General features: G+C 68.9%; 63 protein-coding genes (2 of these 63 only partly in view). 30 read left to right on the forward strand and 33 right to left on the reverse strand.

Annotated elements, in window-relative coordinates; translation table 11 throughout:
- On the forward strand, positions 1-575 hold the 3' portion of the coding sequence (locus ACV7GQ_RS07295) for a DMT family transporter (protein ID WP_470312857.1). Its footprint begins 364 nt before the window's first position; 575 of the gene's 939 nt are visible here — the last part of the coding sequence; its start codon lies off the left edge, out of view; its stop codon occupies positions 573-575.
- A gap of 52 nt (positions 576-627) precedes the next feature.
- A complete protein-coding gene (locus tag ACV7GQ_RS07300) occupies positions 628-813 on the forward strand; it encodes a hypothetical protein (protein ID WP_470312858.1) in 186 nt (61 codons plus the stop codon).
- Here the strand turns inward: ACV7GQ_RS07300 and ACV7GQ_RS07305 are convergent, their stop codons facing one another.
- Entirely contained in the window at positions 814-1,656 is an 843-nt protein-coding gene (locus ACV7GQ_RS07305) for a hypothetical protein (protein WP_470312859.1), read from the reverse strand.
- 131 nt (positions 1,657-1,787) lie between these two features.
- On the opposite strand from ACV7GQ_RS07305, the gene ACV7GQ_RS07310 reads away from it, so the two are divergent.
- The 3 genes from ACV7GQ_RS07310 (at position 1,788) to ACV7GQ_RS07320 (ending at position 3,643) form a co-directional block, all read left to right on the forward strand.
- Positions 1,788-2,468 carry a carbonic anhydrase gene (locus ACV7GQ_RS07310; protein WP_470312860.1) on the forward strand — a complete coding sequence of 227 codons (681 nt, stop codon included), beginning with the start codon at positions 1,788-1,790 and terminating at the stop codon, positions 2,466-2,468.
- 150 nt (positions 2,469-2,618) lie between these two features.
- Positions 2,619-3,251 carry a hypothetical protein gene (locus ACV7GQ_RS07315; protein ID WP_470312861.1) on the forward strand — a complete coding sequence of 211 codons (633 nt, stop codon included), beginning with the start codon at positions 2,619-2,621 and terminating at the stop codon, positions 3,249-3,251.
- Positions 3,248-3,643: a hypothetical protein gene (locus ACV7GQ_RS07320; RefSeq protein ID WP_470312862.1), complete on the forward strand. Its 396-nt coding sequence runs from the start codon at positions 3,248-3,250 to the stop codon at positions 3,641-3,643. Before ACV7GQ_RS07315 ends, ACV7GQ_RS07320 begins: the two co-directional genes overlap by 4 nt.
- Positions 3,644-3,677: 34 nt before the next feature.
- Here the strand turns inward: ACV7GQ_RS07320 and ACV7GQ_RS07325 are convergent, their stop codons facing one another.
- Both ACV7GQ_RS07325 and ACV7GQ_RS07330 read right to left on the reverse strand, forming a co-directional pair.
- Entirely contained in the window at positions 3,678-3,971 is a 294-nt protein-coding gene (locus ACV7GQ_RS07325; RefSeq protein WP_470312863.1) for a chorismate mutase, read from the reverse strand.
- Entirely contained in the window at positions 3,968-4,846 is an 879-nt protein-coding gene (locus tag ACV7GQ_RS07330; protein ID WP_470312864.1) for a shikimate kinase, read from the reverse strand. The genes ACV7GQ_RS07325 and ACV7GQ_RS07330 overlap by 4 nt, the downstream gene beginning before the upstream one ends.
- 94 nt (positions 4,847-4,940) lie before the next feature.
- On the opposite strand from ACV7GQ_RS07330, the gene ACV7GQ_RS07335 reads away from it, so the two are divergent.
- Entirely contained in the window at positions 4,941-5,372 is a 432-nt protein-coding gene (locus ACV7GQ_RS07335; RefSeq protein ID WP_470312865.1) for a DUF5796 family protein, read from the forward strand.
- 80 nt (positions 5,373-5,452) lie between these two features.
- On the opposite strand, the gene ACV7GQ_RS07340 is transcribed toward ACV7GQ_RS07335, so the two are convergent.
- A complete protein-coding gene (locus ACV7GQ_RS07340) occupies positions 5,453-5,587 on the reverse strand; it encodes a DUF7128 family protein (RefSeq protein ID WP_255491942.1) in 135 nt (44 codons plus the stop codon).
- 85 nt (positions 5,588-5,672) lie between these two features.
- On the opposite strand from ACV7GQ_RS07340, the gene ACV7GQ_RS07345 reads away from it, so the two are divergent.
- A complete protein-coding gene (locus ACV7GQ_RS07345) occupies positions 5,673-7,841 on the forward strand; it encodes a CDC48 family AAA ATPase (protein ID WP_470312866.1) in 2,169 nt (722 codons plus the stop codon).
- Between the two features lie 233 nt (positions 7,842-8,074).
- On the opposite strand, the gene ACV7GQ_RS07350 is transcribed toward ACV7GQ_RS07345, so the two are convergent.
- The 5 genes from ACV7GQ_RS07350 to ACV7GQ_RS07370 form a co-directional block, all read right to left on the reverse strand.
- A complete protein-coding gene (locus tag ACV7GQ_RS07350) occupies positions 8,075-9,103 on the reverse strand; it encodes a DUF4349 domain-containing protein (RefSeq protein ID WP_470312867.1) in 1,029 nt (342 codons plus the stop codon).
- Positions 9,104-9,182: 79 nt separating this feature from the next.
- Positions 9,183-10,001, reverse strand: coding sequence for a carbon-nitrogen family hydrolase (locus ACV7GQ_RS07355; protein ID WP_470312868.1), 819 nt, complete (start codon positions 9,999-10,001; stop codon positions 9,183-9,185).
- On the reverse strand, positions 9,998-10,429 hold the full coding sequence (locus ACV7GQ_RS07360; protein ID WP_470312869.1) for an SRPBCC family protein: 432 nt from the start codon (positions 10,427-10,429) through the stop codon (positions 9,998-10,000). Before ACV7GQ_RS07360 ends, ACV7GQ_RS07355 begins: the two co-directional genes overlap by 4 nt.
- Before the next feature lie 38 nt (positions 10,430-10,467).
- Complete coding sequence (locus ACV7GQ_RS07365; protein ID WP_166970245.1) at positions 10,468-10,692, reverse strand: DUF7123 family protein; 225 nt, start codon at positions 10,690-10,692, stop codon at positions 10,468-10,470.
- Positions 10,693-10,752: 60 nt separating this feature from the next.
- Positions 10,753-10,980, reverse strand: a complete 228-nt coding sequence (locus ACV7GQ_RS07370; RefSeq protein WP_470312870.1) for a DUF7525 family protein — start codon at positions 10,978-10,980, stop codon at positions 10,753-10,755.
- Between the two features lie 88 nt (positions 10,981-11,068).
- Between ACV7GQ_RS07370 and ACV7GQ_RS07375 the strand changes: the two genes are divergently transcribed.
- A complete protein-coding gene (locus ACV7GQ_RS07375) occupies positions 11,069-12,280 on the forward strand; it encodes an LEA/WHy family protein (protein ID WP_470312871.1) in 1,212 nt (403 codons plus the stop codon).
- Positions 12,281-12,408: 128 nt separating this feature from the next.
- On the opposite strand, the gene ACV7GQ_RS07380 is transcribed toward ACV7GQ_RS07375, so the two are convergent.
- From ACV7GQ_RS07380 to ACV7GQ_RS07420, 9 genes are all read right to left on the reverse strand, one after another.
- Positions 12,409-13,443 carry a PhoU domain-containing protein gene (locus ACV7GQ_RS07380; protein ID WP_470312872.1) on the reverse strand — a complete coding sequence of 345 codons (1,035 nt, stop codon included), beginning with the start codon at positions 13,441-13,443 and terminating at the stop codon, positions 12,409-12,411.
- 104 nt (positions 13,444-13,547) lie between these two features.
- Positions 13,548-14,621: an ATP-NAD kinase family protein gene (locus ACV7GQ_RS07385; protein WP_470312873.1), complete on the reverse strand. Its 1,074-nt coding sequence runs from the start codon at positions 14,619-14,621 to the stop codon at positions 13,548-13,550.
- A gap of 204 nt (positions 14,622-14,825) precedes the next feature.
- Entirely contained in the window at positions 14,826-15,521 is a 696-nt protein-coding gene (locus ACV7GQ_RS07390; RefSeq protein WP_470312874.1) for a competence/damage-inducible protein A, read from the reverse strand.
- 44 nt (positions 15,522-15,565) lie between these two features.
- Positions 15,566-16,357 (reverse strand): DUF5803 family protein, encoded by a 792-nt coding sequence (locus ACV7GQ_RS07395; protein WP_470312875.1) that lies wholly within the window; start codon positions 16,355-16,357, stop codon positions 15,566-15,568.
- Positions 16,358-16,360: 3 nt separating this feature from the next.
- Complete coding sequence (locus ACV7GQ_RS07400) at positions 16,361-17,032, reverse strand: DUF2110 family protein (RefSeq protein ID WP_470312876.1); 672 nt, start codon at positions 17,030-17,032, stop codon at positions 16,361-16,363.
- On the reverse strand, positions 17,032-17,562 hold the full coding sequence (gene tfe, locus ACV7GQ_RS07405; RefSeq protein ID WP_220618341.1) for a transcription factor E: 531 nt from the start codon (positions 17,560-17,562) through the stop codon (positions 17,032-17,034). Before tfe ends, ACV7GQ_RS07400 begins: the two co-directional genes overlap by 1 nt.
- Positions 17,563-17,659: 97 nt before the next feature.
- Positions 17,660-17,857 (reverse strand): hypothetical protein, encoded by a 198-nt coding sequence (locus ACV7GQ_RS07410; RefSeq protein ID WP_470312877.1) that lies wholly within the window; start codon positions 17,855-17,857, stop codon positions 17,660-17,662.
- Positions 17,858-17,885: 28 nt separating this feature from the next.
- Positions 17,886-18,440: a tRNA (cytidine(56)-2'-O)-methyltransferase gene (locus tag ACV7GQ_RS07415; RefSeq protein WP_470312878.1), complete on the reverse strand. Its 555-nt coding sequence runs from the start codon at positions 18,438-18,440 to the stop codon at positions 17,886-17,888.
- Positions 18,437-19,093, reverse strand: a complete 657-nt coding sequence (locus tag ACV7GQ_RS07420; RefSeq protein ID WP_470312879.1) for a DsbA family protein — start codon at positions 19,091-19,093, stop codon at positions 18,437-18,439. The genes ACV7GQ_RS07415 and ACV7GQ_RS07420 overlap by 4 nt, the downstream gene beginning before the upstream one ends.
- An 83-nt stretch (positions 19,094-19,176) precedes the next feature.
- Here ACV7GQ_RS07420 and ACV7GQ_RS07425 point away from each other — a divergent pair, with 83 nt between their 5' ends.
- Together ACV7GQ_RS07425 and ACV7GQ_RS07430 are read left to right on the forward strand one after the other, a co-directional pair.
- Positions 19,177-20,103 carry an NAD-dependent epimerase/dehydratase family protein gene (locus tag ACV7GQ_RS07425; protein ID WP_470312880.1) on the forward strand — a complete coding sequence of 309 codons (927 nt, stop codon included), beginning with the start codon at positions 19,177-19,179 and terminating at the stop codon, positions 20,101-20,103.
- A 57-nt stretch (positions 20,104-20,160) separates the two neighbouring features.
- Positions 20,161-20,481 (forward strand): hypothetical protein, encoded by a 321-nt coding sequence (locus tag ACV7GQ_RS07430; protein ID WP_470312881.1) that lies wholly within the window; start codon positions 20,161-20,163, stop codon positions 20,479-20,481.
- 21 nt (positions 20,482-20,502) lie between these two features.
- Here ACV7GQ_RS07430 and ACV7GQ_RS07435 read toward each other — a convergent pair whose 3' ends face one another.
- A complete protein-coding gene (locus ACV7GQ_RS07435; protein WP_470312882.1) occupies positions 20,503-20,958 on the reverse strand; it encodes a YbhB/YbcL family Raf kinase inhibitor-like protein in 456 nt (151 codons plus the stop codon).
- A gap of 75 nt (positions 20,959-21,033) precedes the next feature.
- Between ACV7GQ_RS07435 and ACV7GQ_RS07440 the strand changes: the two genes are divergently transcribed.
- The 4 genes from ACV7GQ_RS07440 to ACV7GQ_RS07455 all read left to right on the forward strand — a co-directional run bounded on the left by ACV7GQ_RS07440 (position 21,034) and on the right by ACV7GQ_RS07455 (position 23,652).
- Positions 21,034-21,789, forward strand: coding sequence for a DUF2797 domain-containing protein (locus ACV7GQ_RS07440; RefSeq protein ID WP_470312883.1), 756 nt, complete (start codon positions 21,034-21,036; stop codon positions 21,787-21,789).
- A gap of 63 nt (positions 21,790-21,852) precedes the next feature.
- On the forward strand, positions 21,853-22,869 hold the full coding sequence (locus ACV7GQ_RS07445; protein WP_470312884.1) for a DUF7490 domain-containing protein: 1,017 nt from the start codon (positions 21,853-21,855) through the stop codon (positions 22,867-22,869).
- Positions 22,866-23,192 (forward strand): DUF8060 family membrane protein, encoded by a 327-nt coding sequence (locus tag ACV7GQ_RS07450; protein ID WP_470312885.1) that lies wholly within the window; start codon positions 22,866-22,868, stop codon positions 23,190-23,192. The genes ACV7GQ_RS07445 and ACV7GQ_RS07450 overlap by 4 nt, the downstream gene beginning before the upstream one ends.
- A gap of 40 nt (positions 23,193-23,232) precedes the next feature.
- Positions 23,233-23,652 (forward strand): hypothetical protein, encoded by a 420-nt coding sequence (locus ACV7GQ_RS07455; RefSeq protein ID WP_470312886.1) that lies wholly within the window; start codon positions 23,233-23,235, stop codon positions 23,650-23,652.
- Positions 23,653-23,734: 82 nt separating this feature from the next.
- Here ACV7GQ_RS07455 and ACV7GQ_RS07460 read toward each other — a convergent pair whose 3' ends face one another.
- The 5 genes from ACV7GQ_RS07460 to ACV7GQ_RS07480 are packed head-to-tail and all read right to left on the reverse strand — an operon-like array spanning position 23,735 to position 28,377.
- Entirely contained in the window at positions 23,735-24,085 is a 351-nt protein-coding gene (locus ACV7GQ_RS07460; RefSeq protein WP_220618331.1) for a helix-turn-helix transcriptional regulator, read from the reverse strand.
- Positions 24,086-24,113: 28 nt separating this feature from the next.
- On the reverse strand, positions 24,114-24,851 hold the full coding sequence (locus ACV7GQ_RS07465) for an NRDE family protein (RefSeq protein ID WP_470312887.1): 738 nt from the start codon (positions 24,849-24,851) through the stop codon (positions 24,114-24,116).
- Positions 24,852-24,900: 49 nt separating this feature from the next.
- Positions 24,901-26,382: a class I adenylate-forming enzyme family protein gene (locus ACV7GQ_RS07470; protein WP_470312888.1), complete on the reverse strand. Its 1,482-nt coding sequence runs from the start codon at positions 26,380-26,382 to the stop codon at positions 24,901-24,903.
- The gene (locus ACV7GQ_RS07475; protein WP_470312889.1) at positions 26,375-27,421 is read right to left on the reverse strand and encodes a mandelate racemase/muconate lactonizing enzyme family protein; all 1,047 of its coding nucleotides are present in this window, start codon (positions 27,419-27,421) and stop codon (positions 26,375-26,377) included. The genes ACV7GQ_RS07470 and ACV7GQ_RS07475 overlap by 8 nt, the downstream gene beginning before the upstream one ends.
- Positions 27,418-28,377 (reverse strand): 1,4-dihydroxy-2-naphthoate polyprenyltransferase, encoded by a 960-nt coding sequence (locus ACV7GQ_RS07480; protein ID WP_470312890.1) that lies wholly within the window; start codon positions 28,375-28,377, stop codon positions 27,418-27,420. Before ACV7GQ_RS07480 ends, ACV7GQ_RS07475 begins: the two co-directional genes overlap by 4 nt.
- 110 nt (positions 28,378-28,487) lie before the next feature.
- Here ACV7GQ_RS07480 and ACV7GQ_RS07485 point away from each other — a divergent pair, with 110 nt between their 5' ends.
- From ACV7GQ_RS07485 to ACV7GQ_RS07495, 3 genes are all read left to right on the forward strand, one after another.
- On the forward strand, positions 28,488-30,104 hold the full coding sequence (locus tag ACV7GQ_RS07485; protein ID WP_470312891.1) for an AMP-binding protein: 1,617 nt from the start codon (positions 28,488-28,490) through the stop codon (positions 30,102-30,104).
- Positions 30,105-30,208: 104 nt separating this feature from the next.
- Complete coding sequence (locus ACV7GQ_RS07490) at positions 30,209-31,663, forward strand: ATPase domain-containing protein (protein ID WP_470312892.1); 1,455 nt, start codon at positions 30,209-30,211, stop codon at positions 31,661-31,663.
- A 3-nt stretch (positions 31,664-31,666) separates the two neighbouring features.
- Positions 31,667-33,454 (forward strand): PAS domain-containing sensor histidine kinase, encoded by a 1,788-nt coding sequence (locus ACV7GQ_RS07495; RefSeq protein WP_470312893.1) that lies wholly within the window; start codon positions 31,667-31,669, stop codon positions 33,452-33,454.
- Here the strand turns inward: ACV7GQ_RS07495 and ACV7GQ_RS07500 are convergent.
- Positions 33,448-34,350, reverse strand: coding sequence for a 1,4-dihydroxy-2-naphthoyl-CoA synthase (locus tag ACV7GQ_RS07500; protein ID WP_470312894.1), 903 nt, complete (start codon positions 34,348-34,350; stop codon positions 33,448-33,450). The two genes, ACV7GQ_RS07495 and ACV7GQ_RS07500, sit on opposite strands and share 7 nt — an antisense overlap.
- Before the next feature lie 81 nt (positions 34,351-34,431).
- On the opposite strand from ACV7GQ_RS07500, the gene ACV7GQ_RS07505 reads away from it, so the two are divergent.
- Entirely contained in the window at positions 34,432-34,722 is a 291-nt protein-coding gene (locus ACV7GQ_RS07505; RefSeq protein WP_470312895.1) for a DUF8066 domain-containing protein, read from the forward strand.
- Between the two features lie 60 nt (positions 34,723-34,782).
- Positions 34,783-35,709, forward strand: coding sequence for a J domain-containing protein (locus ACV7GQ_RS07510; RefSeq protein ID WP_470312896.1), 927 nt, complete (start codon positions 34,783-34,785; stop codon positions 35,707-35,709).
- A 228-nt stretch (positions 35,710-35,937) separates the two neighbouring features.
- On the opposite strand, the gene menD is transcribed toward ACV7GQ_RS07510, so the two are convergent.
- Both menD and ACV7GQ_RS07520 read right to left on the reverse strand, forming a co-directional pair.
- Positions 35,938-37,716, reverse strand: coding sequence for a 2-succinyl-5-enolpyruvyl-6-hydroxy-3-cyclohexene-1-carboxylic-acid synthase (menD, locus tag ACV7GQ_RS07515; protein WP_470312897.1), 1,779 nt, complete (start codon positions 37,714-37,716; stop codon positions 35,938-35,940).
- A 5-nt stretch (positions 37,717-37,721) separates the two neighbouring features.
- Positions 37,722-39,059, reverse strand: coding sequence for an isochorismate synthase (locus ACV7GQ_RS07520; RefSeq protein WP_470312898.1), 1,338 nt, complete (start codon positions 39,057-39,059; stop codon positions 37,722-37,724).
- A gap of 214 nt (positions 39,060-39,273) precedes the next feature.
- On the opposite strand from ACV7GQ_RS07520, the gene ACV7GQ_RS07525 reads away from it, so the two are divergent.
- A complete protein-coding gene (locus tag ACV7GQ_RS07525; RefSeq protein ID WP_166970188.1) occupies positions 39,274-39,489 on the forward strand; it encodes a ribbon-helix-helix domain-containing protein in 216 nt (71 codons plus the stop codon).
- Between the two features lie 73 nt (positions 39,490-39,562).
- Positions 39,563-39,844 (forward strand): UPF0058 family protein, encoded by a 282-nt coding sequence (locus tag ACV7GQ_RS07530; RefSeq protein WP_220618318.1) that lies wholly within the window; start codon positions 39,563-39,565, stop codon positions 39,842-39,844.
- Positions 39,845-39,878: 34 nt separating this feature from the next.
- Here the strand turns inward: ACV7GQ_RS07530 and ACV7GQ_RS07535 are convergent, their stop codons facing one another.
- Both ACV7GQ_RS07535 and ACV7GQ_RS07540 read right to left on the reverse strand, forming a co-directional pair.
- Entirely contained in the window at positions 39,879-40,397 is a 519-nt protein-coding gene (locus ACV7GQ_RS07535) for a winged helix-turn-helix domain-containing protein (protein ID WP_470312899.1), read from the reverse strand.
- 140 nt (positions 40,398-40,537) lie between these two features.
- The gene (locus ACV7GQ_RS07540; RefSeq protein ID WP_470312900.1) at positions 40,538-41,332 is read right to left on the reverse strand and encodes an enoyl-CoA hydratase/isomerase family protein; all 795 of its coding nucleotides are present in this window, start codon (positions 41,330-41,332) and stop codon (positions 40,538-40,540) included.
- A gap of 97 nt (positions 41,333-41,429) precedes the next feature.
- Here ACV7GQ_RS07540 and ACV7GQ_RS07545 point away from each other — a divergent pair, with 97 nt between their 5' ends.
- From ACV7GQ_RS07545 to ACV7GQ_RS07565, 5 genes are all read left to right on the forward strand, one after another.
- Complete coding sequence (locus tag ACV7GQ_RS07545; protein ID WP_470312901.1) at positions 41,430-42,833, forward strand: cryptochrome/photolyase family protein; 1,404 nt, start codon at positions 41,430-41,432, stop codon at positions 42,831-42,833.
- A 103-nt stretch (positions 42,834-42,936) separates the two neighbouring features.
- A complete protein-coding gene (locus ACV7GQ_RS07550) occupies positions 42,937-44,592 on the forward strand; it encodes a histidine kinase N-terminal 7TM domain-containing protein (RefSeq protein ID WP_470312902.1) in 1,656 nt (551 codons plus the stop codon).
- 191 nt (positions 44,593-44,783) lie between these two features.
- Positions 44,784-45,395 carry a superoxide dismutase gene (gene sod, locus ACV7GQ_RS07555; protein WP_470312903.1) on the forward strand — a complete coding sequence of 204 codons (612 nt, stop codon included), beginning with the start codon at positions 44,784-44,786 and terminating at the stop codon, positions 45,393-45,395.
- A 148-nt stretch (positions 45,396-45,543) separates the two neighbouring features.
- Positions 45,544-45,813 carry a DUF5827 family protein gene (locus ACV7GQ_RS07560; protein WP_470312904.1) on the forward strand — a complete coding sequence of 90 codons (270 nt, stop codon included), beginning with the start codon at positions 45,544-45,546 and terminating at the stop codon, positions 45,811-45,813.
- Complete coding sequence (locus ACV7GQ_RS07565; protein WP_470312905.1) at positions 45,810-46,628, forward strand: ATPase; 819 nt, start codon at positions 45,810-45,812, stop codon at positions 46,626-46,628. Before ACV7GQ_RS07560 ends, ACV7GQ_RS07565 begins: the two co-directional genes overlap by 4 nt.
- 7 nt (positions 46,629-46,635) lie before the next feature.
- Here the strand turns inward: ACV7GQ_RS07565 and ACV7GQ_RS07570 are convergent, their stop codons facing one another.
- Positions 46,636-47,088 carry a DUF302 domain-containing protein gene (locus ACV7GQ_RS07570; protein WP_470312906.1) on the reverse strand — a complete coding sequence of 151 codons (453 nt, stop codon included), beginning with the start codon at positions 47,086-47,088 and terminating at the stop codon, positions 46,636-46,638.
- 46 nt (positions 47,089-47,134) lie between these two features.
- Entirely contained in the window at positions 47,135-47,710 is a 576-nt protein-coding gene (locus ACV7GQ_RS07575; protein WP_470312907.1) for an MBL fold metallo-hydrolase, read from the reverse strand.
- 131 nt (positions 47,711-47,841) lie between these two features.
- Between ACV7GQ_RS07575 and ACV7GQ_RS07580 the strand changes: the two genes are divergently transcribed.
- The 4 genes from ACV7GQ_RS07580 to ACV7GQ_RS07595 all read left to right on the forward strand — a co-directional run bounded on the left by ACV7GQ_RS07580 (position 47,842) and on the right by ACV7GQ_RS07595 (position 51,409).
- Positions 47,842-48,426 (forward strand): HalX domain-containing protein, encoded by a 585-nt coding sequence (locus ACV7GQ_RS07580; protein ID WP_470312908.1) that lies wholly within the window; start codon positions 47,842-47,844, stop codon positions 48,424-48,426.
- Entirely contained in the window at positions 48,410-49,099 is a 690-nt protein-coding gene (locus ACV7GQ_RS07585; RefSeq protein ID WP_470312909.1) for an RAD55 family ATPase, read from the forward strand. Before ACV7GQ_RS07580 ends, ACV7GQ_RS07585 begins: the two co-directional genes overlap by 17 nt.
- 82 nt (positions 49,100-49,181) lie before the next feature.
- A complete protein-coding gene (gene thyX, locus ACV7GQ_RS07590; RefSeq protein ID WP_470312910.1) occupies positions 49,182-49,925 on the forward strand; it encodes an FAD-dependent thymidylate synthase in 744 nt (247 codons plus the stop codon).
- 110 nt (positions 49,926-50,035) lie between these two features.
- Complete coding sequence (locus ACV7GQ_RS07595; RefSeq protein WP_470312911.1) at positions 50,036-51,409, forward strand: ABC transporter substrate-binding protein; 1,374 nt, start codon at positions 50,036-50,038, stop codon at positions 51,407-51,409.
- A 24-nt stretch (positions 51,410-51,433) separates the two neighbouring features.
- Here the strand turns inward: ACV7GQ_RS07595 and ACV7GQ_RS07600 are convergent, their stop codons facing one another.
- A complete protein-coding gene (locus ACV7GQ_RS07600) occupies positions 51,434-52,189 on the reverse strand; it encodes an ABC transporter ATP-binding protein (RefSeq protein ID WP_470312912.1) in 756 nt (251 codons plus the stop codon).
- Positions 52,186-52,863, reverse strand: partial view of an ABC transporter ATP-binding protein gene (locus ACV7GQ_RS07605; RefSeq protein WP_470312913.1) — the 3' portion only. It continues 162 nt past the right edge of the window; only the last 678 of its 840 coding nucleotides appear in the window; its start codon lies beyond the right edge, outside the window; it ends in the stop codon at positions 52,186-52,188. The genes ACV7GQ_RS07600 and ACV7GQ_RS07605 overlap by 4 nt, the downstream gene beginning before the upstream one ends.

Below are 52,863 nucleotides of genomic sequence, written 5' to 3' on the forward strand. Positions count from 1 at the left end.
CGGTCGTCGGGAGCGTCGGGCTCCTGCTGGGGTTCGTCGGCGTCGCGATGGTGGCGCGCCCGGACTCGTCGACGACGCTCGCGAGCGAGGCACTCTGGCCCGCGCTGGTGCTGCTCGCGGCGGCCTCCGTCGCGCTCGGGAGCGTGCTCGTCCAGCGCCTCGACGGCGACATCTCGCCCGAGGGGATGGTGGCGTGGTCGAACGTCCTCGGGGCCGTCCTCCTCCACGCTATCAGCTTCGGCCTGCCCGGCGAGGCGCTCGCAGACGCCGAGTTTTCCCTCGCCGGCGTCGCCGCGCTCGTCTACCTCGCGGTGTTCGCCAGCGCCATCGGCTACGTCGTCTACTTCGACCTGCTGGCACGCCTCGGCGCCATCGAGATAAACCTCGTCTCCTACGCCGCACCGGTCTTCGCCGCCGTCTCGGGGTGGCTCGTGCTGGACGAGACGCTCGAACTACTGGACGTGGCCGGCTTCGTGGTCATCTTCACGGGGTTCGTCCTGCTGAAACGGCAGGCGCTCGCGACGGAGCTGTCGCCGGTCCTCGACCGGGTCGAGGGACTGCTCCCCGGCCGTTGAGCCGGTCCCCGCGTCGGGAAGCTATTTGGCCGCGTCCGGCGAACGGAGAGGCGTGAACGCCGACAGCCGTCACGTGGTCCGACTCACCGCGCTGTTTCTCGGGGCCGGCGCACTGCTCGGGGCCGGTCTCTGGACGTACTGGCGACTCGGGCTGGTCGTCGGCCTCGCCGCCGTCGCAGCGAGCGTCGCCCTCGTCTCCTACGCCGGCTACGACACCTACCGGTTCGCGACGGCGTAGTCAGAACAGTCCCGTCACGAATCCGAGGCCCATGACACAGAGGACGACGGCCGAGAACACCGGGAGGTAGCCCGTGTACTGCTCGACCGTCTCCTCAAAGTGCTGGTAGCCGGCGAGCAACAGCAGGGTGAGGCCGACGATGCCGACGATGACGGTCAGCGCGTACGCTGACATCAGTTCGAGACAGTGCGTCGAGCCGTAACAGAGCGCGATTATCTCGAACTCCTCCTCGTGGGCGAACCCCAACAGGAAGGCGAACCAGGCGATGCCGAGGAGCCCGCGGTCGGTCGCGTCGTCGAGGTCGCCGTGGTCGTGGCCGCCGCCGAACGGGAGTCCGGCGGCCAGCCTCCCGAGCACCCCCTCGTCGTGCGTGTGGTCGTGTCCGTGACCGTGGCCGTCGTCCCCGTGTGTGTGCCCGGCGTCGAACTTCGAGACGTGACCGGCGTCGTCGTGCGTGTGGTCCCCGTGCCCGTCGTCGCCGCCGTGGCCGTGTGAGTGGCCGCCTCGGTACTCACGCACACCCAGGAGGAACAGGAGGACGCCGGCGACGATGCTCACGGGGCCACCTATCTCGAGACCCGGTGCCAGCACCACGGGCTCGTTGACCTGCGTCAGCTCGAAGTACGACTTCGCGTAGAAGAACACGGCCACCATCGCGATGCTGCTGACGAGGTGGCCGACGCCGATGAGGACGCTCGCCGCGAGGCCGTAGAGCCACTTGTTCGACTGGTCCAGGGCGTAGGAGGCGGCGACCGGCCACCCGTGTCCCGGTTCGATACCGTGGACGGCGCCGAGCGCGACCGCGCCGAGGAACAACCCGAGGGCGTCACCGTGTACCGGCATGGGCACCGCTTCGGCGATGTGACGGTTAGTGGTTGTTAATACTCCACCGGGGGGTCGCTCATACTGTCGACGCCGGCCAGGCGGTTACGCGAGAGGGAACTACTATACCGACAGGCGTCGCGGTGAGACATATGAACGCCACGCTTCTCGAGTTACTCGAGGGGAACGCGGGCCACGTCGCGACGTTCGCCGATCGGTTCGACGACGTGCAGGACGCGCAGCACCCCGACGCCGTCACGGTCTGTTGCTCGGACTCGCGCGTGTTGCAGGACGCCATCTTCGGCAACGAGGACCCCGGACACCTGTTTACGTGTGGTAACATCGGCAATCGCGTCGTCCAGCGGACCGAGGCGGGCGAGGTGGTCTCCGGCGACGTCCTCTATCCGCTGGCCCACACCGGCACCGAGACGGCCGTCGTCGTCGGCCACACCGGCTGTGGCGCCGTCACGGCCACGTACGACGACCTGACCGACGGCCTCTCGGAACCGCCGGGCATCGAACACTGCATCAGCCTCCTGAAACCACACCTCGAGGGCGGCGTCGAGGCGCTGCCGGACGACGTGGACAGGGTGGGCGCCATCAACCGCCTCGTCGAGTACAACGTCGACCGACAGGTGGAGTTCCTCGTCGAGAGCGACGACGTGGCCGACGACGTGGACGTCGTCGGCGTTGTCTACGACTTTCAGGACGTCTACGGCGGTAGCCGCGGGGAGGTCCACGTCGTCAACCTCGACGGTGAGACGAGCGTCGAGACGCTTCGAGCGGAGTACCCCGACATCGCGGACCGGGTGCATCGCCTGTGGGAGTACTGAATCCGGTCCGGAATCACCCGCATTCTTCGGCCGCCTGTCGCCCTGAAGCCCGGTGCCCGGAGTGTCGCCGACCCGGGCGTGCTGGCACCCCGATTCGGCCGCCGCTGGACGTGCCCTCGACTTTATATCTCTCGGCTGTCACGATAGGGTATGTTACGACGTGACCTCCTCCGGGCCGGGGCTGTTGCCGGTGTGGCCGCCGGTGCCGGCTGTCTCGGCGGCGACAGCGGCCCGGCATTCGAAGAGGGCTTCGAGGACGGCCTCGGCGACTGGGAGACCGGGGCAGCCATCGGGCCGGAGGTGGACCTCTCCGAGTTCGAGTGGGAGGTAGACACCGCGAGCGACGAGGCGGCCGCCGGCGAACGGTCCCTCCGTATCTGGAACGAGGGCGACTACGACGACGGCGTGACCTGGGCCGTCCATCCGGTCCCGGTGACTCCCGGGCGGGCCTACACCGCCACCGTGACGGCACAGCTATGGAGCGAGTCGGAGTCGTTCAACACGGTCCGGGACGCGGTGATGCGACTCGGGCCCGAACCGCCCGAGGTCGAGGCGGACTTCCCGCACCCAGGCGTCAACACCAGCGCACTCGGTCAGACGCCATACGGCGGCCTGCGGGAACCGCTCTGGCTCGCCGACGGTTGGCGCGAGTACACGTTCGAGTGGACGACGCCCGAACTGGCCTCGGAGACGCTGTATCTGGCCGTCGGGACGGCCGTCATCTGGGAGGGTGACGCGACGCATTACGTCGACGAGCTGGCGGTCACTCTCGAACCGCGATGACGACGGTCCTCAACGGCCTGCTCGGCGGCCTGGTCGTGGCGCTGATCGCCACGTCGGCCACGGCGGCGTCGAGGCGAGGGCTGGCGGACCTGACGGGGCTCCCCCGGTGGGTCGTCCTCTCGGCGGGCGTCGTCTACGGGGCCGTCGCCGGCGGGGTCCTCGTCGCACTGGAGCTCTATGCCCTCGGCCTCCTCGGTGTCCCACCGGGGGCCGTCGAGGCGCTGGTCGTCACGCTCGGGTGGAGCCTGCTCTTACTGGGCGCTACGCTCGCGGCAGTCACCGTCGCCGCTGGGCGAGCGGTGGGCCGGTCGGCGGCCGTCCCGCTGGCTGTCTATCACCTCGTCTACGCGCTCGGACTGTGGGTCTGGGTTCGAGCGACCTGGATAACCTGAGCCGCCGGTCGGGGCTGACCGCCCGCGCGGTCGGCTACCGGTTCTCGCGCTGTTCGACCTTGTTCAACTCGATGAGGAGGCGGAACATCGCCTTCACGAGGTTGGCGTCGACGTCGAAGCGCTTCGCGTTCTCGCCGGCGCGGTCCATCACGGCCTGTTCCTGCTCCTCGTCGGTGGTCGGCAGGCCCTTCTCGGCCTTGACCTGCGCGATAGTGTCGGCCACGTAGGTCCGCTGGGCTATCTTCTCGACTATCTCGCGGTCGATGGTGCGGATCTCGTCGCGCAGTTCGTCTAACGACATCTCCTCGGGGTTCGTGTTCGAGCTCATACTGTGTGTGTTCCCTCCGTCTGTGTCGTGGTCAGCAGCGTCGTCCCGGGCCGCTCGTCCCAGTGCTCTCGAATCTGCTCGAGGGCTGGGCGCTCGCCGACGGCGGTGAACGAGGGGCCGGTCCCCGACAGCGAGACGCCGTCGACGTAGCGCATCCCCTCGACGAGCGGTTCGGTGTCGAACTCCAGCGCGGCGCAGAACGCGAGCCCGTTGACCGTCATCGCTCGCGCGTACTCGCCGTCGAGCGCGAGGTCCTCGACGAGTCGGGCCATCGGCGCGACCTGCCGGCAGCGCTCGACGTCCGCGTCCGCCGAGAACGCCTGCTCGGGCGGCGTCCAGACGAGCACGTCCCAGTTCACCTCGTCGCGGGCCAACACCTCGTCGGCGTCGTTGTCGGTGACGGTGACGCCGCCCAGCATCGACGCAGAGGCGTCGTCGAACGCGCCGGTCGCGGTCACGCCCACGTCGCGGGCGGCCATCACGCCGAGTCGCGCCATGTCCTCCCGGGTCATCCGCTCGGTGGCGTCGAGGGCGTCCAGCGTCGCCATCACGGTGGCGTTGGCCGCGGCACTCGAACTCTTGAGGCCCGCGGCCATCGGCACCTCGCTCTCCGTGCGGACGTGGCCGCCGACGACCGGCGGCGTCCCGACGACCTCGGGTCCGCCGTGGGCGTCGACGACGTACTCGACGCAGCGCTCGACGAGGCGCGTGTCGGCGTCGGGGACGCCGGCCACCTCGCCGGTGACGCCCTCCTCCTCCGTCGACAGCTCGACGGTGGCTTCGGTGTACTCGTCGATGGCGAACGCCGACCCGCGGCCGGTCGCCAGCGCGTTGAGGACCGTCCCTGCGGCGGGTGCTGCTGCCGTGCCTTCCATCGCTCAGTTCTCCAGTCCGCGGCTATTTACCATCTGCGGAACCGGCCACGGCGACAACGGGTCGTTTTTGCACCAGCGTCGGTAAGGCAGTCGCATGAGCAACCGTTCCGACGTGCCGCCGGACACCCTCTCCGTCGAACTGAGCGAGGACGGCGTCGCAGTCGAGTACCTCGACGGGCGGACCGCGTTCTACCGCGGGGTCCCAGCGAAGGCCGAAGAGAGCATCCGGACGGCGCCGGGCAAGGACACGCACGTCCTCGTCACCGACCCGACGGAGACGTCCGGTATCCTCGTCTACGTCAACGACCTGCGGACCCACGACGACATCATCGAGGAGAGCGGCGTCGGCCGGGTCATCCTGACCGACGGCGAGGAGGACGAACTGTTCCCCGGCGTGACCGTCCGGGACCACCAGATGCGCGTCGAGGTCGACGTGGACTTCGAGGTCGCCGACGGCCGCGTGTTCGTCTTCGAGGAGGACGAGATGGGCGAACGGAGCTACGAGATCGTCCCGGCAGAAGACTGACTGGGTCCGGTCGCCCGGTCCCGCTCACCGCTCCCGGACCGCGCGTCAGCACGCCCCCGGGCGACGGCGCGACGTGGGTCCTACTGGATGTACGACGGGTCCTCGTCGTCGCAGTTGGCCTCGTGTTGCCGCGCGTCGTCCTGGTCGTCGAACATCAGCCCGCACGTCTCGCACTTGTACCAAGTCATCTCGTCGCGCTCGGTAGTGACAACCATGTGCGTCTGTCCGACGCCCGTGCGTAAATTGTTTTCCCGCGACACAACGGGAACCCTCAAGAGGGCCGGACGGCTAGCCGACGGCATGAGCGGGTCCAGCGACGGCGGCGTCGAACTCACTGTCGAGGGGGCGCACAAACGCGACGCCGGGCGCGGCATCGCCCGCCTCCCCGAGTCCGTGCGGAGTACCCTCGGCGTGCTGAGCGGGTCGCCGGTCATCATCGACGGCGAACGGATGACCGTCGTCAAGGTGTGGCCCGGCGACGACGACGGGTCGACGGTCCGCATCGACTCCGACACGCGGGCCAACGCCGGGGTCAACATCGGCGACACGGTGACGGTTCGCGCCGGCTCGGTCACCGAGGCCAACACCATCAGCATCCAGCCGATGGAGCCGCTGCCGGGCACCGACGAGTACGAACACATGGTGCGCACGCGGCTGGTCGACCAGATGGTGCAGGCCGACGAACGGACCCACATCGACGGCCTCGGGACGTTCCGCGTCCTCTCGACGGACCCGGACGGACCGGTCCGGGTCACCGACCAGACCGACGTCTCGGTCCTCCCGCGCATCGAGGAGTCGACCTCTGACGGGAACGCGACGGTCGACGAGCAGTCCGGGCCGACCGAGGCGCCGAACGCCAGACCGGCAGAGACGGAGACGGGCGTGAGCTACGAGGACATCGGCGGTCTGGACGAGGAACTCGACCGCATCCGGGAGATGATAGAGATGCCGCTCTCGGAACCGGAGGAGTTCCGACGGCTCGGCATCGACCCGCCCAGCGGCGTCCTCCTCCACGGCCCGCCGGGCACCGGGAAGACGCTCATCGCCCGCGCCGTCGCCAACGAGGTCGACGCCTACTTCGACACCATCTCCGGGCCGGAGATCGTCTCGAAGTACAAGGGCGAGAGCGAGGAGCGCCTGCGCGAGGCGTTCGAGCGCGCCGAGGAGAACTCCCCCGCCATCCTCTTCGTCGACGAGATAGACTCCATCGCCGGCTCGCGAGACGAGGACGCGGACATGGAGAACCGCGTCGTCGCCCAGCTGCTGACGCTGATGGACGGCCTCGAGGACCGGGGCCGGGTGGTCGTCATCGGCGCGACCAACCGCGTCGACGCCGTCGACCCGGCCCTGCGCCGCGGCGGCCGCTTCGACCGCGAGATCGAGATCGGCGTCCCGGACGAGGGCGGTCGCCGGGAGATACTCGACGTCCACACGCGGGACGTGCCCCTCGGAGACGACGTCGACCTCGACCGCATCGCGGCCCAGACCCACGGTTTCGTCGGTGCCGACCTCGCCTCCCTGACCACGGAGGCCGCGATGTCGGCGTTGCGGGCGAGACGCGACCGCTCTGACGAGGACAGCGACGAGGCGGCGAGCGGCGGGACCGCGGAGGTGACACAGGCCGACTTCGACGCGGCGCTGGCGACGGTCGAACCCAGCGCGATGCGGGAGTACGTGGCCGAGTCGCCAGCCGTCTCGTTCGACGACGTGGGCGGGCTGAGCGAGGTCAAACAGACGCTCACAGAGGCCATCGAGTGGCCGCTGGCCTACGGCGATCTCTTCTCCGTGACGAACACGGACCCGCCCAGCGGCATCCTGCTGTACGGCCCGCCGGGCACCGGGAAGACGCTGCTCGCCCGCGCCGTCGCCGGCGAGAGCGACGTGAACTTCATCCACGTCGCCGGCCCGGAGATAATGGACCGCTACGTCGGCGAGAGCGAGGAGGCCGTGCGCGAGCTGTTCGAGCGCGCCCGCCAGACCGCGCCGAGCATCATCTTCCTCGACGAGATAGACGCCATCGCCAGCCACCGCGGACAGGGCAACGAGGTGACCGAACGGGTCGTCTCGCAGCTGCTCGCCGAACTGGACGGCATCACCGAGAACCCGAACCTCGTCGTGCTCGCGGCGACCAACCGCCGGGACATGATAGACGACGCCCTCCTCCGACCGGGGCGTCTCGAGCAGCACGTCGAAGTGCCGAACCCCGACCACGACGCCCGGGAGGCAATTCTCGATGTGCACACGGACGGCAAACCGCTGGCCGAGGACGTCTCGCTCTCCGCTCTGGCCGCCGACACGGAGGGGTTCTCGGGCGCGGAACTGGAGGCCGTCGTCCGCGAGGCGTCGATGCTCGCCATCCGCGAGGCCGCCGACGAGATGGGGCCGGCGGAGGCCAACGAACGGGCCGACGAGGTGACCATCACCGCCGCCCACTTCGAGCGAGCGCTCCAGCGCGAAGCCGAGCGCTGAGGAGAGGGCCGTCGGACTGGTCGTCGTCACCGGGCGTCGAAGAGAGGAACGGTCGAGTGGGCGCCGCCCACGAGGAGTGACGTGAAAGGCTGTCCGGACAGCCTTTGGCGGACGAGCGACGCCATGTGGCCGAGCAGCGAGACGGACTGTTGTACCGGCATCGACGTGAAAAGCGCCTTGCCGGCGAAATATCCTTGCGGAGCGAACGTTAAAAAAGGCCCGGTGTCCGGCGGCTACCGTTCGTCGTCGGTCGGTGACTCGCCCCCGTCGTCCTCGGCAGTGTCAGTCGGGGGTGCATCCTCGTCACTGGCGGGCTCCTCGTCGTCTATCGCCTCGTCGCCGTCGTTCTCGGAACCGCCGACGAGGGGGAGCCGACGGCCGCGGAGCAGCCGACGGAGTCCGAACGCCGGCAGGGCCAACACGCCCAGCCACGGCGCCGCCGCGGCCAGCGTCACCAGCGTCGCCCGGCCGAAGACGTAGACGTCGGTCACGGACCGGAGGAAGACGGCCGTCAGCGACTGCTCGTGGTACTGGGTCCGTATCTGACTGATGCCCGGTTCCGGTTCCTGCAGTTCCACCCTGATAGTCGAGTAGGCGACCCGCTGCTCGAGCGAGCGCTGCTTGGCCTCCAACCGCTCTATCTGGCCCTGCACGTCCGAGAGCTGTTCCTCGATGCGGAGCAGCTCCTCGGTGTCGTTGGCGTCCTCGTAGAACGTCCGGAGGCGGGCTCGACGCTGGCGCAGGTTCTCCAGCCGCGCCTCCAGGTCGACCAGATGGTCGGTCACGTCCTCGGTGTTCGTCTCCTCGCTCAGGACCGTGCCTTCCGCGGCGACGTCGTCCTGCATCGACTGGTACCGCTCGTTGGGTATCCTGACGACGACGTAGCCGGAGGTCCACGTCTCGTTGCCCGAGCGGTGGAGCCGCTGGGTGGACCCGCTCACGTACCCACCGTACTGTCGGGCCTGCGAGGCGACGGCCGCACGGCTCTGTGAGAAGTTCTCCACCTCGACGACCATCCGTCCGGTCTTGATTATCGCCCGTTGCTGGACAGCGGCGTCGACCTGGACGCTCCCGGACCCGCCGTCGCTCGTGTCGGCGCGCTGTTGCTGTGCTCCCTCTGCGGCCGGTCCGGACCCGGCGTCACCGCCGCCGCCGGTCGCGAGTTCGGCGCCGTCGCCGCTGGCGGGGGACCCGCCCATACCCGTACACCCGGCGAGCAGGAGCGTCGCGGCCAGCGCGACGACCAGTGCTTTCTTCGACATGACGACTACGTATCGTCTTCGCCGCCGTATAGTGCCGCCGAACGCTCAAAACGCGTTTTGTGTGAAACAGCGACTGGACCTATCGGAACTCTGTCCGACGGTCGTCGAGTGCCGGGAACTCCTCGCGGACGGCCGCGACACGCTCCGGGTCGAGGGTGGCGGCGACCAGCGTCGGGTCGTCGGCGGAACTGGCCAGTGCCGTCCCCCACGGGTCGTACACCGTCGACCGGCCCAGCAGTTCCGCGTCGTCGAACGACCCCACGCCGTTGGCCGCCGCGACGAACATCTGGTTCTCGACGGCGCGCGTCTTCGGGAACAGCTCCCAGTGTTCGACGCGGGGGTAGGGCCACGCGCTCGGGACGAGCGTCAGCGTCACGCCGTCCTCGACGAGCCTGCGGTACAGCTCCGGGAACCGGAGGTCGTAGCACGTCGTCACCCCGACGGTGAACCCCTCGAAGTCGACGGTCGGGAGCCGCTGGCCCGGTTCGAGCAGCTCGGTCTCGGCGGAGCCGTACCCGAAGAGGTGGTGTTTCCGGTAGACGGCGCGACGGTTCCCGTCGCGGTCGAAGAAGACGGCGGTGTTGGCGAGGCCGTCCGCGACGGGCACGTCCAGGCCGGCGTCGGCGCTGGCCGCGAGGTCCTCGACGACGCTCCCGGCGAGGACCGCCACGCCGTGTTCGACCGCGGCGTCGCGGACCGTCCGGAGCGTCTCTCCGTCCAGTCCCTCGGCCTGTCGGGCGTAGCTGTCGAACGCGAAGTAGCCGACGTTGAACAGTTCCGGCAGGACCACGAGGTCCGCACCGTTCGCGGCGGCGCGGCCGATGGCGTCGACGGCGCGGTCGACGTTGTCGCGCACCGCCGAGGGTTCGACCGTCATCTGGGCGAGCGTGAGTCTCATGCTTCGACTTCGAGGTAGTCGCGCAGCGCCTGTTCGAGGTTCTCCATCTCCCCGTCGAGGTTCCGCTTGAAGAACCGCTCGACGCCGGGGAGTTTGCCGTCGACGACGAACCGGTTGGTCAGTTTGGTCCCGCCGTCGTCCGTCGGTTCGAGTTCGTGCTCGCCCTGCACCTGCATCACCTTCGAGCGACCCACGAAGCGGACGTACTCGGGCTCCCGGCGCTCTACGTCACGCGTCTCGATGCGGATGGTCCGGTCGATAATCGGGATGGGCAACGAGATGTGCCACGTCGCCTCCTCGTCGCTCGTGACCTCCCAGTCCTTGACGACGCTTATCGGGCGTGCCCGCTGGTCCGGGTCGGCGATGAACGCCCAGACTCGCTCGGGGGGTGCCGACACAGTCATCGACCGCTCTACCCGGACAGTCATGTACGTAGCTCAGGTTTCCGCCGGAATGAATCCACCGACTAGCTGGTCGTCACGCGCCAGGTCGTCGACCGGGCACGGCCCCACTTCTCGATGTCGACCTCGTCGGCTTCCTCCGCGAGCCGGGGCAGGCGGGCGCCGACCTGCTTCGAGGAGAGGCCGAGCTGTGAGGCGATGTTCTTCGCGCGGAAGTAACTCTCTCCCCGCGAGACGCTCTCCCGGAGGTACTCCAGAATGCGTCTGTCCTCCTCGCTGAAATCGACCATAGAAGTGGTACGTGCCGAACGGATTTAATCGTTCCTTTCAGGGACCGTCCGCGACGCCGGTCAGGCGTCGTAGACGTGTATCGCGACGAGCGCCAGGCTCGCCGCGAGCATGGCCACGCCGAAGCCCACGCCGCTGTTCAACAGCAGGCCGCCCGTGTCGAGTTCCTGTGCGTGCCGGATGGCGTAGTTGTAGCTGTTGACGGCCGCCAGCACTGCGGCACCGACGGCGACCACCCCGAACAGGACGCCGAGCCCGATTCCCATGTCAGTCTTCGCTTCAGTCGCCATGCGAGTGGGTTTCCGTGTTTCCCACTTAGTTCATTCGGGCCGTCGCCAGCCACAGGACCTATCCCGCCAGACGAGAGAGCGGCGTGTAATGTCTGGACTGGGTCGCCTGAAGCTGCTCGGGCTCGTCGTCCTGGGACTCGTCGTCGCAGGCGGTAGCGCGTTCGCACTCGGTCTCGTGGGCGCACCGACCGTCGACGCCGTCGACAACCACTTCGCCGGCGTCTCGAACGAGACGACGACGATACACACGAACCTCACGGTGACCAACCCCAACCCGATAGGGGTCCGGCTCGGCGGGACGACGGTCGACTACAGCGTCGCGATGAACGGCGTCCCCATCGCCAGCGGCGAGAAGAGCGGCCTCGCGCTGGAGACGGGCAACACGACGCTCCCGTTCTCGACGGAGATGCGGAACGGCCAGATACCGCTGTGGTGGCACACCCACATCGAGAACGGTGAGACAACGCAGGTGACCATCGACGCGGACGTCTCCTCGTCACTGCTCGGCGGGCGGTCCATCTCGCTCACGCAGGACGAGACCATCGAGACGGACATCGTCAGTCAGTTCAACTCGACGGAGACGCGGCCGGTGAACGCGAGCCAACCGCTCGTCTCGGACCCGGTGCTGTACATCAACGAGACGCGTGGGTCGTGGGACCGCGCGAACCTCACGGAGGCAGAGACGCCGATGGACCTCGCGTTCACCGTCTACAACCCGAAGCCGTACCCCTACACCGTCTCGAAGATCGGCTACGAGATCACGATGAACGACGTCGCCGTCGGCGAGGGTGAGACCGAACGCGGCTACACCATCGGTCCGGGCGAGACCGAGACCATCGAGGCCGACACCGCCATCCAGAACGGGAACCTCGACCGCTGGTGGGTCACCCACCTGCGACGGAACCAGGTGACCGACCTCTACATCGACTTCTATCTCGTCCTCGAGGGCGGCGGCGAGCAGTTCCGCGTCGACATGGACGCCATCGACTACGAGAAGACCATCGAGACGGACATCTTCGGCAACAAGGCGCAGTATCCCACGGGGGAGAACGCGACCGTCGAGGGCGGCGACGGGACCGCGGACGGTGGGAGCGACACGGAGACGGAGACCGAGACCGCGACGCCGACCCCTACGGAGACGGCGACGGCGACCGACGACGGCCTGCTGGGTGACGACGGCACGGAGACGGCGACCGACACGGAGACGGCCACGGCGACAGCGACGGCGACCCAGACCGAGAGCACCACCGCGACGGAGACACAGACGGACGACGACGGAATCCTCGCACTCGGTCGCTGACCGCGGTCGTCCAGTGACTCGACCGGGAGCGCCTCGCTGTCGGCGTCACTCCGACCCGGATGTGAAGCTCGCATGGGGCCCGGTCGGACCGCGGCAGCGCCCGATAAATTGTATCGGCCTGCCGGGTCTTACTGGATGGTCGTGTGCTCGGACTCCTCGTCCAGTGCGAGGTTGGTCGCTATCTCGGCGTTCCTGACGGCGTACTCGGCGGTCTGCTGGAGGCTGACGAGGACCTCGCGGACCTGCAGCAGGCTCTCGTTGTCCATCTCCGGCAGGTCGTTGAGGATGTCGTGTTCCTTGTCGCCGATGTCGGAGTACGCCTCGCTGACCTCGATGGCGGTGTCGTAGTTGCGGTCGACGGCGGCCCGGACGGCCATCGCGGTTATCTCGTTGACCTCGTCGGTGAAGTCGCGGATGCGTCGCATCGTCGAACCGTCCACGTCCAGCGCGTGGTCGGGCGCTTCGAGGGCGATCTCGGCGATGTCCTCCGCGTTGTCGGCCGTCAATTCGAGGTTCTTCGCGATGGAGCGGTAGCCGATGAGCGGGAAGCCGTCGTCGAGGCCCACCGCCCGTGCGAGGTTGGGGTTCTGGTAGGAGGTGAAGATGAGGCGCAGCAACAGGACGAATATCTTGTTCGCCTGCCGTTCCCGGTTCAGGGCGCGCTGGGCGAGGTCGGGGTTCCCGTGGGCGAGGGCCTTGACGGCCTCGTTCCGCATCGTCGACCCCGTCGACTCCAGCCGTTCCAGCAGGTTGTCGAGCGTGAAGTCCTCGGGGTCGACCGAACACCGGATGGTGATGCGCTGGGGGGTCTCCTCGATGACGCCGAGCCCCATCAACTGCGTCTCCGCGTTGTAGACGGCGTTGATGTGGGCCGACTCGAGGGTCTGTCCCTCGGGCGCCTCGACGTGGATGATGCGACGACCGAGGACGTACTGAGCGACGATGGCCCGTTCGACCGCGTCGGCGTTGAGGTTCTCCGCGTGGATTATCGCCTCGGACTCCTCGGTCTGGACCGATTCCGGCATGACGGTCAACGTCCCTTTGCCACCCATACGGAGCGACACCTCGTCGCCCTTCTCGACGTCGTGTGCGCTGGCCCACTCCGCCGGCAACGTCATCGCGAGCGTGGACGGGCCCAGCCGCTGGACTTTCCGCGTTTCCATATGGCCTTTCTTATCGCCCATCGACCTTAATCTTCACTATACACCAATTAATGCGAGCAGTCGAATACAATCACTTGGTGTGGCGTGGCGCTGTGCCACGTCTGTCAGGCGACGACCTCGACGAGGCGGCGTTCGTACCGTCCGACGCGGACCTTCAGCCACCCCGCCAGTTCGGCGTCCAGCTCCGGGTCGCCGGTGTCGACACGGAGCGTCCCGATGTCGTCCAGTTTCCGACGCGAGGCCACGACTTCGACGTCGCAGCGGCGGATGACGGCGGGTGAAAGTTGCTGGTTCCCACGGCCGAAGACGAACCCCTGTCCACCGATGGGCGAGACGACGATGACGTTCTCCTCCCCGAGTGCGTCGAGGATGTCCGACTCGGCGGCGTCCGCGACGAGGAGTTCGCCGTCCCGCCAGACGTCGACGCCCAGCGTCGTCCCCTCGAACCCCAACCGCTCCTTGATGGCGCCGACGGTACTGCCCGGTCCGAGGACGTAGGTGACGCCCGGACGGACGACCTCGGCGACGCCCTCGACCAGCGTCTCGACGGTGCCGCCGCCCAACTGCTTGGCCGACTGGCGCTGGTCGGCGACGGGGACGGTGGCGACGGCGCGCAGCTCGGTCACCACCTCGCCGCCCCTGAACGCGTCCTCGTCGATGTCGTTGACCTCGGCGGGTTCCGTCTCCGTGAAGGTGCCGAGGATGCGCCCGGCCGCACGGGGCGAGACGCCGAACACCGACGAGTACACCTTGACGCCGGCCGGGACGCCGAGTATCGGCGTCTCGTCGTCCAGTTCGTCGAGGGTCTCTGCCACGTCGACGGCGGTGCCGTCGCCGCCGACGAACCCGACGACGTCGACGCCGTGGTCGACGAAGGCCCGGACGGCCGCTCTCGTGTCCTCGCTCGACGTCTCCGCCGGGTCCTCGGGGTGACCGACGACGGTCGGGTCGAACCCCGCCTCGCGGGCGAGCGAGGCCCCCATCGGGTCACCGTACGTGAGCAGGTCGACCGCCCGATTCGTGGCTCGAAGCGCGTCGAGCGCCTCGCGCGCCCGGTCCGGTGCGCGCTGCTCGGCCCCGCGCTCCCGTGCCTCGGCGACCTTCCCGTCGGTTCCCTTCAGCCCCACGCGGCCACCCATGCCCGCGATGGGGTTGACCACGACACCGATGCGTCGCATGGCAGTCGGTTGGGTACCCGGCGGCAAAAGGCACCCGGGAGCGTGTCTTTCAAGCCACCCGCCACAGAAGAGCCGGTATGCTCGAACTACTGCAGGCGAACGTCCAGACCGGCGTCATCAGTGCCGCCGGCGCGGTCATCACACTCGGCGGCCTCGTACTGACGGCGCTGTGGCTCGGCTACCTCTACCGCTGAGTGAATCGCCTCACTCGCTCTCCGGCGACTCGACGCGCTCGCGGAGCCACGCGGCCGCGTCCTCGACGACGGCCTCCTCTGGCCCCTCGAACCGGACGGTGACGTTCTCACCGGGGTAGCTCCCGACCTTGACTGGGAACTGCTCTTGCACGTCGGCGAGCCGGTCGAGCAGCGCGCTCTCCGGTTCGGCGGCGTCGACGGTCCGCACGTACTGTCGCTGGCCGCTGAACTCCCCGGCCACCTCCTCGAACATCCGCTTCATCTCGTCCGGGACGCCGGGCAACACGTAGCACTGTTCGACGACACACCCCGGTGCGACGCCCTCGTGGTTCGGCAGGACGCGACTCCCCTCGGGGACCTCACCGGTCCCGTCCGTGAGGTCGTCGCGGGTGTACCCGCCGTGTTCCTCGAGCCACGCCAGCGCCTCTTCGCTCTCGACCACGTCGCGACCGAAGGCGGCCGACACGCCGTCGATGGTCACGTCGTCGTGGGTGGGGCCGAGACCGCCCGTGACGAGGACGGCGTCGTACTCGGCGTGGTACTCGTTGACGACGCGGGCGATGTCGGCGGTCCGGTCCGGGACGACGGTCGTTCGCTCGACGGTGACGCCCCGGTCGGCCAACTGGCGACCCAGCCAGGCGGCGTTCGTGTTGACCGTCTCTCCGGCGAGCAGTTCGTCTCCGACCGTGACCACCGCGACGCGCATACGCCGGGGTAGGGCGCGCCGATACAAATACTGTGGGTCGCCCCTCAGCGCATCCCCGGCGGGGGGCCGCGGTCCCGCGGGTCGTCGTCGTCGTCCTCCTCCTCCAGGTCGATGCCCGCCTCCTTCCGTTTCCGGATGACGGCCTGCAACTGCCGGTAGTAGTACAGCGTCCCGCCGCCGCCGACGAGTATGGCAACGAGGGCGAGGCCGCCGAAGATGAGCAGGTCACGTTCGAGGTAGTACCTGACGCTCACCTGCCGGGCGTCGATCGGCTGTGTCCAGCGGACGGTCATCCGGTTCGTCTCCTCGTCGACGCTCGTCTCGTACCCCCCGGGACTGACCTGTGAGAGCAGTGGGAGGCCGACCCGAGCGCCCGGTGTCATCGTTACCTGGTACGTCGCGCCGTCGAGGTGGGTCGGCGTCGCGTAGGACTTCCCGTTGCGCGGGGCGCTGTACGCGACCTGCCCGGTGACGTTGCCCGGGAACCGGATGGTGGTCCGGTCGCCGCTCCGGGTGGCGTTCATCGACGAGTTGGCCCCGGTGACGACCGTGCCGTTCGCGTAGCGGAACTTGAGCGCCTGTATGGGGATGCTCTGCTCCCGGCCGAGGCCGTCGCGGTCGTACACCTCGAAGGTGTCGTTGTTCCGGACGTCGTAGACGGCCTTGTAGGAGGACTTCTCCAGCACGATAGACGCGTTGGACTGGACGTCCCAGTCGTAGGTGGCGTTCTGGTTGAGCTGGTTCTGGTCGATGTCCTGCTGGCCGAACAGCCCGCTACAGCCCGACAGGGCGACCAGTGCGACGATACCGACGAGAGCGAGGTGGCGGCGGTGCATAGCTCAGGGGACGACGGCGAGCAGTTCCGATTGCATGAACCGGCCGATGTCCGACAGGAGGCCGGGCGCATCGGTGTCCGGGTCGCAGACGATGCTCTGTTCCAACAGGCCGATGCGTTCGACGGTCACGATGTCCTGTGCGTGGCCGGCCCGGTTGACCGTCGCGCGGGCGTTCGACCGGGTGACGCTGTTGGCGTTCACTCGACCGTTGCCGCGGGACCAGTCGTAGAGGCGGTCCACCTCCTCGTCGGCGAGTCGCGGGTCGTCGCCGGCGACGAAGCAGAGCGGCATGTGCTGGACGATGCCGAACCGCTTGCGGATTTGCTCGGGCGACCCCTGTCCGAGGTTCAGGCCGGCCGCCGGGATGCGCACGGACTGGCCGAACCCCACGTCGAGGACGAACCCGTCGTCGTCCCACGAGTCCAGCGTGCCGACGTATGTCTCGCCGTCCTCGTGGGTCGGGACCATCTCGCCGAACTCCTCGCGCAGCAGGTTCCGGGCGACGGTTGCGTCCGGGCCGTCGACGGTCACCGTCGGGAAGTCGTCCTCGCGGTGGCCGACGTCGAACTCGACGTCGAGGTCGCCGAGTTCGTTCCCGACCAGCGACCGCAGGCCGTCCAGCGCACGGTCACGAGCGTCGCCCGTGACGTACACTTTGGTTCCGAGGACGACCATCAGGCCTCGGCTTCCGTCTCGACGTTCAGTTCGTCACGGAGTTCCTCGATGCGCTCCTCCATGGCGGTGACGAGGCGGGTGTTCTCCATGGCGTCTATCTGGTTCCCGCACTCGGGGCACTCGAAGCCGAACTCCATCGCCTCGCCGAACTCGAAGCGGATGCCACAGTGCTCACAGAGGTAGAACTCGTTGTCCCGCTCGTACTCGCGGCGCTCCTCGAGGCCGTCGAGCAGGCGGTACATCTCCTCCTCGAGCTGTTCGGGGATCTTCTCGTACTCGAAGGTCCAGAGGTAGGTGAGCCACCCCGAGTCCTCGTCGCGGAGGCGGCGGTACGACGCCAGGTCGTTCTCGTAGAGGATGAACAGCGCGCGGCGCACGTCGTTGAGTTCGAGTCCGAGTTCCTCGGCCAGTTCCTCGTCGGTCACTTCGCCGTCCGGCGGCGCGGCTGCGACCGGCATCCCTTTCGGTCCGACTAGCTCGTGGAGGTACTTCTGTATCACCGGGTCCTCCAGGAGGTCCTCAAAAGCCATTATCCGTGTCTCGGGCGGTCACGCGGTTAAAACCATCGGAGCGCTCGCTGACGTGCCCCGTGGCCAGCGGCCGTCGGAAGATGGCCGGGCACCACGGTCAGGCCTCGCGGTCGGCCCACGGCCCGACGCCCGCGTACCGCCCCAGTGCCCACCCGACAGCCAGCGGCACCACGACGGCCAGACAGGCCAGTCCGACCCACCGTGCCGGCGGGGGCTGCGAGGCCAGATAGAAGAGGTAGGCGGTACCGACGACGGGCAGGAGTCTGGACGTCGAGAGGCGGCCGAGGACGGACATCTAGCACCCGCCGGGCGCGACGGCGGCCTCACGCCCCATCGTCGACGTCCTCGGGGTCGACCACGCGCTTGCCCGTCTCCATCGGGACGACGACGCGGTCGGGGTCCTCCCACTCCCGTTCGAGCTCGCGGCCCTCGAAGAGGCGGTCGAGGAACACCGCGAGGGAGGCCACCTCCGAGTGTGGTTGGTTCGTCACGCCGACGTTGTAGTCCGCGTGCTCGTACACCTCGAAGGGGACCTTCTCGGCCCCGACGACGAGCAGGAGCGGTCCCTCGGCGTGTGCCTCGCGGACGGCGGCCTCGACGTCCTGTACCGGTTCGCCGTACATCGTGAGGTGGACGACGGCACCCTCGAAGTCGCGGATGAGCCGCTTTGGCTCCTGTGTGACGTCGACTTCGAACGGGCCACCGAACCGCTCGGTGATGTCGACGATGGTGTCGGTGCGGTCGCGCGCCGACCCCGCCATGACCACGCGGTCGGCACCCAGCGCCCGGGCGGTGAGCCCCACGTGGGTCGTCATGCGCTCGTCCCGACCGGGTCGGTGGCCGAGACGGAGCACAGTCACCTCGTTGTCGCCTCTCATCCGTCCAGCGCCGATTCGATGGCGTCCCGGACCGGTGCGTAGGCTATCTCCTGCCACTCGACCGGTTGGTCGTTCACGAGGACCGTCGGCGTCCCGCGCAGCCCCTTCTCGACGGCCCTGTCGCGGTCGGCCTGCACCGTCGGGTCGTAGGTCCGCCCCGTGGCGGCCTCGCGGACCGCCGACCCGTCGACGTCGAGGCCGTCGGCGAGTTCGGCGTACACGTCCGGCCCGAGTCGGCTCTGGTTGTCGAACAGCCGCTTCGAGTACGTGAAGTAGGCGGCGTCGCCCGCCGCGTCCTGCACCTTGCGGGCGGCGTTCGCGGCCTGCCACGAGACCTGTTCGTCGACCGGAATCGGGAAGTCGTGGAACTCGTAGCGGACCGCCCCGTCGGCGAGGAAGTTCTCCCGGACCTTCGGGAAGACCGTCTGCGAGTAGGTCTGACAGTGGGGACAGGCGTAGTCCTCGTACGCGGCGACGGTCACGTCGGCGTCTGGATTCCCGGCGACGGGCGCGGAGAGGGGCTGCCCGCTCGCAGTGGGGACCGAACTGCCGTCGGACCCGTCTCCCCCGGACCCGCCGGAGAGACAGCCAGCAGTCGCACCGGCGAGGCCGACGCTCCCGACGATGAAGCCGCGGCGGCTGAGTCGCGTCATACTCCCTACTCGCCCCGCGAGCTATAAAACGGCGTCCATCGCGGTACCGGAACGCTATTTGACCGTCCCCGTCGACTCCGGGTATGCACCTCGAAGGCCAGCGCATCGTCGTCACGGGCGGTGCGGGCTTCATCGGCTCTCACCTCGTCGAACACCTCGTCCCGGACAACGACGTCCTCGTCGTCGACGACGGCTCGAACGGCCGTCGCGAGTGGGTCCACGACGACGCGACGTTCCTCGAGGGCGACCTGACCGACCCCGCCGTGGTCGCCGAGGCCGTCACCGCCGACACCGACCTCGTGGTCCACCTCGCAGCCTCGAAACTGGTCGACACCGACGCGCCGCGCCGCCAGTTCACCGACAACAGCGCGATTACGTACAACGTCCTCGAACGGATGGACGAGGTGGGCGTCGAGCACGTCGTGTTTACGTCGTCGTCGACCGTGTACGGGGAGGCGCCGCGGCCGACGCCGGAGGACTACGCGCCGCTGGAACCCATCAGCGTCTACGGCGCGACGAAACTCGCCGAGGAGTCGCTCATCTCGACGTACGCCCACAGCCACGACCTGCAGTCGTGGGTGTTCCGCTTCGCCAACATCGTCGGCCCCCGACTTCGGGGCGCGGTCATCCCGGACTTCGTCGAGAAGCTGCGGGAGACCCCCGACTCGCTGACCATCCTCGGTGACGGCCGCCAGCAGAAGTCCTACATGCACGTCTCCGAGTGCGTCGACGCCATGGTCTACGCCGTCGAACACGCCGACGACGACCACAACGTGTTCAACCTCGGCACCCGCACCACGACGTCCGTCGACCGCATCGCCGACATCGTCGCCGACGAGATGGGTATCGACCCGGCGTACGAGTACACCGGCGGCGACCGCGGGTGGACCGGCGACGTCCCGCGGATGCGCCTCTCCATCGACAAGCTCGCCGCGCTGGGCTGGGAGCCGTCCCAGTCGAGCGACGACGCGGTGCGACAGTGCGCCCGCGAACTGCTCGAGGAACTGTGAGCGACCGGCTGCCGTGTTTGCGGTGAGTATTATACGGCCAGTCCCGGAGAGAGGGGTATGAGACTGCTCGCACGCCCGCGTGACCTCGACACGGAGCGGACCCTGTTCGCCGTCGGCGGGGTTCTCTGCGGCGCCGTCACCGCACTCGTGGTCGTCGGTGGTGGCGACGCGGTCCGTGTGGTCCTGTTCGGGTCGTTCGCGCTGTACCTGCTCGGTGCCGCCGTGCCACAGGTTCGCGACCGGGTCCCGGAGTACAAGCGAACGGCCGCGATAGCGCTGGGTGGCGTCGGGGCACTGGCCGCGCTCACCGGCACGAGTTCGCTCCTCCCGCTGCTGTTCGTGATGGGCGGCGTCGCCGCTCTCCTCGGCCTCTGGTGAGCGTCGCGTCGGGGCGGTTCGTCAGGCCGGGAACGTCCCTGTCAGTTCCGCCTTCCCGACCGTGTGGCCGCTGGCGGCGTCGTAGACCTCGTCCTTGCTCGCGCCCGGCTTGAGGTCGAGCGTCGTGTCCAGCGCGTACAGCAGGAACCGGTAGGTGTGCTCGCGGTCCGGGGGGTTCGGGCCGCCCCATCCGACCTCGCCGAAGTCGTTCTGCCCCTCGACCGCGCTCTCGGGGGTCGTGGCCTCGGGTATCTCTGTCACGTCTGGCGGGACGTTCCAGAGGACCCAGTGGTCCCACACCTTCCCGGCCGGGTCCTTCGCGTCGGGGTCGTCGACGACGAGGACCAGCGACTCGGCGTCGTCGGGGACGCCCCGTATCTCCAGCGGCGGGCTCGTGTTCGCCGCCGCGTAGCCGTGCTCCTCGGGGATGCGCTCGCCGTCGGCGAACGCCGGACTGGTGAGTTCGAGGCCGGCCATACCCGAGAGTTGTCACCCGAGGCGCAAAAACGTCATCCCGGTACCCCTTTGCCCGTCGGTCGCCAACGCTGGGACGTGCAGGTCGTCGGGTACCGGTCTCGCGTCGAAGACCACGCCGCACTGCTCCTCGCCGACGAGGGGACGGTGGCCGTCGAGCGACTGGACCCGGGGACCGAACTGAGCTACGCGCTGGGGGCGCGCCACTGCGCGGGCGCCGTCGACGGCGAGCGACACTACGCCTGCGACGCGGCGGACGCGCCGTACTGCCCGGAACACACGAGCAGGTGGCCCTGCGCCCGGTGTACCGGCGACTGCGACAAACCTATCGAGGCCTGCGACGAGGAACACGCCGTCTACCTGGCGGCCTTTGCCCCCGACATCGTCAAGGTCGGCGTCACCCGGTCGTGGCGTCTCGAGACCCGCCTGCGCGAGCAGGGCGCCGACCGGGCCGCCCACCTCCGGACCGTCGCCGACGGGCGCGTCGCCCGGCAGATAGAGGCCGACGTCGCGACGGACCTCGGCGACCGGGTTCGGGTCCCAAGGAAGATAGCGGGCCTCCACGAGTCAGTCGACGAGCGGTTCTGGGCGGCTCTCCTCGACGAGTACGAGACGCTCGCGACCTACGACCTCGACTACGGCCTCGAACTCGCCGAGCGCCCGATGGCCGAGACGCTCGCGACCGGGACCGTCCGCGGGACGAAGGGGCGCGTCGCCGTCCTCGACAACAACGGGAGCACGTACGCCGTCGACCTCCGCGACCTGGTGGGCTACGAACTGACAGAGGGCGGCACCGACCGCGACCTCCAGTCCAGCCTCGGCGCGTTCGGGTAGGTTCTCTCCGCCGGCGTCTGGTCACACACAAAACACTTACCGCCCGGTGTCGCGCTCACACCCGTGCGACGCGAAGCACTCCTCGCTGGGGCCATCGCCCTCCTGACGCTGACGATGGTCGCCAGTGCGACGGCGGTCCCCGGCGTCCTCTCGGAGCCGACCGAGGACGTGCGGCCGAGTCACCTCGACCTCCGAGAGTCCTACGTCGATGCCCCCGACGTCGCCGGCGAGACGGTGACGCTCTCGCTCACGTCCAGCCTCGAACACCGAGGTGGGGCGGCGGAGAACGTCACCGTCGTGACGCGGGCCATCGACGCCGACACCGGACTGGTAGCGACGACGGAACGACAGTCGCTCGGCAACGTCAGCGGTGACCGGGACGTCTCCTTCACCCGGAACCTCACCGTCGAGCGCGACGGCGACTACCGCATCGAGACGACGGTGTACGAGGACGGCCGCCGCGTCACCGGCCAGCGGCGGATGGTCAGGAACGTCGGCGCCCTGACGCCGGCGTACGCCCGGTCGACGGTCTCGTTCCACCGGTTCGAGAACACGAACACGCCGCTGCGGGCCATCTCGTACCGGATAGTCGACGTCGAGAACGACGAGACGACGCTGAACGTGACGACCTACCTCACCAACAGCGGCGACGACCCGTCTGGCGGCCTCGCGCTTCGACTGCGCGCCCGGCAGGCGGAGTCGAACGTCGTCGCCGACACGTCGACGCTCGAGGTGGGCCAGATACGCCCCGGTCGGACGCAGACGGTCAGCACGACGCTGACCGTGCCCGACGGCTACAACTACTGGCTCGACGGCATCCTCCAGTCCGACGGCGTCATCGTCGCCACGGAGAGCGCGCCCGCGAACCTCGACCCGCAGGAGACGCTGACCGAGAACGAGACGCGCCGCGACGTCGGGTTCGACTCGGGCGACTTCGAGGAGTCGACGGCGGCACCGGACCGGATGACCGAACGAGCGGAAGCGAGGACTGCCGGCGGGAGCGGCCCCGGTTTCACCGCTATCGCCGCGCTCGTCGCCCTCCTCGTCGCGGCGCTCGGACTCACACGGAGACACGCATGACCGAGGACCCAACTACCGACCCGACTGTACCGACCGACCAGACACAGAGCGACGACGCACCCCCGTCGCCGACGCCCGAGGAGTCACCGTCTGTGGACGCCGACGAGGGGTACGCTGCCGTCGAGTACCTCCAGTTCGCGGCCATCGGCGTCCTCGTCCTCGTCGCACTGGTGGCCACATTCCGGCTCTACTTCTCGGTGTCGGCGGCCGTCGACACCTTCGTCACCCGGCGGTATCGCCCGCTGTTCATGGCCGGGTTCAACCTCGTCGTCCTGCTCGGGTGTGGCATCGGGCTCTCGGTGCTCGTGCGCCGATTGGCCTGACACGACAACCCTTTTCAGCGGCCCAGCCGAACCCGGAGGTATGGCAGACGACGAACCCGAGAACGCCGACGAAGCGGCGGAATCGAGCGAGAACGGCGAGGAAGAGAAGTCCTTCCGAGAGCGCGTCGAGGAGATTCGACAGAAGCGCGCCGAGGAACGAGAGGAGGGCGAGGAGGGCGAGATGAGCCGCGAGGAGCGCATGGAAGAGATGATGGGCGGCGGTGGCGGCCCCGGCGGCATGGGTGGCGGCGGCAACCCGTTCGCACAGATGATGGGCGGCATGATGGGCGGCGGCCCCGGGGGCCCCGGCGGCATGGGCGGCGGTCCGCCCGGACGCGGGGCCGAAGAGGAGAGCGGGAGCGACAACGAGGAACTGACCCGCGAGATCCGAAAGCTCCGCGACGAGGTCCACGACGTCCGCCGCTCGCTGGACCGCATCGCCGACGCGCTCGAAGACTGAGCGGCCGACCCCGATTCTCTCTTTCCGCCGACGACGGAGCGGCCGCTCCGTCGCTGGCTCGAACGGACCGCGAGAGGGCCGGTCAGTTCTGGTACGCGAGGTTCATGACCCACTGGGAGAAGGCGTCGTCGTGTGGGTCGACCTCCTCGTCCCCGATGAACGGTGACAACTGGTCGCCGGCCATCAACAGCGAGAACTCCAGGTCGCGGGCCGCGGGCGTGAGGTGGTACGTGTTGTGTCCCTCGTAGACCGTCTCCTCACGCTGGATGAGTCCCTTCTCGAAGAGGGACTCGACGATGCGACTGCCCTTCCGGGAGGAGACGTCCAGCTCCTTCCAGAAGTCGCTCTGGTGGATACCGCCGGACTCGCGGATGAGTTCCAACCCGGCTCGTTCGTCCTCAGAGAGGTCCGCCTCCGACGCTGCCGAACTCATTATGGTAACAACACCGACGGTCGGCCGCTTAAATCTGACCTTCGACCGGGTGGAACGCCGTGGTGCACGGTGGCCCGTCGGCGAACTCGTAGCGCTGGCCCGCGCCGAGGGCGACGAGCGACGAGGACCGGGTGCCGAAACCGTCGCCGTGGACGCAGACGCCGTAGTCGTGGTCGGCGATGGTCTCGCCCGCGCGGTCCAGCCACGCGTCGGCGCCCTCTCCGGGTTCGACCTGCATGGCCTCCCGGAGTCGGTCGGCGTTCACGGCCTGCTGTTCGCCCACGTCGGGCCGACGACTCGGAATCCGGTAGTCGCCGTCCGCGCCGACGTTGACGACCACGTGGACGCCCGGCTGGAAGTTCCGGACCGCAAGCTGGCCGTCCCACTCCAGCAGCACGGCGGCGTTCTCGTCGGCCAGCAGGAGGTTGAACCCCTCGTACTCCGCCTCGCGGGTCGCCCGCTCGACGGCGCGGGCGGCGTCTTCGGCCGTCTCGTGGCCGAGGCAGTCCCGGACCAGCAGGCCGCGGGAGCGCTCGCCCGCGAGGTCGGCGTCCACCCACCGGTTGGTGACGGCCGCGAGGAGGCCGTGTTCGTTGTAGCCCAGCCACGTGCCCTCCGCTTCGCCGTCGGCCGGCGCCACGACGCGGGCGCCCCAGTGACGCACTGCCGGCGGTTCGGACGGGCGGTCGACGCGCTCGTCACGGTTCGCGGCGACGGCGACGGGCGTCCCGTCGAACACCTGCCACGCGAGGACGATTGTACACACGGACGTTGGTAGACGACACGAGTAGAAAACGGCTTTGCCGGACCGCTGGCTACGCCTGCAACCGCTCGCGGACCGCGTCGCGGTCGACGGTGCCGGAGGCCGTCCGCGGGAGCGAGGGCGCCACCCGAACGGTCTTCGGGACCTCGTGGGGCGCGAGGCGGGTCCGGCAGTGGTCGCGCACCGTCTCGGGGGCCGCGGACCCGACCACCAGCGCCGCGACCCGCTGGCCCCACTCCTCGTCCGGGAGGCCGACCACGGCGGCGTCGTTGACGCCCGGGCACGCCCGGATAGCGTCGGCCACCGTGCCGGCGTCGACGTTCTCCCCGCCCGTCACGATGCGGTCGTCGACGCGGCCGACGACCCACAGCCGGCCGTCCTCGTCGCGGTAGCCCACGTCTCCGGTGTGGAAGCCGTGCGGACCGAACGCCTCGGCCGTCCGGTCGTCGTCGAGGTAGCCCGGCGTCACCGTCGGGCCGTCGACGACGAGTTCGCCGCGCTCGCCCGGGCCCACCGGGTCGCCGTCGGCCACGACGGTCACGTCGGTACAGACGAGCGGCTGACCGACGGTCCCCTCGTACTCGAACGCCGTCTCGGGCAGCGCCGTCGCTATCTGCGAGGCGGTCTCGGTCATGCCGTAGGTGGGACACGCCGGCACGCCGCGCTCGCGACAGCGGCGGAGCAACTCCCGACTCGCCGGGCCCCCACCGAGCAGGACGAACCGGAGCGCGTCGTCCGGGCTCCAGTCGGCCTCGAGCAAACGCTTGAGCATCGTCGGCACGAGCGAGACGCCGGTCACGTCGAACTCGGCCAGTGCGTGCGCAGTCGCCGATGGGTCGAACTCGCGCTGGACCACCACGGTCGACCCGTAGAGGGCGGTGCGGACGAACGGGGCGAGACCGCCCATGTGGTAGGTCGGCAGGCAGACGAGCCAGCGGTCCGACGGCGCCACCCCGAGTCGGAACGCGGAGGCGGTGGCGCTGGCGACGAGGTTGCCGACGGTCAGTCGCACGCCCTTCGGGTCGCTCGTGGTCCCCGACGTGAAGAGCACGAGTTGGGTCGCGTCACGGTGACCCTCGACCGGGTCGACCGCCGCAGTGGCTGTCCCCAGCGCTCGAACGGCGTCCGCCGCGGGAGCGTCGAGGGAGACTACCGGACAGTCCGCGACTCGGGTGGCCAGCTCCTCGGTCGCTCGCTCACAGACGAGGAGGTCGGCGTCGAGCGCGGCCAGTTTCGCCGACAGGCTCTCCGCGTCGAGGCCGACGTTCAACGGCGCGAGGGTCGCGCCGACCCGCATCGCGCCGAACAGCAGCGGACCGACCGCCGGTCGAGTATCCACGAGCGTCGCGACGGTGGCGTCGGGCGCGTCGGCCCACTCGGCTATCGTCGCGGCCACGTCGTCCGCTCTTTCGTCGAGGTCCCGGTACGTGGACTCGACGCCGCTGTCCGCGTCGACCATCGCGGTGCGCTCGGGCGTCGTCCGAACGCGGTGGGTCAGGAGGTCCCGCGTCGGCCAGTCGACCGGCTCACGCATCCGGCCCCACCTCCGCCGGGTCGACGCCGAGGCCCGGCGACTGGGGGACCGACATCCGACCGTCGGAGACCGTCGCCGGGTCGGGCGCGAGGTCCGTCGCCAGTCGGTCGCCGGTCGCGAGGCCGCAGGCCCGCACGTCCGGTATCGCGGCGGCGACGTGGAGGGCGGCGAGGCGGGCGACCACGCCGTCGATGGTGGTCGTGACGACGGGGTCGACGCCGCGGTCGCGGGCCCGCATCGCCAGCGTGTGGGCGTTGCCGGGACCGCCCAGCACCATCGGCTTGAGGACCAACACGTCGGCCGCGTCGGCGTCGAGTATCGCGTCGACGCGCCGGTCGACCAGCGACTCGTCGAGCGCGACCCCGACCGGCCCGCCCCGGAGAGCCGCGTGCCCGTCGACGTCGTCGGCCGGGAGCGGTTGTTCGACGTACTCGACGCCGAGGTCCGCGAACCGCTCGAGGGCGCGCTCGGCCTGGTCGCGGGACCACGCACCGTTCGCGTCGGCCCGGAGGGTCACGCCGTCGCCCACGCGGTCCCTGATGGCGCTGAACCGCTCGACGTCGTCGTCGACGGTCCGTGCGCCGACCTTCACCTTGCAGCAGTCGAAGCCGGCGTCGACGGCGCTCGCGACGGCGTCGGCCGTCTCCCGCGGCGTCCCGTCGCCGACGGTGGCGTTGACGGGGACGGACCGACAGCGTCTGTCGGCGTCGAACCACCGGTAGAGCGCCACGCCGTCCGCCCTCGCGTCGGCGTCCAGTAGCGCCGTGGCGAACCCGTGGCGGGCGGCCGGCACCTCCGCGGCGTCGAGCGCCAGCATCGCGGCGGTGTGGCCGCCCTCCGCCGCGGCCGCGCCGGCGTCCGCCAGCCCCGACCGGCAGGCGTCGAGCGACTCCGTCCAGCCGGGGAGCGGGGTCGCCTCGCCGACGCCGGTCGCTCCACGGTGGTCGTAGCGGACGACGACGCCCTCGCGCTCGGCGATGGTGCCGCTGGCGGTGTCGAGCGGGCGCCTCAGCGGGAGCGAGAACGGCGTCGTCTTCATAGTACCGCCGGGAGTGCGAGGCCGGCGGCGAACAGGAGCGAGTGGAGGAACAGCGTCTGCCCCATGCGCTCCAGCGCCGGGTTCAGCGCGGCCCCGTCGGTGTTCGTCAGCACCGTCCGGGTCGTCTTGACGGCCAGCGGCAGGGAGAGCAGCGGCGCGAGTGCCGGGAGGCCGAAGGCCGGGTCGACGGCGAAGACGATCGGGACGGCGTAGGCCATCCCCACGAGCGCCAGGAACTCGACGCGGCTCCAACCGTAGCCGAGGTAGACGGCCAGCGTCTTCTTGCCGGCGGCCATGTCCGTCTCCCTGTCGCGGACGTTGTTGACGACCAGAATCGCCGTCGAGAGGCCGGCTGCGGGCAGACTCGCGACCACCGCGGCGAGGGTGAGGCTCCCGTCGGGGAGCGCCATCGGGAACGGCCCGGCGGCGGGGGTGTTCGCGACCGCCTGCACGTAGTAGGTCCCGGTGACCGCCACCAGACCGAAGTAGACGAACACGAACAGGTCCCCGAGGCCGCGGTAGCCGTAGGGGAGCGGGCCACCAGTGTAGAGGACGCCCGCGGCGATGCCCGTGAGGCCGACGACGACTATCGGGAGGCCGCCCACGGCGACGAGATAGACGCCCACGACGACGGCGAGCGCGTAGGTCAGCAGCATCGCTCGCTTGACCGCGTCGGGTTCGATGAGGCCGCCCGCGGTCACGCGCGTGAACCCTTCTCGCTGGTCCGTGTCGGCACCTTTGATAGCGTCGTAGTAGTCGTTCGCGAAGTTCGTCCCCACCTGGATGAGGAGGGCCCCGACGAGTGCGGCGAGCGCCGGGAGCAGTGCGAAGACGTCGGCGTGGACCGCGAGCCCGGTCCCGACGACGACCGGGGCGGCCCCGGCGGGGAGCGTCTGTGGCCGGGCGGCCATCAGCCACGCCTTCCGCTTCGAGACGTCCGCCGTCGCTGTACTCATTACCGCTCCGTTGGGCTGGGACGCCCAAAGCGACTGTGGTTCCGCGGGCAGCGGCCGCGGTTGTCGGTTCCCTCACCTATATGTCACGATTGTTCGTACAGTTCCATACGATGCAGAAACCACTGCTGGTGACCGACTTCATCGACCGGGCGCGGAAGTACTACGGCGACCACGAGGCGGTCGTGGCGACGACCGGCGAGCGGTACACGTACGACGAACTGGGCGAGCGCGCCGACGGGTTCGCGGCCGCACTGGCCGAGCGCGGCGTCGAGAAGGGCGACAGAGTGGCCGTGCTAGACCCGAACACGCACTACCACCTCGAAGCGGCCTACGGCATCATGCAGCTCGGCGGCATCCACACCCCGCTGAACTACCGGCTGGTGCCCGACGACTTCGAGTACATCCTCAGCGACGCCGGCGTCGACGCCATCTACGCCGACTACGAGTACGCCGAGAAGATTGAGACCGTGCGTGACTCGGTGCCGACAGAGACGTTCGTCACCAACGACACGGACGCTGTCGACGGCGACTGGGAGTCCTTCGACGCCCTCGTCGACGAACCGGGCGGCTTCGACCGGCCCGAGATGGACGAAGACGACGTCATCACCATCAACTACACCTCCGGGACGACGGGCGACCCGAAGGGAGTCTGCCGGACCCATCGGACCGAGACCCTCCACGCGTATCTGGTCGCCCACCACCAGGACATCGCCGACGACGACACGTACCTGTGGACCCTGCCGATGTTCCACGTCAACGGCTGGGGGCACATCTTCTCGGTCACCGGGATGGGCGCCACGCACGTCTGTACCCGCGGGGTGGACGCCGCCGGCATCTTCGAGACGGTGGTCGAGGAGGACGTCTCGTACCTCTGTGGCGCCCCGACGGTGCTGAACCTGCTCATCGACCACTACGAGAGCAACGACGGCCAGATACAGACCACGGGCGACAGCGACGTCCGGATAGCGACGGCCGGCAGCGCCCCGCCCGAGGCGGTCATCCGGGCCGTCGAGGACGACTTCGGCTGGTACCTGAAACACGTCTACGGCGCGACGGAGACGGGGCCGCTCATCACCACCTCCGACGCGCGGCGGTTCTTCGACGACGACAGCGACGCCCGCTTCGCGGTCAAGAAGCGCCAGGGCATCGGCTACCTCGGCACCGAGATACGCGTCGTCGACGAGAACGGCGAGGACGTGCCCCACGACGACGAGACGCTGGGCGAGGTGGTCGTCAAGGGCAACCAGGTGATGGACCGCTACTGGAACAGTCCGGCGGAGACCGAGGCGGCGTTCTCCGACCGGGTCGAGGGGTACTACCACATGGGCGACCTGGCCACCGTCGACGAGAACGGGATGATAGCCATCCGGGACCGGAAGAAGGACATCATCATCTCCGGCGGGGAGAACATCTCCAGCATCGAGCTTGAGGACACCCTCTACGAGCACGACGCCGTCTCCGACGTGGCGGTCATCCCCGCGCCCAGCGACGAGTGGGGCGAGACGCCGAAGGCGTTCGTCGTCCCCGCCTCCGGCGACCCCGACAATCCCGGCACCGACGGCGCCGAGCTGCGGGCGTTCACCCGCGAGCGCCTGGCCAGCTTCAAGGCCGTCACCCACGTCGAGTTCGTCGAGGAACTGCCGACGACGGCGACCGGCAAGGTCCAGAAGTACGAGCTCAGACAGCAGGAGTGGGACGACGAGGACCGGATGGTCGGCGAGGGGTAGTCGGCGAGCCGTCCGGGGGTCGGCAGCGGTCCCAGCGAGCGGTACGTGTCGAATCTTCCCCAATTGATAGCCACATTTTTGTCGCCACCCATCGATATTTCTGTATGACCGCAGGTGACGCTCCACGCGTCTCGTCCGGTATCGAGGGGCTGGACGATATACTCGACGGGGGGTTCATCCCCGACCGGACCTACACGATACGCGGCGACTCCGGTGCGGGCAAGACCATCCTCGGCTACCACTTCCTGACGGCGGGGGCCGACGCCGGGGAGTCGACCCTGTACCTGGCCTTCGAGGAGACCGCCGAGGACATCGCGGCCAACGCCGCCTCGCTGGGCTTCGACCTCTCGGACGTCGTCGTCGTGGACATGAGCCCATCGCCGACGCAGTTCCTGGAGGACGAGGGGTACACCATCTTCGGCCCCGACGAGGTCGAGAGCCACTCGATGGTCAGCCGGGTCGCCGACGCCGTCGAGGAACACGACCCCGAGCGGGTGTTCATCGACCCGCTGACGCTCCTGCGACACCTCTCGCCCGACGAGTACCAGTTCAAACGCATGGCCGCGTCGATGATGAGCTACCTGAAGAACCGCAGGGCGACGACGTTGTTCACGACCCAGCCCGGGGCCGACGACTCCGACCAGGACCTCCAGTACCTCAGCGACGGCTCGATAACGCTCCGGCGCTCGGAGTACGGCCGGGAGCTCGAGGTCGACAAGTTCCGCGGGTCCGGGTTCCTGGGCGGGAGCCACAGCCTCCGCATCGACCCCGAGACCGGCCTCACGGTCTTTCCCAGTCTCGTCCCCGGCGACTACAGGAGCGAGACGGAGTTCGAGGTGCTCTCCTCCGGCATCGACTCGCTGGACCTCCTGCTGGGCGGCGGCATCGAGCGCGGGAGCATCACCCTCATCAGCGGGCCCAGCGGCGTCGGCAAGTCCACGACCGGGTCGGCGTTCCTGCAGGCCGCCGCGGACCGGGGCGAGACGGTCACCGCCTACCTGCTCGAGGAGACAGAGCGGAGCTACCGCCACCGTTCCGAGGCCGTCGGCATCGGTATCGACGACGTGGCGGGCGATGGCACGTTCGAGCTGACCGAGGTGGAGCCACTGACCATCTCCGCCGACGAGTTCGCCAACACCGTCCGGGAGGACGTCGAGGAGCGTGACACCCAGTTCGTGATGATAGACGGCACCGCGGGCTACCGGATGGCGCTCCGGGACGACCCGGAGGCGCTCCAGACGGAACTGAACGCGCTGTGTCGCTACCTCCGCAACCGCGGGGTGACGGTGCTGTTGAGCGACGAGGTGCGGTCGGTGACCGGTACGTTCCAGGCGTCGGACTCCCGGCTCTCCTACCTCGCGGACAACGTCGTGTTCATCCGCTACATCGAGGTCGACGGGGAGATACGGAAGGCCATCGGCGTCCTCAAGAAGCGGTTCGGCGACTTCGAGGCCACGCTCAGGTCGTTCAGCATCGGCCCGGAGGGGCTGGTCGTCGGCGAGACACTCGACGGCCTCCATGGTATCCTGACCGGGACGCCGACGAAGCGGTCCGAGTAGCCGATGTCCGACCACGGCCACTCGCTCGTCGCCGGGGGCCAGGCCGATGCCCAGCGCGTGCTGTTGATGACCGAGAACGAACGCAACCGACAGCTACTGCGGGAGCAGCTAGCAGCCCACGAGGTGGTGGTTCCGGACTCGCTCTCGTCGCTGCCGGCGTTCGATCTGTGTCTGGTCGACACAGCGACGCTCAAGCGGGTGGCCGACCAGCTATCGGCACGCCGGGCCGACGTGGCCCCGCGCTTCCTCCCCGTGTTGCTGGTCGTCGAGCCGTCGGCCCCCGAGCGGGGCGTCCGAGAGCTACCGGACTGCGTCGACGAGGTGCTGGAGATCCCCACCACCAAGCGCGTGTTCGACCGGCGCGTGGCGTCGCTGCTGCACATCCGCCGGCAGTCCGAGGAGCTGTCGCTGTTCCGCCGCGCGATGGACGACGCCGTCACCGGCATCACCATCGCTGACGCCGGCGGCGACCAGGAGATGCTGTACGTGAACGAGGCGTTCGTCGAGATAACCGGCTACGACCGTTCTGAGGTCCTCGGACGGAACTGCCGGTTCCTGCAGGGGCCCGAGACCGACTCCGAGCCGGTACGGAAGATGCGCCGAGCCATCGACGAGGGCGACCCGGTCGCCGTGGAACTGCTGAACTACCGGAAGGACGGGACAGCATTCTGGAACCGCGTCGAGCTGGCCCCGATATACGGCGAGGACGGGCCGGCGTACTTCGTCGGCACCCAGCAGGACATCACCGACCGCGTGCAGCGCGAACGGGACCTCAGGCGGTACGAGCAGATCGTCCAGACGGCCGCGGACCCGATATACACGCTCGACTCGGACATGGCGTTCACGCTGGTCAACGAGGCGACGGCGTCGCTGGTGGGCGAGCCCGAGACGACGCTGACCGGCCGACACGTCGCCTCGGTGCTCGGCGACTCACACGCCGCCGCGCTCGCCGAGGCCGTCCTGGAGATGGCCGAGTCCGGCGCGCGTCAGCGCACCATCGAGACACGAATTCCCGACGCCGAAGGCCGGGACCGGACCTTCCAGACCGCCGTGGCGATGAAGCCTGCCGAGGAGTTCGTCGGCGTCGTCTGTGTCAGCCGGGACGTGACCGCCCACCGGGAACGGGAGCACCGGCTCTCCGTGCTCGACCGGGTGCTCAGGCACAACATCCGCAACAAGCTCCACGTGGTGCTGGCCCAGGCGGAGTTCGTCGCCGACGCCAGCGACCGGACGCTCGCCGAGCGGGCCACGGCCATCGAGACGGCGGCCGAGGAACTGCTGGACCTGGCCGACACTGCGCGGCAGTTCCACGAGACGCTCGACCCGGACTCGACCGACGCCGTCGAGGCGCTGGACGTCGCCGTCCACGCCGGCCACGTCGTCGAGGAGGCGTCGATAGAGCACGGCGACGCGACCGTCGTCCTGCACGCTCCGGACACCGCCCCGGCGCTGGCCCTCGACGCCTTCGAGCTCGGGCTCACAGAGGTCGTCGAGAACGCCATCGAGTACGGACCGCCGGACGTGACCGTCGAACTGGACGTCAGCGTCGAGGCAGACGCCGTCGTCGTCACCGTCACGGACGACGGTCCCGGGATGCCCGAGGCGGAGCGGGAGGCCCTCTCGGCCGGGATGGAGTCAGACCTGCAGCACACCAGCGGGCTGGGGCTGTGGTTCGTCCGCTGGATGGTGACAAACAGCGGCGGCGAGTTCGACATCAGGGACAACGAGCCGACCGGGACCGTCGTCGAACTCCGGTTCAAACGGGCCGACTCGTCCGAGACGGCTCAGTAGTGCCACGGGACGTCGTCGAAGTCAGGTCTCCGTCCCTCGTTGAACGCGTCCCGGCCCTCCTGTGCCTCGTCGGTCATGTAGGCGAGTCGCGTCGCCTCGCCGGCGAACACCTGCTGGCCGACCATGCCGTCCGAGTCGAGGTTGAAGGCGTACTTCAGCATCCGCATCGCCGTGGGTGACTTCTCGTTCATGCGCCGGGCCCAGTCGAGGGCCTCGTCGGCCAGGTCCTCGTGGGGGACCACGTCGTTGACCATGCCCATGTCCGCGGCCTCCTCGGCGTCGTAGGTCTTCCCGAGGAAGAACACCTCGCGGGCCTTCTTCTGGCCGACCTGTCTGGCGAGGTACGCCGAGCCGAAGCCGCCGTCGAAGCTCCCCACGTCGGGGTCGGTCTGGAGGAACTTCGCGTGCTCCTCGCTCGCGAGGGTGAGGTCACAGACGACGTGCAGGGAGTGGCCGCCACCGACGGCCCACCCCGGGACGACGGCGACGACGGGCTTGGGGATGTGGCGTATCTGGCGCTGGACCTCGAGGATGTGCAGGCGGCCGACGTTCTCCGGTGCGTCGTCGTTCCCGATATCCGCGTCGGCCTCGTACTCGTACCCGCTCTCGCCTCTGATGCGCTGGTCGCCGCCCGAACAGAACGCCCACCCGCCGTCCTTCGGCGATGGGCCGTTGCCGGTGAGGAGCACACAGCCGACGTCGGTCAGCCGCTTCGCGTGGTCCAGTGCCGCGGAGAGTTCGTCGACCGTCTCGGGGCGGAAGGCGTTGCGGACCTCTGGGCGGTCGAACGCGATACGCACGGCGCCCGTCTCGGTAGAGCGGTGGTAGGTGATGTCCGTGAAGTCGAACCGCTCGACGGGTTCCCAGCGGTCCGGGTCGAATAGCTCTGAGACCATACCGGGCATGACGGTGGGCGGCGCAAAAAGATTCGCAGTGCCGGCGAAACGTTTTCACCACGGCCGTCCGTGGCCGGACGTATGCCCTCCACCACGAACGACCGAACCCTGAGAGCCGGTCTGGCCGTCTTCTCGGTCCTGGTGCTCGCCTACAGTCTCGTCATCGTGCAACAGATACTGCTCGGCCTGCTCGTCGTCGCGGTCCTCTGGACCGTCTACCTGTTCTACCACTTCGTGGGGGTGCTCGGCCGTATCGCCGCCGCGCTGGAGCGGTTGGCGACCCAGCGTGCCGACGCCGGGCCGAGCGCCACAGCGACGGACCAGTCCCACGACGAGGTGGCCGACGAGCGCGAACTCGAACGTGAGTTCTGAGAACTGGGGACGAGGATTTATACGTAGCTGTGGCCGACCTACGTTCCGTCCATCGCCCGCATGACTGAGACGTTCTACGACGTCCTCGGCGTCGCGGCGGACGCGACGACCGACGAGATAGAGGCCGCCTACCGGGAGCGGTTGAAGGAGACGCACCCGGACGTGAGCGACGACGACGACGCTCGCGAGGTGACACAGGCCATCGTCGAGGCCCGCGACGTCCTCGTCGACGAGGCCGCCCGCGACCGCTACGACCGCATCGGCCACGAGGCCTTCGTGCGTCAGGAGTCGTCTGTGACCGGGAGCGACGTGGCCGCGGCGGCGCGTCGGGCCGGCCACGGCGGTTCGACGACCGGTCGCACGCAGGCCACCGAGCAAGAGACCGACTCGGACGACGGTGACAGGCGGCAACAGGCGCGCGAACGGGCCGAGCGGGAGCGGCGCGCCAGCGAGCGAGTGCGTGCGGACCGGGAAGGCCGGACTGGAGGGACACACCCCGACGAGACGGGGGCCGACGACGGGACGACACGGGCCGACAGCGACGGGTCCGCCGGGTGGACCGCGGGGACGGGCGGCTACGCCGACACCGACGGGTCCGAGACTTGGACCGGCGCCGACACGTACGCGGTCAGAGACTCGGTCCAGACGGGGTCGCGATACGAGCGACTCGTCCCGACCGGGCGCGAACGGACGCTGCTGGCCCTCACGTTCGCGCTCTACCCGGTCCTGCTGTTCAGCGCGTTGGTTCCGGCGTTCCCGCTGTTCGTCAACCTCGTCCTCGGCCTCTGTCTCGTCCTCGTCGTCGGCTACCTCCAGTCGGTGCCCAACGTCGCGATGCTCGTCTTCGGGGCCTGGAGCCTCGTCACGCCGCTGGTGCTGGTCGCCCTGGACGTCGGCTTCCTCTCGCTACTGGGCATCGTGGCCCTGAGTGGGACGTGGCTCCCGTTCGGGTTCTCGATACTCACGTACTCGGTACTGCGGTTGTAGAAGTAGACCTTCGTACGGGCAGCGGGTCTCGAGAGTATGGACCACCGCCGCCGCGCGTTTCTCGTATCTGTCGCCACCACGGTCGGGCTGTCGGGGTGTACCCGACGCCGCCGGCTCGGCCGACGAGAACCGAGGCCGAGCCAGTCGACGAGACGTTCGACCGGCCCCTCCGGGGGCGTGCCTCGACTGTGGGCACGTCGGTCCCGGTGGACGTCCTCGAAACGTCGCTCACCGACTGGCGATAGTCTCCCGAACGCGGGCGGTCAGGTCGTCTCTGACGCCGTGACTGGTCGCCGCGTCGAAGGCCACTTCGATGACCTGCGTGCCCTCGGTCCGGACGGAGTCGGCGAACGCCTCGCCGAACGCGTCCCTGCCCTCTACGCGGCGGAAGGACAGTCCGTAGAGGTCGCCCGTGGGCCCGAAGTCCAGTCCGTGTGGGGTCTTGAACTGCTCCTCGAAGGTGGCGTGGTCCTCGATGGGGAGCGCGTGGAAGATGCCCCCGCCGTCGTTGTTCAGGAGGACGATGGTCGCGTCGACGCCACACCGGGAGAGGGCCAGCAGCCCGTTCATGTCGTGGTAGTACGCGAGGTCGCCGGTGACGAGGACGAGGGGGTCGTCCGTGGCACTGCCCGCGCCCAGCGCCGTCGATGTGATGCCGTCGATGCCGCTCGCGCCGCGGTTGCCGAGGACGGTCAGGTCGGCCGTCCGGGGTGCGCCGAACCGGTCGAGGTCGCGCACGGGCATGCTGTTCGAGACGAACACCGTCGCCGGGTCCGGCGCGTGCGCAGTCACGTCTGCCAGTACGCCGCCCTCCCAGTAGCGGCTCTCGAGGGCGTCCGAGACGGCCTCCCAGTGGACTTGCTCGGCGGTCGCGAAGCGTTCGCGCCACGCCCGCATCCCCGGTTCTGTCACCCGGTCGGCCACCGCCCGGGCGACGGCGTCCTCGTCGGCCACGAGGTAGTCCGACGCGGTGAACTCCGCCTCGGTCCACCCGCCCGAGGGGTCGACGACGACCTGCCGGCAGTCGGCGTCCCGGAGGTAGTGCCGGAGCGGCTTCGAGGTCGGCGACGCGCCGACCCGGACGACGACGTCCGGGTCGGCCCACGACGCCGTCGCCTCGCTCCCGAGGTAGGCGTCGTAACCGCCACACACCGGCGGGTCGACGCGGTCGACGTGGGGGCCGTACCGGAGATTCGAGAGCGGGTCGGCGAGCACCGGGAACCCGGTCGCGTTCGCGAGCGCGGTCAGTGCCTCGGCACCGAGCCCGTCGTCCGCCGGGCCGGCGACGAGCAGGCCCCGGTCGGCCCGCTCGACGGTCCGAGCGATTCGAGCTACTTCGTCGGCCGGGGGCTCGGGTGCGCCCCGTCTCGTCCTGACGAACGGGCCGTCGCGGCCCTCCGCAGCGAGGCGGTCTCCGCCGGCCCAGTCGGCCGGCACGCCGTCCGGGTCCTCCTCGGGCACCGGCGTCGGCTCGAGCGGTTTCCGGAACCGGCAGTTGAGATGGACCGGGCCGGGGTCGCTCCCTGTCGCGGTCGAGAGTGCACGTGCCGCCGTCGTCCGGAGCATCCGGACCGCCCGCGGTCTGGCCGCCGGTTCGGGCATGTCCCGGTACCAGCGGACGGCGTCGCCGTACAGCTTCTCCTGGTCGACGGTCTGGTTCGCGCCGCTGTCGATGAGCTCCGGCGGCCGGTCGGCAGTCAACAGGAGCATCGGCACCCCCGACTGGGCGGCCTCTATGACCGCGGGGTGGAAGTTCGCGGCGGCCGTCCCGGAGGTACAGACCAGCGGCGTCGGGGCCCCGGTCCGCTTCGCGCGGCCGAGCGCGAAGAACGCCGCGGACCGCTCGTCGAGGTGTGAGTACACCGTGACGTCAGGGTGTTCCGCGAACGCCACCGTCAGCGGCGTCGACCGACTCCCCGGGGAGACACAGACCGAATCGACGCCGCCGGCGACCAGTTCCTCCACGAGCGTCTCGGCCCACAGCGTGTTGACGTTGGGGTAGCTCACGTCGGTCACTCCAGTTCGTCGAGCATCGGCCGGTACTTCAGTTGGACCTCGTCCCACTCCCTGTCGGGGTCGCTGTCGGCGACGATGCCCGCGCCGGCGAACAGCGTGGCGAGTCTGCCCTGTGCGACCGCCGAGCGGATGCCGACGGCGAAGGTGCCGTTGCCGGCGGCGTCGACCCACCCTATCGGTGCGGCGTACCATCCGCGGTCGAACGTCTCCGTCTCTCGGATGGTCCGGAGCGCCGCGTCCGGGGGGAGCCCCCCGACGGCGGGCGTCGGGTGCAGGGCCTCGACCAGCGAGAGGACGTGTTCGTCCCGCCGGAGTTCGGCGGTTATCGAGGTCCGGAGGTGCTGGACCGTCGCGAGCCGTCTGACCGTGCGGTCGCCGATGCGGACCGAACTCGCGAACGGTTCCAACTGCTCCCGGATGGCCTCGGCGACGAGTTCGTGTTCGTGCGTGTCCTTCTCGCTGTCGAGCAGTTCGGCGGCCAGCCACTCGTCCTCGGCCGGCGTGTCGCCGCGTCCGGTCGACCCCGCGAGGGCCTCGGTCCGGACGGTCCGCCCCCGGAGTGAGACGAGTCGCTCCGGCGTCGCACCGAAGAACGTGCCGCCGTCCTCGGGCGAGAGCAGGAAGCGGTAGCAGTCCGGATAGGTCGCGGCCAGACGGTCGAGGACGTCGGGGACCGAGAGCTCCTCGCGCAGCTGCACGCGGAGCGCCTGCGCGAGGACCACCTTCTGGAGGTTCCCGTCCTCCACGCTCTCGAGGGCGGCGCCCACCTGGTCGCGCCACGTCGCCTGCGAGGGGGTCCGCTCACGCGATTCGATGCCCGGTGGGGCGTTCGGGGCGGCGTCGGGCGCGTCGGCCAGCCGGTCGGCCCACTCGTCGAGCCGTCGCTCGGCGTCGGCCGTCGCCGTCGGTCCGGCGCCCGTCGTCGTCAGCCACGTGCCGCCGTCCGTCCGTGTGACCTGCACCTCCGGGAGGAAGAACGCGGCGCCGGGGAACCCGTCCCACGGCGAGTCCTCGCTCTCGGCGTCGCCGTCGTGGAAGGCGAAGCCGCCGAACAGACGCGGGCGAGCCGCACTCGGGAGCTCCGTCGGGACGGCACAGCGGTCGAACAACGCTCTGGCAGCCGTCTGCACGTCGGCGAACCGAGACGACCCGGACGCCGTCACGGTGGCGGCGGCACCGCACGCAGCCACCGACTCGGCGTCCGTCGCCCACGCGAACCGCGGCCGCGTCTCGGTGTCGAGGACCGTTCTGGGGGCGCCGTGCTCGACGCGACAGCCGCGTGTGACGACCGATGTCTCACCCACCGTCGACTCGTCGCCACGCAGTGGTTCCATCACCTCGGTCTTAGGATTCCGACCCTTTGAGCCTGACTATACCCACGACGACTCGGTCGGCGGCGAACGCGTCCGGGGCGGCCGTTCCCCATTTCGAAAATTAATATCTCATTTCGGGAAGTAGATACTGCGTAATGTCTACAAACGGTTTGTGAAATACGCAACTACCCCCGTCAGGTTTAAATATGGCTTACTCAAAGGGGCCAACGTTGCGATGCCAAAGGTAGAGATCAACATCCCGGAACACCTCGAAATGCAGATCGCCCAGCTCGTGGAGCAGGGCGAGTTCCTCAACCGCGAAGAAGCCATCGAAGACCTCCTCTCGACCGGGCTGAAGGCGTACAAGACCTCCGGCCCGCAGGACGAGGACGAAGAGCCAGGCTTCGAGGACGACGGTATGATGGGACACGACGACGAGTACGTCTTCTGAATATCGAGCAGTGACGGTCTGGTACCCCTTCTCAAGCAATTCTTATACGAGTCCCGTCACATAGCACACGACAATGCACAAAGACGAGCTGCTAGAGCTACACGAACAGATGGTGACTATCATGGAGTTCTTCCGCGACGAGATGGACAGCGTCGACCCGACCCTGTTCGACCCCTATCAGGAACTGGACGTGCGCCCCTCCGACGTCCACAAGTCCAAGAGCGAACACAAGCACGCCGTCTTCGTCCTCGGGAACGCGCTGGCGACGGCCATGAGCGAGGACGAGTTCTCCGACGCCGGCCGGGTCGGCAAGCGCATGAAGGAACTCGCCGAGGACGCCGAGCGGAAACTCTGACCGCCGGGATTGCCGAGCACGCGCTGTCTGTTCTCTATCTGTCGTCTGCGTGCAGTTCCGTGAATATCTCCGGGTCCGTCTGGAACTTCAACACGTTGTGGACGACGGAGTTGCGGACGTTCTGGACGAGCTCGCCGTGCTCCTTGTAGAACTCGTGTATCCACCGTGACTCGGCGGTGCGCGTCTGGAACATCATCACGGACTTCCACTGGTACTCCCCGTCCGAGAGGAAGTAGAACAGCGTGTGCTCGTCGTCGCGTATCGAGACCATCGCCTCGTACCACTCGTCGGCGAAGTGTTCGGGGTTGAACTTGAACTCGAACAGGGCGAAGTTGAACAGCGACTCGTTGGGGACGATGGCCTCGCGGAACACCTCCTCCTCTCGCATCTTCCGGATGGACTCGCTGACGGTGACGTGCGAGACGTCGATGTCGTACTCGCTCTCGAGAATCCCGGCCAGTTCCCGCGAGGACCGCTGTGGCTCGGCGGCGAGCTCGCGGAGGATGTGGACGTCCCGCTCCTTGAACTCCCAGTCCGGCGTCTCGTCTACCATAGGGACACTCCACTGTCTACGGATTTGACAGTTTCGCATCCCGCGGTCGTTGCGGCGGCGCGGCCACCTCTCCCGTCGTCGGCGGATTCGGCGTCGGTGACCCGGTCAGGGACCGGTCTGGTCCGGCCGTCCGCCGGCGGTCAGCGGCCCTCGAACTCCGGCGCGCGCTGTTCCATGAACGCCGTCGCGCCCTCCTCGTGGTCGGCCGTCGTGAACGCCAGCCCCTGCGCGGTGGCCTCGTCGTCCAGCGCCTGTTCGAACGACGACTCGGTGCCCCGGTCCAGCAACCGCTTGGCCTGCGTCAGCGCGACGGTCGGCCCCTCGGCAATCGTTTCGACGACGTTCTCGACGCCCTCGTCGAACTGGTCGGCCTCGAACAGTCGCGTGAAGATGCCGAGTTCCCGGGCGGTGTCGGCGTCGAGCAGCTCCCCGGTGAAGACGAGCTCCTTGGCCTTGTTCGGGCCGACGAGGCGCGGCAGGAAGTACGACACGCCGGAGTCGACGGCGAGGCCGACCCGGCGGAACCCGAAGCCGATCTTCGCCTCGGGGCTCGCCAACTGCAGGTCACAGGCCAGCGCGAGGCCCGCCCCGGCGCCGAACGTCGCGCCGTCTATCTTCGCCACGACCGGGATGCGGCAGTCGTGGACCGCCTCGATGGCCCCGTGGATGGCCGAGACGACGAGTTCGACGCGCTCGGCGGGCGGCTGGTCGCTCGCGACGCCCTCGACCATCGCGCCGACGTCGCCGCCGGCACAGAACGCCGGGCCGGCCCCCTCGAGGACGACACAGCGGGCGTCGCTGTCCGCGATGGTGTCGAAGCGCTCCATCAGTCGCTCGGACGTCTCCTCGGCGAGGGCGTTCCGCACGTCCGGTCGGTTCAGTGTCACCGTCGCCACGTCGTCTGCGATGGTCAGGAGAACGGCATCGTCTGACATACCCGCGACCACCGGGCCCGCCGAGATAACTCTGCCGCCGGTCTGAGCCAAACCCTGTTGGGTACGGCTTTTTGCCCGCGGCGGGCCACCACAGCGTATGCGCCTTCACTGGCACCGTCGAGACCTGCGGGCGGCCGACAACGCTGGCCTCGCCCGGGCGAGCAGCGACGACCCCGTGGTCCCGGTGTTCGTCTTCGATACGGACGTGCTCACACACGCCGGCCCACCGCGAGTGGCGTTCATGCTGGACGCCCTCGAGAGCCTCCGGTCGTGGTACCGCGACCACGGTTCCGACCTCGTCGTGGCCCACGGCGACCCGCGGTCGGTCCTGCCCGAACTGGCGGCCGAGTACGGCGCCGAGGCGGTGACGTGGGGGAAGGACTACTCCGGCCTCGCCCGGGAGCGAGACGCCGCCGTACGCCGGGCCCTCGACGACGCCGACGTGGCCCGCGAGGCCGTCCAGAACGCCGTCCTCCACGAGCCCGGCGAGATAACGACCAACGACGGCGACCCCTACAGCGTGTTCACCTACTTCGGCCGGAAGTGGCACGACCGGGAGAAGGCCGACCCGTACGACGCCCCCACCGCGGACGCGCTGGCCGACGTCGACGGCGACGACCTGCCGACGCTCTCGGACCTCGGGTTCGACGCGCCGGAGGCCGACGTGCCGCCCGCCGGCACCGACCACGCCCGCGAGCTGCTGGACGGGTTCCTCGCGGAGAACGTCTACCGCTACGAGGAGCGGCGTGACTACCCCGCCGACGACTGCACCTCGCGGCTCTCGGCCCACCTGAAGTTCGGCACCGTCGGCATCCGGGAGGTGTACGCGGCCACCGCCGAGGCCCGCGACGCCGTCGAACCGGGGAGCGCCGAGGCGGAGTCTGTCGAGGAGTTCCTCTCGCAGCTCGCGTGGCGGGAGTTCTACACGCAGGTGCTGTTCGCGAACCCCGACGTCGTCACGGAGAACTACAAGAGCTACGAGCACGACATCGAGTGGGACTACGACGAGGACCACCTGCAGGCGTGGAAGGACGGCGAGACGGGCTACCCCATCGTCGACGCCGGGATGCGCCAGCTCCGCGAGGAGGCGTTCATGCACAACCGTGTCCGGATGATAGTGGCCTCCTTCCTCACGAAGGACCTGCTCATCGACTGGCGCCACGGCTACGACTGGTTCCGAGAGAAACTGGTCGACCACGACACCGCCAACGACAACGGCGGGTGGCAGTGGGCCGCCTCCACGGGGACCGACGCCCAGCCGTACTTTCGGGTGTTCAACCCGATGACGCAGGGCGAACGGTACGACCCCGACGCCGAGTACATCAAGCGCTACGTCCCGGAACTCGAAGACGCGGCGCCCGAGATAATCCACGAGTGGCACGAGGCGTCGCTGACCCAGCGCCGGAACGCCGCCCCCGACTACCCCGACCCCATCGTGGACCACAGCGAGCGGCGGGAGGCGGCGATAGAGATGTTCGAGGTCGCGAGGGGCGACGGCTGAACGCGGGGGGAGCGCCACGCCGGGCGGACCGAGCAGACCGACGGGCCGAGAGGGTTGATAAAGCGTGCGTTTTTTACGCCTGCCTTTGAGTTAGGATTACGAGATGGTGGGCGATGTCTTTCTGGCCGCGCTCGGGCTGTCCGCACTCTCCTGTGGGGTCGTCGCGGGGCTGGCGGTCCGTCACAGCACGGTCCCGGGGGCTCGGCCCCTGGTCGTCCTCTCGCTCGCCGAACTCTGGTGGATAGCGTTCTACGCGGGGGAACTGCTGGCCGAATCGCCGGAACGGACGTTCCTCCTGGCCAGACTCGAGTGGGTCGGCGTGGTCGTCCTCCCGCTCGCGTGGCTCGCCTTCGCCTTCGAGTACACCGGCCGGGCGGCGTATCTCTCTCGGAGACGGTGGGCAGTGCTCGCCGTGGTCCCGGCCGTGACGCTCGTGGCGGCGCTGTTCGCCTACGAGGACACTATCCGGACCCCCGTGGAGACGACGGCCTACGGCGGCGTGACGGCACTCACCGGTGATTTCGGTCCCGCCATGTGGCTGTTCGCGCTGTTCACGTGGCTCCTCGTCTCTGCCGGGGCGATACTCCTCGTGGAGTTCATCGTCGAACAGCGGTCGCTGTATCGGGGGCGGGCGGCGGCGCTGGTCGGTGCCGCGGTGGCTCCCATCGCCGCGAGCTACGCCTTCGCGACGGACCTCGTCCCGACGGCCGTCTTCGACCCGACGCCGATCGTCTTCGCGCTCTCGAGCCTCCTCGCTATGGTCGCCATGGTCGAGTACGACATGTTCTCCCGGATGCCGGTGTCCTCGCACCTCGCGTCCGGCACGGCCGTCGACGCCATCGACGACCCGGTGTTCGTGCTCGACACCGGCAGGGTGGTCGTGGACTGCAACCCGGCGGCGTGCGCCCTCCTCGGGGCCGAGCGTGAGTCGCTGCTCGGCCGTCACGCCGACGACGTGGCGGCGCTCGCGGACCTCGCGGACGACGCGTCGGCGACGACCGTCTCCGTCGAGGACGACGGCGAGACGGCTCACTACGACGTCCAGACCGCACCGATAGACGGCGACGACGGCCACGTCTTCGGCCAGGTGGTCACGCTCCGTGACGTGACCGGGCGGCGGGAGCGAAAGCAGCGTCTCGACGCCCTCAACGAGGTCCTCCGGGCGACGCTACAGGAGGAGATGGACACCGTCCAGCGGGTGGTCGACGACGGGGACACGATATCCGACGTGGAGGTCCTCCGCGACCGCGTGTCGGTCGCGCTGGACGTGAGCGACCGCGCCGGGGAACTGGCGACGATGGTCTCGCCGGAGTCGGAGCCGCCCGCCGACATCGTCCCGATAATCCACGAGGAGATGGCCGCCGCCCGCGAGTGGCGGCCCGGGGTGACGTTCGTCCTCGAGGCCAGCCTCGGAGAGTGGGCCTACTGCAGCGGCCTGTTCGAACCGGTGTTCCGCGTGTCGCTGCGTCACGCCGCAGAACGGTCGCTGGCCGCCGACGCCGACCCCGTGGTCGGCATCTCGGTCACCGCCGCGGCCGAGACGGTCACCGTCACGGTCAGCGACACGGGCGCCCCGCTGACGGAGCACGAACAGGCGGTGCTGCTCCACGGCGCCGAACCGCGCCCCGCGGACAGCGACGACATGGGCCGCTGGCTCATCAACTGGGGCGTCGAGCGGGCCGGTGGAACGGTGTCGGCCGGGACCGACGGCCGGCACACCGTGCTCGAACTGACCTTCCCCCGGACCTCGCCCGAGTGACGTAATCGGCGTCGCCCGGTCGGTCGCTCGGCGCCCCTGACATCTCGCGGCGAAATAATTGCACCGTTGTCAGTATCGCTCCTCGCTCGGCATATCAGGCCGCCACTGGCGACTCCCTGCGGTGTGGTACCATACGGCTCCTAAACGTTTAACAGTCGGCCGCACCACCGTTCATGTGGAGGCGATTTCATATGTCCGAACACTCCGAACCCGAGCTGCCACCGCTTCCGTACGACTACGACGCCCTGGAGCCACACATCTCCGAGCAGGTGCTCACGTGGCACCACGACACCCACCATCAGGGGTACGTAAACGGGCTGGAGTCGGCGGAGGCGACGCTGGCCGAGAACCGCGAGTCGGGGGACTTCTCCTCGTCCGCCGGTGCGATGGGTAACGTCACCCACAACGGCTGTGGCCACTATCTCCACACGCTGTTCTGGGAGAACATGGACCCCAACGGCGGCGGCGAACCCGAGGGCGACCTGCTGGCCCGCATCGAGGAGGACTTCGGCTCCTACGAGGGCTGGAAGGGCGAGTTCGAGGCCGCTGCCTCCGCAGCCGGTGGCTGGGCGCTGCTGGTCTACGACCCCGTTGCGAAGCAGCTCCGCAACGTCCCGGTCGACAAGCACGACCAGGGCGCGCTCTGGGGCGCACACCCCATCCTGGCCCTCGACGTCTGGGAGCACTCGTACTACTACGACTACGGTCCGGCCCGCGGCGACTTCATCGACGCCTTCTTCGAGGTCGTCGACTGGGACGAGGTCGCATCGCAGTACCAGACCGCGGTCGGTCACTTCGAGTAACGCTCCTCACCCGCACTTTTTATCGCGCCCACGCCGACCAGCCGACGGCTCGTCGAACCGGAGGCGACTGTCCCGCCCGCCGCCGTGACCGACGCTTCCGTTCGGCCGGTTCGAGGGATTTACCCACCCCCTCGGCGTAGCGGCGGTCATGCCTGCCGAAAGGGCCGAATTCGACGACGTCCGCGCCTTCGAGTTGCACGAACCCGCAGACATCCTCGACCCGGACCTGCTGTACACGATTCCCGAACTCGCGCGCCTCCTGCAGGGGCTCCCGGTCGACGCCGAGCTGAGCGACTTCAACGAGTCCGTCTTCATCGACTGGGCCATCCCGTGGATGATATACAATCAGGACGACCTGGTGTTCGCCGAACCGGAGGCCGAGGACGTGGTCGGGCTGTACGGCCTCGACGACAGATGAAGCTCCTCGTGGCCGGTGCCGACCGGGTCGACGCGGGCAAGACGACGTTCTCCGTCGGGTTGCTGGCCCACACCGGCGCCCGCGGGTTCAAGCCCCGGGCCGGCAACAACTACTGGTTCGACCACGACGACTACCGCCACGCGACCGAACAGGGGCGACTGTTCGGGAAGGACGCGAAGCGACTGGCCGACGCCTCGCCGGGCGACGTGCGACCAGAGGCCATCAACCCGATTCACCGGCTCTGGCACCCCTCGCCGGGCGCGGGCACCGGGATTCTCGGGAGCGACCGCCGCCAGTTCGTCGTCGACCGCGTCGGCGGCCGCGACGGTCCGGGGGAGTTCGTCGCCAACGGTACGGTCGACCTCCCACAGTCGGTCACCGACTCACTCCCCGTCGCCGACGCGCCGCGGGTCACCTCGCTTCCGGACTTCAACGACCTGATGAGCGTGATGCACGCCGAGGCCCTCACCGACGTGGCCGCCGACATCGCCGACGCCGACCGCGCGGTCGTCGAGTCCTACGGCGACGTGGCCCGGCCGCTCGACGGGTTCGAACCGGACGCCGTCGCCGTCGTCGAGCCCGGTCGGGCCCGCTTCTACGACGGCCGGCGCTACGCGAAGGCCTGCGAGATAGCGACCGGGAGCCCCGGCGACGGACAGCTGGAGGAACGGGTCGGCAACGTGGTCGACCTCATCGACCGGACGGGCGCGGTCAGGCTCCCCGCGCTCGACGGCGAGACGCGGGCCGACCCCGAGGCCGTCGCGGACGCGTACGACCACGCCTACGACGCACTGCTGGCGACGGCGTTCGACTGACGCCGCCTCACTCGACGCTGTCGAGGTTGCCGAACGCCTCGTCGACGAGTTCGCCGGTGTCGGCGACGATGTCGGCCATCACCTCGTCGTCTGGGGCCATCCCCAGCAGGCGCGCCGCGCGCATGATGCTGATGTGGTACACCGTCTGGACGCCCGGTTCCTCCTGCCAGACGACGACGTTGCAGGGGAACAGCGCCCCGATGCGGTTCTCCGAGGCGTCGAGCGCACGGTCGGCCATGTTCGGGCTGCAGGCCCCGAGCACGTAGTACGGGTCCCGGTCGGCGTCGACCTTCTCGTTGAGCAGCTCCGAGGGGGAGAACTCGGTCGGGACGCCGAACCCCGCCTCGGTGAACACCTCGCGGACGTGCTCGATCGCGTCCTCGTGGGACATCTCGAGCGTCGCTCGCTTCTCGCCGATGTCCGCCGCGTCGAGTGCCGATGGGTCTATCGGGAGCGTCATGTCTGGACCGACGCGCCGTCCCGGCAAAGAGCTTTGGCCGGCGGCCTCACCGGCGGGCGGACTGCCACGCGAGTTCGACGTCCCGGTAGGGGTCGTCGGTGACGCTGGGCCCGTGCCCGGTGTGCAGCTCGCCCAGGTCGTCGTCGACGACGTCGAGAACGCGGTCGATGCTCTCGACGAGCAGGTCGCGGTCCCCCTCTTCGAGGTCGGTCCGGCCGAAGCTCCCGTTGGCGAAGACGAGGTCGCCAGCGAAGAGGACGCTCGCGGCCCGCGAGTAGAAGCAGAGGTGGTCGTTCTTGTGCCCTGGCGTGTGGAGCGCCCGGTAGTCGTGGTCGCCCAGCGTCACCGTCTCGCCGTCGGCGATGGCCCGCGTCACCCTCTCCTGGTCCGTGTCGAACCCCCAGACGTCGACGTCGAAGGCGTCGACGACGTCCGCGAGGTTGCCGACGTGGTCGTAGTGCGTGTGCGTGAGGACGACGGCGTCGAGACCGTCGGCGGCGTCGCGGACCGCCGAGACGACGTCGAACTCGTTGCCGACGTCGACGAGGACCGTCCGGTCCCCGGTGACGAGGAAGGTGTTGCTCGTGAACGACTGGACCCCACGGGCCAGATTCCGTATCATGGCCGCCCGTTGTCGGTGGTGGGCTATGTCGGTGTCGCTCGCGAGTGCGCCGGCCACACTCCGACTCAGGGGCACGCACGGACCCACAGGGCTATGTATGTGGGTACGAAAACGGAGACAGTAAGAACAGTATGTCGAAATCGGACCTGCCTGTCGTACTCATCGTCGAAGACGAACCGGACGTCGCGGAGACGTACAAACTGTGGTTGGAGGGTGATTACGAGGTCCGGATGGCCCAGAACGGTGACGAAGGGCTCGAACAGTTGGACGAGACGGTCGACATCGTCCTGCTGGACCGGATGATGCCGGGCCTCTCCGGCGACGAAGTCCTCAGTCGCATCCGCGAGCGGGAGCTCGGCTGCCGTGTGGCGATGGTGACCGCCGTCGAACCGGACTTCGACATCCTCGAGATGGGGTTCGACGCCTACCTCTCGAAGCCCATCCGGAGCGAGCAGCTCCACGACACCGTCTCGAACCTACTTGAGCGCTCCGAGTACGACTCGCTCCTGCAGGACTACTACGCTCTCGTCGAGAAGCAGGCGACGCTCGAGGCGACGAAGTCGAACGCCGAGCTGGCCGACAGCGAGGAGTACGCCGAACTCAAGGCGGAGGTTGCGGAGATGCGCGAGGGCCTCTCCGACACCCTCGGTGGCATCGAGGACGACGACGACTTCATCGCGACACTGCGTGGACTGAGCAATGGCGAAGAGAACTGAGGTGACCGAAGGCATGTACGACCTCTCATCTGTACTCGATTTCGACGCTCTGTCCGAGGTCCGACCCGGGTCCAGCATCCTCATCTCTGGCCCCGCGATGACCGGGAAGCAACGGCTGGCCTACGACATCCTGGCCGACGGTGCCCGCGAGGGGGACGGCACCGTCGTCGTGACGACGAGCGACGACGCCACCGACGTCGTCGCGGACTTCCGAGAACGGGTCCCGGCGCTCGAGGAGTCGCAACTCGGCGTCGTCGACTGCCGACGCGAGGGCGGGTCCGACAACACCGCTGTCGACGGCGCCTACGTCCATCAGGTGTCCTCGCCGGGGGACCTGACAGGCATCGGTATCGGCATCACGAAGACGCTCGAAGCGCTGCACAACTCCGGTCGGGACCGCGGCCGTCTGGCTCTCATCTCGCTGTCGACGATGCTCACCTACACCGACAAGAAGACGGTGTTCAAGTTCTGTCACGTCCTCTCCTCCCGACTCGACGCGGCGGACTACATCGGCGTCTTCACCATCGACTCGGGGGCCCACGACCAGCAGACCATCCAGGTCATCAAGCAGGCCTTCGACGGCCTCATCGAGGTCCGGGACGCGGAGGGCGGCGGGCGCGAGTCCCGCGTGCTCGGCCTCGCCGGCGAACCGACCGACTGGAAGCGCATCTGACCCGACCGTCGGAACGACACAGCCGCAGTCGCTCTCACCGGTGGGGAGCAAGTATTTTGACCCTCCGGCGTTCCCTCCCGGTATGGAAGTCACGCTGCTGGAAGCCACGGAGGACCCCGAGGACCTCGTCTGCAAGGCCGCCCGCAACGACTACAGTGCGGAGTTCGTCGGCGGCCAGTCCCTCGAAGCGACGATGGCGGACGTCGAGGGCGACACGCTCGACGCCAAGAAGGAGACGCTCATCGGCCACCTGCTGGACCACGGCCACTTCGGCCCGTTCGAGCACCCCCAGATAACGTTCGCCGTCGAGGGCGTCTCGCGCTCCTGTATGGCCCAGATCACGCGCCATCGCCACGTCTCCTTCGACGTCCAGTCGATGCGGTACGTCTCCTTCGACGACGTCGACCCGGCCGACGTCCGCGAGGGCGAGATGGTCGTCGTCCCGCCGTCGGCGACCGACCCCGAGTGGGTCGGCCGCAACCAGAAGCAGGGGGCCGTCGACGAGGTCGACGTCGAGCGGCGGGCCGAGATATTCCGTGACACCATCGCGGACGCCGTCGAGTCCTACCAGGAACTCCTCGACCTCGGGATGCCGCCGGAGGACGCCCGGTTCGTCCTCCCCATCGGGACGAAGGTGAACATCGTGATGTCGATGAACGCGCGGATGTTGATGCACGTCGCCGACATGCGCGCCGCCGCGGACGCGCAGTGGGAGATTCGGGAGTTGACGGAGGAACTCCTCGACATCGCCGGCGAGTGGTGTCCCATCACGTTCGACCACTACGAACGCGAGATGAAGAACCGGAAGAACCGACTCGCACCCTGACAGGTCTGCGACCCGACAGACCGGGGCCGACGTTCCTCCGCATCACGCCGCCGTCCAGCGTCCCAGCACGGGCAACATATTTCTACTAGTGGGTTCAAAGAACGATAGATATGAGTCGTGATAGCAGTAGACGAACGTTCCTCAAGCGCACCGGTGCGCTCAGTACCCTGAGTCTCGTCGGGCTCGCCGGGTGTTCGACCGAACCGAGCGACGGTGGTGACGGCGGCAGCGACGGTGGCGATGGCGGCGACGGCGGGACCACCGGCGACGGCGGGAGTGACGGCGGCGGCGGAGCGGACACGCCCGACGTCATGATGGTGGTCGGCTACCCGCAGAGCGGCGTCCAGCTGTTCAAGGACTACTACTCGGACTACGGCGACGACACCGTCGACATCCTCGTGACCGACGGGCTGCAGGACGGCAGCCTCCCCGGCGACGTGGGCAACGACATGTCCAACGTCACCGGGTCGGCGCCGTCCGCCGCGGGCCCCGGCGTCGACACGTTCACGAACCTGTTCACCGAGGAGTTCGACTACGACGAGGCCGGCGTGTTCACCTCCCAGGCCTACGACGCCTCGGCGGTCCAGATCCTGGCCAACCTGATGGCCGGCGAGAACGACGGCACGGCGATTCGGGACCACATGCGCGTGGTGGCGAACCCCGGCGGGACGACGTACACGCCGTCGGAACTGCCCGAGGCGGCCGAAGCGGCGGCCGCCGGCGAGAACATCCAGTACGAGGGGGCGTCCAGCAACGTCAACTTCGACGACGCCGGCGACATCACCTCCGCGCAGTACCAGGTGTTCGGCTTCACGCAGAGCGGCGTCGAGACCCAGCAGACCATCGACTTCGGCGGCAACGCCGACCTCGCACAACCGGAGCCGTCCGGGAGCGGGAGCGGCGCCGACCGGACGGTCCGACTCGGCATCCTCCAGCCGGAGACCGGCGACCTCGGGCCGCTGGGGCAGGCGATCCGCGACGCCGCGCTCCTGCCGGCGATCCAGCTCCGGGACCAGATCGACCAGAGCATCGACACGCAGGTCGGTGACACCCAGTCGACCGCACAGGCCGCGGTCAACGCGGCGAACTCCCTCGTGAGCGCCGGCTACCCGTCCATCACCGGCGCGGCCTCCTCCGAGGCGACCATCCAGGTGGCGAACAACGTCCTCGTGGACAACCAGGTGGTCGGGTGTTCGCCCGCCTCCACCTCGCCGGCCATCACCAGCCTCGAGGACGACGACTTCGTGTTCCGGACGCCGCCGAGCGACGCCCTGCAGGGGCAGGTGCTCGCGCAGTTGGCGACCGAGGAGCTCGGCGCGTCGACGGCCTCGACGCTGTACCTGAACAACAGCTACGGGCAGGCGCTCCAGCAGGCCTTCGTCGACGCGTTCGAGAACCAGGGCGGCAGCGTCGTCCAGCAGGTCGGCTTCGAGTCCCAGCAGTCCTCCTACACCTCACAGATAAACAGCGCGCTGAACCAGTAACCCGGCGCGCCCGCCGCCGACGTCTTATCCGCCGAGGAAGTCCTGCCTGACCTGCTGGTCCGCGAGCAGGACGTCGCCGTCGTCCTGATAGCGGTTCTGGCCCTGTACGAGGACGTAGCCGCGGTCACAGCGCCGCAGCGCCTCCTTGGCGTTCTGTTCGACCATCAGGACGGCGGTGCCGTCGTCGTTGATGCCGTCGATGCGGTCGAACATCTCCGCGACGAGGTCCGGGGCCAGCCCCGCCGAGGGCTCGTCGAGCAGGAGCAGGTCCGGGTCCAACATCAGCGCCCGGCCCATCGCCAGCATCTGCTGCTGGCCGCCCGAGAGCGTCCCGGCCTTCTGCGTCGAGCGCTCCTCCAGGATGGGGAACCGGTCGTATATCGTCCGAATCTGGTCCTCGGGCACCTCGTCGAGGATGTACGCGCCCATCTCGAGGTTCTCGCGGACCGTCAGCGAGCCGAACACGTTGTCGGTCTGCGGGACGTAGCCGATGCCCTCGTGGATGATCTCGTCGGGGCGGCGCCGGCTGATGTCCTCGCCGTCGAAGACGACCGACCCGCCCATGTAGGTCGTCAGGCCGAAGACGGACTTCATCACCGTCGACTTCCCGGCGCCGTTGGGGCCGACGATGACGACGTACTCGCCGTCGGCGACGTCCATGTTGACGTCCTCGAGCACCTGCAGGTCGCCGTAGCCGGCGTCCAGGTCGCGGACCGCGAGCAGGCTCTCGGCGGGGTCGGGCAGCGCCGCGTCGGCCGACCGCTGGGCCTGCCGGCTCATACGTCACCTCCCAGGTAGGCCTCGAGAACGCGTTCGTCCGACTGGATGGCGTCGGCGTCGCCCTCCGCGAGGACCTGTCCCTGATGCATGACGATGATGTGTTCGCAGTGGTTCATGATGACGTCCATGTCGTGTTCGACCAGCAGGAAGGTCAGTCCGTCCTGCCGCAGTTCGTCGATCCGGTTCAGCAGTTTCTCCTCCAGCGTGGGGTTGACGCCGGCCAGCGGCTCGTCCAGCAGCACCATCTCCGGTTCGGTCATGAGGACGCGGGCCATCTCCAGCAGCTTCCGCTGCCCGCCCGAGAGGTTGCCGGCGTTCTCGTGGGCGAGGTGGTCTATCTCGAAGAACTCCAGCGTCTCCCAGGCCGCCTCGACCACCTCGGCCTCGTCGCGCTGGACCCGTTCGCGCAGACCCGGCACGACCGACTGCAGCGCCGACTCCCCCAGCTGGTCGGGCGGCGCCAGCATCACGTTCTCCAGCACCGTCATCTCGGAGAGCTCGCGTGCAATCTGGAACGTGCGGACGAGGCCCCGCTTGGCGAGCGTGTACGGCGCCAGCCCGGTCACGTCCTGCCCGTCGAACGTGACAGTTCCGGCCGTCGGTTCGTGGATGCCGGTGATGCAGTTGAACGTCGTCGACTTGCCGGCGCCGTTCGGCCCGATGAGGCCGGTGAA

The organism is Haloarcula sp. MBLA0163, assembly GCF_055632435.1.

Bases quoted from the DNA above. Each gene is read 5' to 3' on its own strand.
- ACV7GQ_RS07580 (WP_470312908.1), top strand. From the start codon at position 47,842: ATGTCGAAATCGGACCTGCCTGTCGTACTCATCGTCGAAGACGAACCG.
- tfe (WP_220618341.1), bottom strand. From the start codon at position 17,562: ATGGCTTTTGAGGACCTCCTGGAGGACCCGGTGATACAGAAGTACCTC.
- ACV7GQ_RS07490 (WP_470312892.1), top strand. From the start codon at position 30,209: ATGACCGCAGGTGACGCTCCACGCGTCTCGTCCGGTATCGAGGGGCTG.
- ACV7GQ_RS07500 (WP_470312894.1), bottom strand. From the start codon at position 34,350: ATGGTCTCAGAGCTATTCGACCCGGACCGCTGGGAACCCGTCGAGCGG.
- ACV7GQ_RS07600 (WP_470312912.1), bottom strand. From the start codon at position 52,189: ATGAGCCGGCAGGCCCAGCGGTCGGCCGACGCGGCGCTGCCCGACCCC.
- ACV7GQ_RS07415 (WP_470312878.1), bottom strand. From the start codon at position 18,440: ATGAGAGGCGACAACGAGGTGACTGTGCTCCGTCTCGGCCACCGACCC.
- ACV7GQ_RS07570 (WP_470312906.1), bottom strand. From the start codon at position 47,088: ATGACGCTCCCGATAGACCCATCGGCACTCGACGCGGCGGACATCGGC.
- ACV7GQ_RS07380 (WP_470312872.1), bottom strand. From the start codon at position 13,443: ATGGAAACGCGGAAAGTCCAGCGGCTGGGCCCGTCCACGCTCGCGATG.
- ACV7GQ_RS07430 (WP_470312881.1), top strand. From the start codon at position 20,161: ATGAGACTGCTCGCACGCCCGCGTGACCTCGACACGGAGCGGACCCTG.
- ACV7GQ_RS07575 (WP_470312907.1), bottom strand. From the start codon at position 47,710: ATGATACGGAATCTGGCCCGTGGGGTCCAGTCGTTCACGAGCAACACC.
- ACV7GQ_RS07535 (WP_470312899.1), bottom strand. From the start codon at position 40,397: ATGGTAGACGAGACGCCGGACTGGGAGTTCAAGGAGCGGGACGTCCAC.
- ACV7GQ_RS07370 (WP_470312870.1), bottom strand. From the start codon at position 10,980: ATGGCGACTGAAGCGAAGACTGACATGGGAATCGGGCTCGGCGTCCTG.
- ACV7GQ_RS07460 (WP_220618331.1), bottom strand. From the start codon at position 24,085: ATGAGTTCGGCAGCGTCGGAGGCGGACCTCTCTGAGGACGAACGAGCC.
- ACV7GQ_RS07595 (WP_470312911.1), top strand. From the start codon at position 50,036: ATGAGTCGTGATAGCAGTAGACGAACGTTCCTCAAGCGCACCGGTGCG.
- ACV7GQ_RS07565 (WP_470312905.1), top strand. From the start codon at position 45,810: ATGAAGCTCCTCGTGGCCGGTGCCGACCGGGTCGACGCGGGCAAGACG.
- ACV7GQ_RS07375 (WP_470312871.1), top strand. From the start codon at position 11,069: ATGTCTGGACTGGGTCGCCTGAAGCTGCTCGGGCTCGTCGTCCTGGGA.
- ACV7GQ_RS07335 (WP_470312865.1), top strand. From the start codon at position 4,941: ATGAGCAACCGTTCCGACGTGCCGCCGGACACCCTCTCCGTCGAACTG.
- ACV7GQ_RS07305 (WP_470312859.1), bottom strand. From the start codon at position 1,656: ATGCCGGTACACGGTGACGCCCTCGGGTTGTTCCTCGGCGCGGTCGCG.
- ACV7GQ_RS07420 (WP_470312879.1), bottom strand. From the start codon at position 19,093: ATGACGCGACTCAGCCGCCGCGGCTTCATCGTCGGGAGCGTCGGCCTC.
- sod (WP_470312903.1), top strand. From the start codon at position 44,784: ATGTCCGAACACTCCGAACCCGAGCTGCCACCGCTTCCGTACGACTAC.
- ACV7GQ_RS07530 (WP_220618318.1), top strand. From the start codon at position 39,563: ATGCACAAAGACGAGCTGCTAGAGCTACACGAACAGATGGTGACTATC.
- ACV7GQ_RS07360 (WP_470312869.1), bottom strand. From the start codon at position 10,429: ATGACTGTCCGGGTAGAGCGGTCGATGACTGTGTCGGCACCCCCCGAG.
- ACV7GQ_RS07390 (WP_470312874.1), bottom strand. From the start codon at position 15,521: ATGCGCGTCGCGGTGGTCACGGTCGGAGACGAACTGCTCGCCGGAGAG.
- ACV7GQ_RS07385 (WP_470312873.1), bottom strand. From the start codon at position 14,621: ATGCGACGCATCGGTGTCGTGGTCAACCCCATCGCGGGCATGGGTGGC.
- ACV7GQ_RS07330 (WP_470312864.1), bottom strand. From the start codon at position 4,846: ATGGAAGGCACGGCAGCAGCACCCGCCGCAGGGACGGTCCTCAACGCG.
- ACV7GQ_RS07505 (WP_470312895.1), top strand. From the start codon at position 34,432: ATGCCCTCCACCACGAACGACCGAACCCTGAGAGCCGGTCTGGCCGTC.
- ACV7GQ_RS07550 (WP_470312902.1), top strand. From the start codon at position 42,937: ATGGTGGGCGATGTCTTTCTGGCCGCGCTCGGGCTGTCCGCACTCTCC.
- ACV7GQ_RS07310 (WP_470312860.1), top strand. From the start codon at position 1,788: ATGAACGCCACGCTTCTCGAGTTACTCGAGGGGAACGCGGGCCACGTC.
- ACV7GQ_RS07345 (WP_470312866.1), top strand. From the start codon at position 5,673: ATGAGCGGGTCCAGCGACGGCGGCGTCGAACTCACTGTCGAGGGGGCG.
- ACV7GQ_RS07315 (WP_470312861.1), top strand. From the start codon at position 2,619: ATGTTACGACGTGACCTCCTCCGGGCCGGGGCTGTTGCCGGTGTGGCC.
- ACV7GQ_RS07545 (WP_470312901.1), top strand. From the start codon at position 41,430: ATGCGCCTTCACTGGCACCGTCGAGACCTGCGGGCGGCCGACAACGCT.
- ACV7GQ_RS07510 (WP_470312896.1), top strand. From the start codon at position 34,783: ATGACTGAGACGTTCTACGACGTCCTCGGCGTCGCGGCGGACGCGACG.
- ACV7GQ_RS07485 (WP_470312891.1), top strand. From the start codon at position 28,488: ATGCAGAAACCACTGCTGGTGACCGACTTCATCGACCGGGCGCGGAAG.
- ACV7GQ_RS07450 (WP_470312885.1), top strand. From the start codon at position 22,866: ATGACCGAGGACCCAACTACCGACCCGACTGTACCGACCGACCAGACA.
- ACV7GQ_RS07560 (WP_470312904.1), top strand. From the start codon at position 45,544: ATGCCTGCCGAAAGGGCCGAATTCGACGACGTCCGCGCCTTCGAGTTG.
- ACV7GQ_RS07320 (WP_470312862.1), top strand. From the start codon at position 3,248: ATGACGACGGTCCTCAACGGCCTGCTCGGCGGCCTGGTCGTGGCGCTG.
- ACV7GQ_RS07540 (WP_470312900.1), bottom strand. From the start codon at position 41,332: ATGTCAGACGATGCCGTTCTCCTGACCATCGCAGACGACGTGGCGACG.
- ACV7GQ_RS07355 (WP_470312868.1), bottom strand. From the start codon at position 10,001: ATGAGACTCACGCTCGCCCAGATGACGGTCGAACCCTCGGCGGTGCGC.
- ACV7GQ_RS07395 (WP_470312875.1), bottom strand. From the start codon at position 16,357: ATGCACCGCCGCCACCTCGCTCTCGTCGGTATCGTCGCACTGGTCGCC.
- ACV7GQ_RS07350 (WP_470312867.1), bottom strand. From the start codon at position 9,103: ATGTCGAAGAAAGCACTGGTCGTCGCGCTGGCCGCGACGCTCCTGCTC.
- ACV7GQ_RS07525 (WP_166970188.1), top strand. From the start codon at position 39,274: ATGCCAAAGGTAGAGATCAACATCCCGGAACACCTCGAAATGCAGATC.
- ACV7GQ_RS07435 (WP_470312882.1), bottom strand. From the start codon at position 20,958: ATGGCCGGCCTCGAACTCACCAGTCCGGCGTTCGCCGACGGCGAGCGC.
- ACV7GQ_RS07470 (WP_470312888.1), bottom strand. From the start codon at position 26,382: ATGCGTGAGCCGGTCGACTGGCCGACGCGGGACCTCCTGACCCACCGC.
- ACV7GQ_RS07520 (WP_470312898.1), bottom strand. From the start codon at position 39,059: ATGGAACCACTGCGTGGCGACGAGTCGACGGTGGGTGAGACATCGGTC.
- ACV7GQ_RS07400 (WP_470312876.1), bottom strand. From the start codon at position 17,032: ATGGTCGTCCTCGGAACCAAAGTGTACGTCACGGGCGACGCTCGTGAC.
- ACV7GQ_RS07340 (WP_255491942.1), bottom strand. From the start codon at position 5,587: ATGGTTGTCACTACCGAGCGCGACGAGATGACTTGGTACAAGTGCGAG.
- ACV7GQ_RS07455 (WP_470312886.1), top strand. From the start codon at position 23,233: ATGGCAGACGACGAACCCGAGAACGCCGACGAAGCGGCGGAATCGAGC.
- ACV7GQ_RS07495 (WP_470312893.1), top strand. From the start codon at position 31,667: ATGTCCGACCACGGCCACTCGCTCGTCGCCGGGGGCCAGGCCGATGCC.
- ACV7GQ_RS07585 (WP_470312909.1), top strand. From the start codon at position 48,410: ATGGCGAAGAGAACTGAGGTGACCGAAGGCATGTACGACCTCTCATCT.
- ACV7GQ_RS07425 (WP_470312880.1), top strand. From the start codon at position 19,177: ATGCACCTCGAAGGCCAGCGCATCGTCGTCACGGGCGGTGCGGGCTTC.
- ACV7GQ_RS07480 (WP_470312890.1), bottom strand. From the start codon at position 28,377: ATGAGTACAGCGACGGCGGACGTCTCGAAGCGGAAGGCGTGGCTGATG.
- ACV7GQ_RS07325 (WP_470312863.1), bottom strand. From the start codon at position 3,971: ATGAGCTCGAACACGAACCCCGAGGAGATGTCGTTAGACGAACTGCGC.
- ACV7GQ_RS07475 (WP_470312889.1), bottom strand. From the start codon at position 27,421: ATGAAGACGACGCCGTTCTCGCTCCCGCTGAGGCGCCCGCTCGACACC.
- ACV7GQ_RS07365 (WP_166970245.1), bottom strand. From the start codon at position 10,692: ATGGTCGATTTCAGCGAGGAGGACAGACGCATTCTGGAGTACCTCCGG.
- thyX (WP_470312910.1), top strand. From the start codon at position 49,182: ATGGAAGTCACGCTGCTGGAAGCCACGGAGGACCCCGAGGACCTCGTC.
- ACV7GQ_RS07410 (WP_470312877.1), bottom strand. From the start codon at position 17,857: ATGTCCGTCCTCGGCCGCCTCTCGACGTCCAGACTCCTGCCCGTCGTC.